Here is a 54416-nt window from a genome sequence, read left to right as displayed (position 1 = left end):
GCCGTCCGAGCACGACCAGCGGGCGGTGGAGCGCATCCAGCGCCTGCACCGTGCCGGCCGCCGCCTCGACCAGCTCGGGCGTCGGCTCGGCCAGTTCGGTCTCGAGCCCGTAGCCCGCGTTCTCCGCCCCGTTGGCGCGCGCGTAGGCCATCCCGCGTACCGCGGCGAGCAACACCTCGAATGCGCCGAACGGCTGGTTGTCGACCAATCGCTGCTGCCAGCCGTCAGCCGCGAGCGCGCCCGCCGCACGGACCGCATCGGCGATCGCCGCGCCGCCCGCCTCGTCGTAGCTCGCCACGTCGGACAGGCGCGCGGCGAGCCCCCGCCGTCGCCCGCGGCTGGCGCCTTCGGGGCCGACGATCCAGCGGCGCAGCTCGATCGCCTCCTGCCCCGTGAGCGCGGTCGAGAACATCATGTCGGCGGCGTCGAACAGGTGATGCCCCTCATCGAAGACGTAGCGGGTCGGGCGCGTCGCGCTCTCACGGCCGCGCGCGGCGTTGACCATCACGAGCGCGTGATTGGCGATCACCAGATCGGCCTGAACCGAGGCGCGCGCGGCACGCTCGATGAAGCACTTCCGATAGTGCGGGCAGCCGGCGTAGACGCACTCGCCACGCCGGTCGGTCAGCGCGGTCGAGCCGTTGCGGCGGAACAAGGTCGGCAACCAGCCGGGCAGGTCGCCGCCGACCATGTCCCCGTCGGCGCTGTACGCCGCCCAGCGTGCGACGAGTTGCGCCAGCACCGCGGCGCGTCCGGCGAACCCGCCCTGCAGCGCGTCCTCAAGGTTCAAGAGGCAGAGATAGTTCTCGCGTCCCTTGCGCGTCACCACGCGCGAGCGCCGCACGCTCTCATCCGGGTAGACGCGGCGCGTCTCGGCACTCAGCTGTCGTTGCAGCGCCTTGGTATAGGTGGAGATCCACACCGCCCCACCCGCGGCGTCCGCCCATAGGCTCGCGGGGGCGAGATAGCCGAGCGTCTTGCCGATGCCGGTCCCCGCCTCCGCCAGCATCAGATTGGGGGCATCACGGATCGAGCGTGGCGCGAAGGCCGCGCCGGCGGCGGCGGCGAAGCGCTGCTGCCCGACGCGCGGCTCGGCCCCCTCGCCGGTCAGCTCCTCCAACCGGTCGAGCACCGCGCCCTCCGGCATCGTCACCGTGCGCGGCGCAGGCCGTGGCGGCTGCTCCTCCCATTCGGGCAGGCGGGTGAACAGCCAGCGCTCCTGAGCGGACGGCCTGGCGATGTGGGGGGCGAGCGGCGGCGCCCAGGCCCAGCGCAACCGGGTAAGCGACTGGAGCGCGGTCCACGCCCCTTCCCGCTCGGGCCAGTCGCCCGCGGGCACGCTCAGCAGGCGCTCGGTCGCCTCGAGCAGAAAGGGCGCGACCTCGGCGTCGTCACCGGGCACGTTCAGCCCGGTCGCGGCGGCGAGCCCCTTAGGCGTCGGCACCATGAAGCGCGCCGGGCGGACAAAGGCGAACAGCTCGAGCAGGTCGAGCCCGGACAGGTCGGCGTAGCCGAGCCGCTGTCCAATCAACGCGGCGTTGAGCAGGATCACCGGCGTGTCGGCGGCGAGCCGAATCGCTTCGCCGCGCGACACCTCGCGCGTGATGCCGTCCTGCGCCACCCAGATACCCGAATGGCTGGCATGCAAAGCGGGATAGTGCAGCGCGCTCACACCCGTTCACGTGCGCATCGGCGAACAGATTGGCAACCCGGATCAGCACGCCTGGACGACGATCTTCGACATGCAAACGGTTCGCAATCGCATCAAGGCGCGAGAACTGCGGGTGCGGGGTGGATTCTGCGCGCCCGCTGTGCTTAGGAGCATCGCAAAGCGTTCCCACCCGCCACCATCCGGAGAGGCGTCCCCATGAACATCCACGAATATCAAGCCAAGGAATTGCTCGCGAAATACGGCGTCGCCGTGCCGCAGGGCTTCGCCGCGATGAGCGTGGAGGAAGCCGTCGAGGCGTCGAAGAAGCTGCCGGGACCACTTTATGTCGTGAAGGCGCAGATCCACGCCGGCGGCCGCGGCAAGGGCAAGTTCAAGGAACTCGGCCCTGACGCAAAGGGCGGCGTCCGCCTCGCCAAGACCGAGGACGAGGTGCGTCACGCCGCGACCGAAATGCTCGGCAACACGCTGGTGACGGTTCAGACCGGGGACGCCGGCAAGCAGGTCAACCGCCTGTACGTGACCGACGGCGTCGACATCGCCAAGGAATTCTACTTGGCACTGGTGGTCGACCGCGCCTCGGGCCGCATCGGCTACGTCGTGTCGACCGAAGGCGGCATGGACATCGAAACGGTCGCGCACAACACGCCGGAGAAGATCCACAGCTTCTCGGTCGATCCGGCCTCTGGGTTCCAGCCTCATCACGGCCGCGCGGTCGCGAACGCGCTCGGCCTGACCGGGGATCTCGCCAAGCAGGCGCAGACCGTCGCCGCGAAGCTGTATGACGCGTTCCTCGGCAGCGATGCCGAGCAGATCGAGATCAACCCGCTCGCGGTCACCGACGACAACAAGCTGATGGTGCTCGACGCCAAGGTCGGTTTTGACGGCAATGCGATGTTCCGCCACAAGGACCTGATGGAGCTGCGCGACGAGACCGAGGAGGATCCCGCCGAGCTGGAAGCGTCGAAGTACGACCTTGCCTATATCAAGCTCGACGGCGACATCGGCTGCATGGTGAACGGCGCCGGTCTGGCGATGGCGACGATGGACATCATCAAGCTGAACGGCATGTTCCCGGCCAACTTCCTCGATGTCGGCGGCGGCGCATCGAAGGAAAAGGTCACCGCGGCGTTCAAGATCATCCTGGCCGATCCGGCGGTGAAGGGCATCCTCGTCAACATCTTCGGCGGCATCATGAAGTGCGACATCATCGCCGAGGGCATCGTCGCGGCCGCAAAGGAAGTGAATTTGTCGGTGCCGCTGGTCGTCCGTCTTGAGGGCACCAACGTCGATAAGGGCAAGGAAATCCTCAGCCAGTCGGGCCTCGCGATCGTGCCCGCCAACGACCTGGGCGACGCGGCGAAAAAGATCGTCGCCGAGGTGCAAAAGGCGGCGTGAGGCGACGCCGGGACCGCACCGCCTGCGATCATGTCAGACGTCCGCCGAGCGGCGGGCAACTGGCGCTGAGCGGGCTCAAGGGCGCCTCGATGGGCGCGCTGCTGGCGATGGTCCTGACCAAGTTCTGATGATTCGTCACGGCGCGGGTGGAAACACCCGCGCCGTTCGTCGTTGGAGCCACAAGCCGCCGTTACGGCAAGGCCGCTTCTCCGCGCGCCGGCCATACCGCACTTGCGAAAACGACCGCAAACCGCCAATTGTCGCGCCGATACAGGTGCGCAAAGGATAGAAAGAGGATCCCTCGATGAAGGTAATCGTCCCGGTCAAGCGCGTGCTTGACTATAACGTGAAGCCCCGCGTGAAGGCGGACGGGTCGGGGGTCGACCTCGCCAACGTGAAGATGAGCATGAACCCCTTCGACGAGATCGCGGTCGAGGAAGCGATTCGCCTGAAGGAGAAGGGCGTCGTGACCGAGATCGTCGCGGTGTCGATCGGCGAGCAGAAGTCGCAGGAAACGCTGCGCACCGCGCTGGCGATGGGTGCCGACCGCGCGGTGCTGGTCGTCACCGAGGGCAAGGTCGAGCCGCTGGGCGTCGCCAAGCTGCTGGCGAAGATCGTTGAGGAAGAGCAGCCGGGTCTGGTGATCCTCGGCAAGCAGGCGATTGACGACGATAACAACCAGACGGGCCAGATGCTCGCCGGGCTGCTCGGCTGGGGTCAGGCGACTGCGGCGTCGAAAGTCGAGCTGTCGGCTGACAGCGCCACTGTCACGCGCGAGGTCGACGGCGGTCTGGAGACCGACACGTACAAGCTGCCCGCGATCGTCACGACCGACCTGCGCCTCAACGAGCCGCGCTACGCGTCGCTGCCCAACATCATGAAGGCCAAGTCGAAGCCGATGGCGCAGAAGACGCCGGCCGACTACGGCGTCGATGTCTCCCCCCGCATCACCACGCTCAAGGTGGTCGAACCCGCCAAGCGTCAGGCCGGGATCAAGGTCGCCGACGTCGACGAACTGGTCGGCAAGCTGAAGTCGATGGGCATCGCCAACTGATTTTTCCGAAAGGACCTGAACATGAAGACTCTGGTGTGGGTCGAACACGATGGTTCGACCGTGAAGGACGCGACGCTGTCGGCCGTGACCGCGGCGGCGAAGCTGGGCGAGGTCCACCTCCTCGTCGCAGGTGAAGGCGTCGACGGTGCAGCGCAGGCGGCGGCGAAGATTGCGGGCGTCGGCAAGGTTCACGTCGCCGATGACACCGCGTACGCGCACGCGCTGGCCGAGAATGTCGCGCCGCTGGTCGTCGAACTGATGGGGCACCATGACGCCTTCGTCGTGCCGGCAACGTCATCGGGCAAGTCGATCGCGCCGCGTGTCGCGGCGCTGCTCGACGTGATGCAGATCAGCGACATTCTGTCGGTCGAGGGGGAGGACACGTTCACGCGCCCGATCTACGCCGGCAACGCGATCGCGACCGTGCAGACCACCGATGCGAAAAAGGTCATCACCGTACGCGGCACCGCGTTCGAGAAGGCCGGGACCGAAGGTGGCTCGGGCACGATCGAGGCGGTCGCATCGACGGGCGACAAGGGTCTTGCGACCTTCGGCAGCCAGGAGCTCGCCAAGTCGGAACGGCCTGAGCTGACCAGCGCGAAGATCATCGTGTCGGGTGGACGCGCGCTCGGCTCGGGCGAGAAGTTCCACGAACTGATCGAGCCGCTCGCCGACAAGCTGCATGCCGGCGTCGGCGCGAGCCGCGCGGCGGTCGACGCTGGCTACGTGCCCAACGACTATCAGGTCGGTCAGACCGGCAAAATCGTCGCACCGGAAGTCTACGTCGCGGTCGGTATCTCGGGTGCGATCCAGCACCTCGCCGGCATGAAGGACAGTAAGACGATCATCGCGATCAACAAGGACGAGGACGCGCCGATCTTCCAGGTGGCAGACATCGGCCTGGTCGGTGACCTGTTCAAGCTGGTGCCGGAACTGACTGAGAAGCTTTAAAGGATGGAAGGCGGGGCAACGTCCCCGCGGGTGCGTGCGAGCAAGCGTCGCGCGCATCCATCCGCTCGGCCGGCGCCGCCACAGCAGCGTCCGACGACGCAGGACTTGCTCCCGCGGCGTACTTGCTCGATCTACTTTGCGCCACTGGCGAGGCCGCTTCGCCGACCCATCTTCGCTTAAGTGGTAGTGATGTATTTAGATGCCGGCGGACCGAGTGGCTGAGACACCTGTCGAACCGGCTTCTCTCCAAAGCTTCTTAGGTCGGCGTTAAGGCGTCTCGTCGGCAGCTACCCGTTCTCCATCGATCTCATCAGGTGGAGGCAATGCTGTGCATCGCGGTGCTTCGCGACAGCGGCCGAGTCACCGTGCTGCTCAATGCCATCATCCACTCCAACACTGGCGATAGACGGTCTAGAGATTCACGCCGGAGCCGCATTGACGCTGCTGTCCCGGTTACATGCACTCGCTGAAAGCTTGCCGCGGCGCCCAGGTGGAACGCGGCTGTTTGGCACCTCGGGCTTGTCGGCGCTCCTTGATACAAGTGCGATGCAGGCAATCGCCGCGCGCCACTTGGGCGATGAGGCACGGCCCGTCCGCGCTATAATGTTCGATAAGAGGCCGAACGATAATTTGGCGCTCGGGTGGCATCAGGATCGTACGATTGCGATACGCGAGCGGCGAGAGACCACAAGCTACGGCCCGTGGACCGTCAAGCAAGGCATCCTTCACGTTGCACCGCCTTTTGCAGTGATCGAAGCGATGGTGACGTTGCGCATCCAGCTGGACGACACGCCCACTGATAATGCACCACTGCTGGTTGCGCCGGGATCGCACCGGCTGGGGCTGGTGGCGGAGGACGATATCGCAGACGCAGTCGCCGCATGTGGGATAATGACGTGCCTGGCCACAGCGGGAGATGTCTGGGCCTATGCCACACCTATTCTGCACGCATCCGCTGCGAGCAGCGGGCACGCGCACCGCCGGGTACTTCAGGTCGACTATACCGCAACCAAGCTGCCGGCGGGTCTCGCTTGGCTAGGCGTCTGACGCCCCCTACCCGTCGGCGTCGAGCGCCTCGCGAAGGTAGTCGCGGATCAGGCGGATGGCGTCGAGTGTCGCGGGCATGGTCGCAGTTGCGGTTGCCGCGCTCGGAGCAGTAGCCGCCGACTTCCCCTCGCCCGACAGCAACTGCTGGACGCCGCGCACTGTATAGCCCTCGCGGTTGAGCAGCCGATCGATCCGCTGCACAAGCGCGACGTCGGCCGGGCGGTAGTAGCGACGGTTGCCCGCGCGGGTAACGGGTTTCAACTGCGGAAATCGGCCCTCCCAATAGCGGAGGATGTGCGGTGCGACGCCGGTCAGCTGCGTCACCTCGCCGATGGTGCGAAAGGCGGTGTCTGACTTGGACGCGGTATCACGCTCGCGGCTGCTGCCCTCGTCCGAGCCGTTCTGGCTCACCGGCGAGTCACGCTCACTCGGCGGCCATGATGCGGTCGCGCATCATCTGGCTGGCGCGGAAGGTGAGCACACGGCGCGGCGCGATCGGCACTTCGACGCCCGTCTTGGGATTGCGGCCGATCCGCTCACCCTTGTCGCGCAGCACGAAGGTGCCGAAACCCGAGATCTTGACGTTCTCGCCGTGCGACAGCGCTTCGCACATCTTGGAGAGAATCTGCTCCACCACGCGGGCAGAATCGGCGCGCGAGAGACCGATCTGCTTGTGCAGCGCCTCGGCCAGGTCGGCCCGCGTCAGCGTGCCCGCGTCCGTCATGCTCATCGGTTCCCCCACATGCCTGTTGTCCGGTGGTATAAAGCCGAAGCGGTTTTGTCGACTCGTCAGCTGCACCCGTAGCGGCACAGCCGGCGCTTCAGACGCGCAGCACCGCCGCGCCCCAGGTGAAGCCGCCGCCCATCGCCTCCAGCACCACGAGGTGACCGGGCCTGATCCGCCCGTCGCGCACCGCGGTGTCGAGCGCGAGCGGGACCGAGGCGGCGGAGGTGTTGGCGTGCTGATCGACCGTCACGATCACGCGCTCGGCCGGCAGGTTGAGCTTGCGCGCGGTCGCGTCGAGGATGCGGGCGTTGGCCTGGTGCGGGACGACCCAGTCGACCTGATCGGGCGTGAGATCGATGCCCTTCAATGCCTCCGCCATCACCGCCGACAGGTTGGTGACGGCATGGCGGAACACCTCGCGCCCCTTCATCCGGAGCTTGCCAACCGTGCCGGTGGTCGAGGGTCCGCCATCGACATAAAGCAGGTCGTTGTGGCGTCCATCGGCGTGGAGCTTCGCTGCGAGAATGCCGCGCGCGTCGGGGCTCGACACGTCGTCGGCACCTTCCTGCGCCTCAAGCACGATCGCGCCCGCGCCGTCGCCGAACAGGACACAGGTGGTGCGATCCTCCCAGTCGAGGATGCGGCTGAACGTTTCCGCGCCGATCACCAGCGCGCGTTGGTGCGCACCGGCGCGCATCATGCTGTCCGCCACCTGCACCGCGTAGAGGAAGCCCGAGCAGACCGCCGCGACGTCGAAGGCGACGCAATCGTTTATGCCGAGCAGCGCCTGAACCTTGGTCGCGGTCGCCGGGAACGTCTGGTCGGGCGTTGCGGTGGCGAGGACGATCAGGTCGATGTCCTGCGCGGCGAGCCCCGATGCGGCGAGCGCAGCCTTTGACGCGTCATAGGCGAGCGTCGCGGTGGTCTCTTCCGGGCCGGCGAGGTGACGGAAGCGGATGCCGGTGCGTTCGACGATCCATTCGTCGCTGGTATCGATCTGCTCGGCCAGCTCGGCGTTGGAAACGCGGCGTGCGGGCAGCGCGGAGCCGGTGCCGAGGAGGACCGAGCGGATCATGCGGCAGCCTTCGCGTCGATGTTGCTCAAATCCTCGGCAATGCGGCGCGCGAGGTCGGACTTCACCATCTTGGCGGCGTTGCCGATCGCGGTGGCAACGCCGATCTCGTTCGCGCTGCCGTGGCTTTTCAGCACGAGGCCGTTCAGCCCCAGGAAGACCGCGCCGTTGTGGTTGTTCGGATCGAGGTGGTTGCGCAGCAGGTCGGTCGCCGGGCGCGAGATCAGGAAGCCGATCTTCGATCGCGCCGAGCTGGAAAAGGCACGGCGCAGCAAGTCGGCGACGAAGCGCGCAGTGCCCTCCGCGGTCTTCAAGGCGATGTTGCCCGAGAAGCCATCGGTGACAATCACGTCGTGGTCGCCGCGCGACAAACGGTCGCCCTCAACGAAGCCGGTGAAATTCATCGGCAGGTGGGTCGCGGCGCGCAGCATCTGCGCGGCGTCCTTGATCTCGCCGGTGCCCTTCTGATCCTCGCTGCCGATATTGAGCAGCGCGACGCGCGGTCGATCGAGTTCGAGCACGATCCGGGCATAGGCAGCACCCATGACGGCGAACTGGGTCAGGTTGCGCGCGTCGCACTCGGTGTTGGCGCCGAGGTCGAGCATGACCACGTCGTTGTCGCCGAGCGTCGGCAAGAGCGCGGCGAGCGCGGGGCGGTCGATGCCGGGCATGGTGCGCAAGCTGAGCTTCGCCATCGCCATCAGCGCGCCGGTATTGCCCGACGACACTGCGGCGCCGGCGCGCCCTTTTTTCACGCAGTCGATCGCCACGCCCATCGACGAAGTCTTGGAGCGGCGCAGCGCCTGGCTCGGCTTTTCCTCGCCCGCGATCACGTCGGCGGCGTGGATGACCTCGGATGCCTGCGACAGGTTCGGGTGGCGCGAGAGACCGGCGCGAATCGCCGCCTCCTCGCCGACCAACAGGAAGCGCAGGCCGTCGTGCAGGCGACGCGCACGCGCAACGCCCGCCAGCATGACCTCCAGCCCCTTGTCACCGCCCATCGCATCGATGGCGATCACGGAACTGTCGGACATGAGACGGGGCACTCCAATCAACCGCAGCAATCAAACGCGAACCCGGACAACAAGGGTCCGCGTTTAGCCCATTCAGGCCTCGACCGAGACGATCTCACGGCCGTTATAGTGACCGCAGGCGGTGCACAGATTATGCGGACGCTTCAGCTCGCCACAGTTCGGGCATTCCTGAAACGCCGAGATCGACAGCGCGTCGTGCGCGCGGCGCATGCCACGGCGTGAGGGAGAGGTCTTTCGCTTAGGGACGGCCATTTCGGCACCTTGATCCAAGTGTTACGTATTGAACGACGCGCGCCGTGCAGGTCACCCGAACAGCCGGCACGAGGGCGGCCGCGGCAGGCAGCCGCACATCGGCACGCATCGCGAAGTGACGCGCCTATAGCCAATTCTGCCGGCGTTGCAACCGGGGGGCGGTAATGTCACGGTCCGCGCCTTAGGGGAAAGGGTCCGCTCATGCTGTTACCGATGACGCTGACGATCGCCGCGGCGTGTGCCGCGATCAACATCTGGCTGGCGCTGCGCGTGTCGCAGCGGCGGATCAAGGGCAAGGTGATGGTCGGCGATGGTGGCGCAGGACCGTTGCAGACAGCGGTGCGTGCGCACGCCAATTTCGTCGAATATGCGCCCTTCGTGCTGATCCTGCTCGCCGGCATCGAGCTGGCAGGCGGATCGCCGACGTGGTTGTGGGCCGCAGGCGCGGTGTTCGTGGCCGGACGCGTGGCGCATGGCCTGGGGATGGACCGCGCAGCGCCCAATCCGTTGCGGGCTGGCGGGATCGTCGCGACCTGGATGGTGCTCGCAGGGCTGGCAGTGTGGGCGCTGGTGCTGGTCTACGGCCGTGACGCGCGCTCGGATCGCGCAATCACGACGGTGCCGATCGACGCTACGCGCGGCTAGACGCGCATCGCCGCGCCCGAGTCGCGATCAGGCGGCGAGCGCCCGATCGCTGACGAACATGTTATGCTGCCGCTCGTGTGCGAACGTGCTGGGCTTGCCATGGCCGGGGATGAAGTGCGTGTCGCCGAGCGGCCACAGCTTGGTGACGATCGATTCGATCAGCTGCTTGTGGTTGCCCTGCGGCAGATCGGTGCGCCCGACCGAGCCCTGGAACAGGACGTCGCCGACCTGCGCGAAACGCGAGGGTGCGTGATGGAAGATGACGTGCCCGGCGGTGTGGCCGGGCGTGTGATAGACGTCGAGGGTCAGCTCGCCGACGCTCACCGTGTCGCCGTCGACCAGCCAGCGATCCGACTCGGTGTTGACGCCGCGGATGCCCCAGTTACGCCCATCATCCTCCAGCCGCGCTAGCCAGAAACGGTCGTCCTCGTGCGGCCCCTCGATCGTGACGCCAAGATCGTCGGCGAGCGGTCTCGCCTCCCCGGCGTGGTCGATGTGGCCGTGCGTCAGCAGCACCTTCTCGACCGTCACGCCTGCCTGCGCGATCGCCGCCCTGATCCGCGGCAGGTCGCCGCCGGGATCGATCACCGCCGCGCGCATCGTCTTCGTGCACCAGATCAGCGTGCAATTCTGCTCGATCGCGGTCACCGGAATGATCGCGGCGCGTAGTGGGGGCATATCGTTGGTCATGCGGGAAGCCTTTCGCTTTGCCGGGCTCTTGCCAGAAGTCGCCGGGCGATGACACGGCGACATTCGCGGTTAACGTAGGCCCACGCGACCTGAAAGCCGCGGTTGCGCGCTTGCCGCCACCCGGCGGCGCGGGCATCACGCGGTGAGATGCGGATCGAGCCCCCTTACGTCCTGCTGGACGACGCACGCGACGGCGGCGCGGCGGCGCGGCTGTATCGCCATCCGCACGCGGTGCTGACAGCGCACGAGGCGGCAGAGATCGCCCCGCTGCTGGCGGCGGTACGTGCGCACGACGGGGATGCCGCCGGGTTCGTGTCGTACGAGGCGGCGGGTGCATTCGAACCCACGATGGGTGCGGCGCGCAAGAGCGATGCCCCGCTTGCCTGGTTCGGGCTGTTCGACGGGTGGGAGCCGGTCGACGTGCCGGCACTATTACCCGATCCCGCCGGCGCGTGGATCGGTGCACTGCGGCCGCGGGTGACGCGCGCCGAGTATGACGCGATGTTCGCGCACGTGCAGGCGCTGATCGCGGCGGGTGACCTGTACCAGGCGAACCTGACCTTCCGCGCCGAGGTGGACGTGATCGGCGATCCGATCGCGCTCTACGCCCGACTTCGCGCGGCGACGTGTGGGGGGTGGAGCGCGATCGTCGCAACCGGCGATGCGACCTTCCTGTCCTTCTCGCCCGAACTGTTCTTCGCGCTGGAGGGCGATCGCCTCACCTGCCGCCCGATGAAGGGCACTGCACCGCGGCTGCCCGATTCGCAGGCGGACGCCGCCGCCGCCGACGCACTGGTGCGCGATCCGAAGCAACGCGCCGAGAATCTGATGATCGTCGACCTGATGCGCAACGACCTGTCGCGCGTCGCGGTGGCGGGCAGTGTCGCGGTGCCGGAGCTGTTCGCGCTGGAACGGTACCCGACGGTGCACCAGATGACCTCTATGGTGACCGCGACGAAAGCGCCGCGCGCCGACGCGGTCGACGTGCTGTCGGCGCTGTTTCCGTGCGGGTCGATCACCGGTGCGCCCAAGGTGCGCGCAGTGCAGGCTCTCGCCGGAATAGAGCAGGACGCGCGTGGGCTTTACACCGGAGCGATCGGGCGGATCGACGCGAATGGCGACGCGATGTTCAACGTTGCGATTCGCACGCTGGCGCTGTCCGCGGACGGCACAAGCGCGACCATTGGGCTGGGCGGCGGGATCGTTGCGGATTCGACCGCCGACGCGGAATGGGACGAGGCACTGGCGAAGGGCGCGTTCCTCGCGCGGACTGAGCGCCACTTCGACCTGATCGAGACGATGGCGTTCGATCCGATGGAGGGGATCGCGCTGATCGAGCGGCATCTGTCGCGGATGAAGGACAGCGCGGTGGCACTCGGCTTCGCGTTCGATCGCCACGATGCGCGCAACGAGCTTCAGGCGGCAACCTTCCGCCTGCGCGGGCCGGCGCGCGTGCGGATGTTGTTGGCGAAGAGTGGCGCGGTGTCGGTCCAGGTGTCGCCGCTGCCGCCGATCCGCGCGACGCCGATCGCGGTCGCGGCCGTGCCGCTGCCGGTCGATCCGGCCGATTGGCGGCTGCGGCACAAGACGAGCGACCGCGCCTTCTACGACGTGGCGCGGCGTACGAGCGGATACGAGGAGGTGGTGTTCGTCGCGCCTGACGGGACGCTAACCGAGGGCAGCTACACCTCGGTGTTCGTGCCGTGCGACGATATGCTGTTGACGCCGGCGGTGGGTGCGCTGTTGCCGGGCGTGTTGCGGGCCGAGTTGATCGAGAGCGGCCGCGCGCGTGAGGCGGTGCTGCGGATCGCGGATTTGCGTGACGGCTTCTTTCTCGGCAACAGCTTGCGCGGATTGATGCCGGCGCGCTTGATCGAAGAGCATCCCGCGGTTGCGAAATAAGCGTGCGCGTTCCATAGGCCCACGCGCATTTTCCGTACACGAAGGGTTTGCCCTGTGAAGACCTCCGCCGCGCTCGATCGCATCTCGCCGTCCCCCACACTCGCGATCACCAGCCGCGTGATGGAGCTGAAGCGCGCGGGCGTCGACGTGATCGGGCTTGGGGCCGGCGAGCCCGATTTCGATACGCCCGAGTTCGTCAAGGAAGCCGCGATCCAGGCGATCCGCGACGGGAAGACGAAGTACACCAACGTCGACGGCACGCCCGAGTTGAAGGACGCGATCGTCGCGAAGTTCGCGCGCGACAACAAGCTGACCTACTCAGCGCCGCAGATCAGTGTGAACGTCGGCGGCAAGCACACTTTGTTCAACGCGCTGGTCGCGACCGTCGAGGCGGGCGACGAGGTCATCATCCCCGCGCCCTATTGGGTCAGCTACCCCGATGTGGTGCAGTTCGCGGGCGGCACCCCGGTGGTCGTACCGGCGGGTGCGGAGTACGGCTACAAGCTGACGCCGGAGATGCTGGAGCGCGCGATCACGCCGCGCACCAAGTGGGTGATCCTGAACTCGCCGTCGAACCCGACCGGCGCCGCCTACACGGTGGAGGAACTGAAGGCGTTGGGCGCGGTGCTCGAACGCCATCCGAATGTCTGGGTGTTCGCCGACGACATGTACGAGCACATCGTCTACGACGACTTCCGCTTCGCGACGATCGCCGAAGTGTGCCCGTCGCTTTACGAGCGGACGCTGACCGTCAACGGCTGTTCCAAGGCGTATGCGATGACCGGATGGCGGATCGGGTTCGCCGCCGGTGCGCCGTGGCTGATCAAGGCGATGGCGAAGCTGCAGTCGCAATCGACCAGCAATCCGTGCTCGATCGCGCAGGCGGCGGCGGTCGCCGCGCTGACGGGCGACCAGTCGTTTCTGGCCGAGCGCGCGCGCGCGTTCCAGGCGCGGCGCGATCTGGTGGTCGGGATGCTCAACGAGGCGGAAGGCATCATCTGCCCGACACCGGAAGGCGCTTTCTACGTCTACCCGAGCGTCGCGGGCGTGATCGGCAAGACGACACCCAAGGGTCAGCGGATCGAGAGCGACAGCGACTTCGTCGGCTATCTGCTCGACGATGCGCGCGTCGCGGCGGTTCAGGGTGTCGCGTTCGGCCTCTCGCCTGCGATGCGGATCAGCTATGCGACGTCAGAGGCGCTGCTGACCGAGGCGTGCACGCGCATCCAGCAAGCGTGCGCGGCGTTGCGCTGATCCGGCGGCGAGTCTAACGGCGCATCTTTGGCCCATCTCCCACCTGTCACAACTCGCTGATCGCCGGATCGTGAAACGATCACTTTCGATCGTTCACATTGCCGCTGGGTAGCGCTCGCGTCTACATCGCTGGCAGATGAACAGGAGAACCAGCGTCGGTTCATCCTCGCCAGCCTATTTCGACCATATGGAAACCGGGTCCGCATTGCGCGTTCGTTATGAGCGGGTGGGCGGATCGCAGCAGGAACACGACCGATGCGCCTCTTCAAGACCAGCTTCTTCTGGCAGTTCGCCGGTGGGTTCGCGATCGGCGCGGCTGGCTTGTTGGCGCTGCAACCCGCCGCATCGGCGAACCCGGTGCACCAGCCTGCCGTTCACGCGGAACGCTGACCTCTGGCAGCACGCAAGTCGCTGACCTATATACGTAAAATGAACTATCGCCCTCTCCTAGCCGCCGCGCTGATGTTGAGCGCCTGTGGAACCGCACAGGCTGAGCGCGCGGTGCCGATCCCCGTCGCGGCCGTGGACGTGCCCGCCGGTACGGGGATGCAGACCGCAGTGCTCGCCGGGGGATGCTTCTGGGGGATGGAAGCGGTGTTCGAGCATGTGCGCGGGGTGAAGTCGGTCACCGCGGGCTACGCCGGCGGCACGCGCGCGACCGCCAATTACACTGCGGTCAGCAGCGAGACGACGCGCCATGCCGAGGCGGTTCGCATCAGCTACGATCCGCGGCAGGTCAGCTATGCAACGCTGCTGCGTGTCTACTTTTCGATCGCGCATGATCCGACGCAGGTAAACCGGCAGGGACCGGACAGCGGCACCAGCTATCGTTCGGCAATCTTCGCGCAATCACCCGATCAAGCACGCGTTGCCGCGGCGTACATCCACCAGTTGAGCAACGCCCACGTGTTTCCGCGCGCGATCGCAACTAAGGTCGAGCGTGGCGCCTTCTTCCCGGCCGAGGCGTACCATCAGAACTTCTTCGACCGGAATCCAACACATCCGTATATCGTGACGTGGGACAGGCCCAAGGTAGCGGCTTTTCGCGCAGGATTTCCGAAGCTGGCGGTCTGAGCCGCTTAGCCTACAACGCGCGTGCTTCCTCGATCAGCATGACCGGGACACCGTCGCGGATCGGGTATGCGACGCCGGCGGCGTCAGAGATCAACTCGCCTGCATGACGATCGTAGCGTAGCGGCGTGCGCGTTACCGGACAGACGAGCTTATCCAGCAACCACGGGTCGAGCTCGCCTGTTATGGCAGCCCCGCTCACTGAAGCGTGACCCGCTCATCGCCATCGTGGCGGCCAAAGAATTGCATCAATTGCACCAGCAACTCGCAGCGCGCCGAGATGCCCTTCGATTCGAGCAGCGCCTGTTTTGCCGCGACATCGAATGGTGCGATCTGCGCGACACCGTTGACCAGCGCGGCATCGTCGAGCCGACCAACCGAGTCCCAGTCAACCGCATAGCCCAGCGCCTCGGCAAATCGCTTCGATTCGAGTTCGAGCGAGGCACGCTCGCCCAGCGCCAGTGTCTGGTCGCCTTCGACCGGCAGCAACTCCGCCTCGACCTGTCGGAACGCGGTCGAGACGTCGAGCTCGTCCACAACGCGGAACAGCGCCACGCCTTCAAGGATCAGATTGTAGCGCCCGTCCTCCATCGCCTCGAACTCGGCGATCCGCCCGACGCAGCCGATGTCGAACAGATCGGGGTCCTGCGGGTCGCTGTCAGGGCGCGGCTGGATCATCCCGATGCGGCGGTCGCGGGCCATCGCGTCCGACATCATCGCGCGGTAGCGCGGCTCGAAGATGTGGAGCGGCAGGTGCATGCCGGGGAACAGCAGCGCGCCGGGTAGCGGAAAGATCGAAAGCCGCGTGCGCGTCATCCGAACAGGATCGCCGACAGCCGGCGGCGCTGCGCCGAGACCCACGGATCCTCGAGCCCGACGACCTCGAACAGCTTGAGCAGCTGCTGACGTGCGGCGCCCTCGTTCCATGCGCGATCGGCGGCGGTGATGTGGAGGAAGCCGTCGGCGGCGGCGTCGCGGTCACCCGCCGCCATCTGCGCGTTGGCGAGGTCGAAGCGCGCCTGGTAATTGTCGGGGTCGGCGGCGACCGCAGCGTGCAGGGGCGCGAGATCGTCGACCGCAGGTGCCGACCGCGCGAGTGCCAGTGCCGCGCGCGCGCGCTCGATGTCGGGCAGCTTGGCCAGATCGTCGGGCATCGCCGCGATCATCGCTTCCGCCTCATCGATCATCCCCAGCGCCACCAGCGCGCGGACGCGGCCCGAGACGACCGCATGATGCTCGGGCGCCATCTCGGCCAATTGATCGAAGATCGACAGCGCACGCTCGGCATCGCCGGAGGCCAGCACGTCCTCGCCCATCTGCACCAAGGGCTCCAGCTCGGCCTCCTGCGACTGCGCCTCGCCTTCGATCGGCAACTGGCGCAGCAGCTGATCGAGCATCGTGCGCAGCTGCGATTCGGTGCGTGCGCTGGTCAGGTCGGCGACCAGTTGTCCCTGGAACATCGCGTAGACGGTCGGGATCGACTTGATTTGGAATTGCGCCGCGATGAACTGGTTCTTGTCGGTATCGACCTTCGCCAGCACGACACCCTTGTCGGCATAGGCCTCGGCGACCTTTTCCAGCACGGGGGTCAGCGCCTTGCACGGCCCGCACCACTCGGCCCAGAAATCGATAATGACCAGCTTGGTCATCGACGGCTCGACGACGTCCGAGCGGAATGATTGAATGGCCTCTTTCTCGGCCGGTGACATGCCTAACGTCGCCAAGGGCTGCTCCTGATTGCGTGCGCCCTTATGTGGGAACGGGGACGGGGATACAAACCCCCCTCCCCGCTCGTTTGCGTCGCCTCAGAATGCCGCGCTGATCGAGAACAATGCGGTCGACCCCGCAATCGTGCTGCCGTTCTTGGTGCTGGCGAAATTGGGCTTGAGGTAGGCTGATTCGCGGTTGCTGATGTCGGTATCGATATAGGCCGCGCTGAGCGTCAGCGGCGTGCCGTGGATGGCGAGATCGGCGCCGAGCATCCAGTCGAGATACTCGCCCGTCGGCGCCGGGCTCGTGCCGTTGGGGCCGAGACCCGAATTGCCCTTCGAATAACCCAGATGCGCCTTCAGCGTCACGGGCGTCGTCGGGATCGCGGCGGCGGCGTCACCCCACAGGTAGAGGTTGTCGTTCTTCTTGTTGGGGCGGTTGGGGATGCCGGTGGCATAGTCGGCAGCGGAATTGTACCATTTGCCGATCGCCTCCTGCTTGGGCGCATAGGCGACGCCGACCAGCAGCGAGGCCGGACCCACCGTGCCCGACAATTTGGCGAAGGGTTCGGCGAAGTCGGTCTTCGATGCGCCGCCCGGATACATATACCACGTCAGTCCGACGTCGAGCGCCGCGCCGCCGCCGATCGGCACCTTGTACCCGCCGATCAGGTCGAGCTCCATGTTCGAGCCGCCGAACGTACCCCAGCCCGCGAGGTTCGACGCCCAGGCGCCGCCGTACAAACCGCTTTCGTGCGTGATGGTGATCCCGCCCTGGATCGCGCCTTCCTTGTCGGTCTGCGACACGCCGCGCAGGCGGTAGTCGGTCAAAAGCGCAACGCTCCCCGTCACGGTGACGGGCTTCGGCGGGGCGGTTTCCTGCGCGACGGCAGGCGTTGCGACACCTAACAGGGCGAGCGCGGATATCAGAACGTACTTCATCGGAACCTCCTTGTTGTAGAGGCTCCTCCTGCTTGCCGGCACGCTTGCTCTCACTCACGGCTCTCACCAGTTGAGCGGGCAGTGCTGCACCTGCGAAGGGAAAGCTATCGGGCGTTTTCCTTCACATCAAGCGGCAACGTGCATCAATGCGCCGCGGCGGCGGTCAGTGTGGCGATCCTGCCACTGGCACCGGTCACGTCGACGCTGCCGCCCGCCTGACGCCGCCGCTGCAGCCAGTCGCGCAGCATCTCCGCGCTGGTATGGTCGGCTGCACGCAGGCCCGAGACATCGAGTGCGACGGGCGTGCCCGCGGGTGCGCGGTCGAGCGTGTCGGACAGTTTCGGCAGCGTCAGGAACGTCGCCGTGCCGTTCAGCGCGATCGCGTGACGCTCGGCATCGCCACCCTCCACCACACGCAGCCGCAGACGGCTGAGATGTGGCACCAGCTCCAGCGTGGTGAGCGCGATGCCGACCAGCACGCCGGTCAACAGATCAGTGGTGACGACGGTGATCAGCGTCGCTGCCCAGATCAGCACCGGCAGTAGCCCGTGGTCGCGCATCAGATGCCGTGCATGGTCGAGGCTGACGAGGCGAAAGCCGGTCACGACCAGGATCGCGCCGAGCGCCGCCATCGGGATCTCGCGCAGCAGCCACGGCAGAAGTGCAACGAAGCCGAGGATCCACGCGCCGTGCAGGATCGCCGACGCGCGCGTCACCGCGCCCGCCTGCACGTTGGCGGACGAGCGCACGATCACGCCCGTCATCGGCAACGATCCGGCGAGTCCGCACAGCATGTTGCCGACACCCTGCGCACGCAGTTCCTTGTTATAGTCGGTGCGCACACCGTCGTGCATCTTGTCGACTGCCGCGGCGGACAAGAGCGTTTCGGCCGAAGCAATGAATGCGATCGCGAGCGCGGCGGTCAGGATCGCGGGATCAAGCCACTGCGCCCAGAAGCCGGCGGCGGGCGGCGCAAGCGCGGCGGTGATCGAGGCGGGCACCTGCACGCGCGCCACATCGAGCCCGAGCGTGACCGCGAGTAGCGTTCCCGTCAGCACGCCGACCAGCGCGCCGGGCAACAGCCGAAGCGAGGCCGGGCGGAACTTCTCCCACGCCAGCATCGCGGCGATGGTGGCAAGGCCGATGCCGAACGCGATCTCGGTCGCCTGAAGGTTGAACGGCGACAGGCCGAACAGCCGCGCAGGCGCCGCCGACAGGTTCTGCAATCCGCTCGGTAACGGTTTGGCATCGAACAGGACGTGAAATTGCCCCGCAACGATCAGCACGCCGATGCCGGCGAGCATGCCGTGCACCACTGCAGGCGAGATGGCGCGAAACCAGCCGCCGAGGCGGAAGATGCCCGCCATCAGCTGGATCGCGCCCGCGAGCAGCAGGATCGGCCCGAGCGCGCTCAGCCCCTGATCGCGCACCAGTTCATAGACGATGACGGCGAGGCCGGCCGCGGGGCCGCTGACCTGCAAGGGCGATCCGGCCAGCATCCCGACGATGAGGCCGCCGATGATACCGGTGATCAGCCCCTTCTCCGGCGACACGCCCGAGGCGACCGCGATTCCCATGCAGAGCGGCATCGCGACCAGAAAGACGACGATCGACGCGGTCAGGTCACGCGCGAAGAACTGTCGGGATGGGACCGATACGCCGGGCCGGGCGGCATCCGCGAGCGCAACAGCTGACACCACGAGCCACTCTCCCCATCCTTGTCGAATGTGACCGAGTATCAACCGGGCGTTGCTGTTGCTCGGCAACGGTGTGTTATTGTGTGTCGCTGTTTCTTTGTGTGTCCGGCAGGCTGATACACGCCTCCAGCCCGCCCGCAGCGCGATTCGACAGCGTCAGCGTGCCGCCTTCGTCCGCCACCGCCTTGGCGACGATCGACAGGCCCAGGCCGAAGCCCACGGTGTCGCGTCCGCGCGCGGGGTCGAGACGCACAAACGGTTCGAGCACCTCGCGCAATTTGTCCTCCGGGATGCCGGGGCCGTCGTCGGCGACACGGATCACCACCCCCGTATCCTCGCGCGCGAGCGTCAGCGTGACACTGCTGCCGTAGTGAAGCGCATTCTCGACCAGGTTGGTCATCGCGCGCTTGATCGACAGCCGCCGGACGCAAAGCTCCAGATGATCGGGACCCTCGTACGCCGCCTGCGCGCCGCGATCGGCGGCGTCGTCGATCACCGTCTCGCACAGCACCGCCAGATCGACCATCGACGGCGCTTCGGGCTCGGCTCCCCCCAAAAACGCGAGCAGCGAGGTGATCATCGCCTCCATCTCGGCGACGTCGTGGAGGATCGCCGTGCGCGTATCGTCACGCGGCAAGCCTTCGGTGCGCAGGTGGAGGCGGGCGAGCGGGGTGCGCAGGTCGTGGCCGACCGCGGCGAGCGCCTGCGTGCGGCCGGCGATCAGCGCTCGGATACGCTCCTGCATGTCGTTGAACGCGCTGATGACGCGGCGCACCTCGCCGGGCCCGTCGACCTCTACCGGCTCGACCACGCCGTGCCCGACGCGGTCAGCGGCGGCGGCGAGCATCCGCAAGGGGCGGAAACTGCGCCTGAGCGCGACGCCTGCCAGCACCATCAGCGCGATCGCAGGGATCAGCGCCAACGCGATCCGTTCTGCGGCGAAGCTGATCCCGCCGATCGGGGCGAGCGTGCGGAAATAGACCCAGCTGCCGTCCGCCAGCTGCATCCCGCCGGTCACTACCGATCGCCGCCCCGGCGACACCAGCCGCAATTGCAGGTGCGCGTCGCGCAACGACGGCTCCCACTCCAATACCTGGCGCTGCATCTCGTCGAGCGCGGGGGCGATCCTGGGTGTGGGATGCGGCGTCGGCGACCAGATCAATGCGTAACGCTCGGTGGTGAGCTCGTCTGCCATCGTCTCGCGCTGCTCGGCCGGACGCTCGGCGAGCAGGCGGCGGCTGATCACCAGATGCTCGGCGAGGCGATTGGCCTCGTCGTCGCGCACCGCGAAGCCGCTCGCGCGCTCGTACAGGATCGTGCTCGCGCCGAACTCGATCAGCAGCGTGATGAGCAGGATCGCGACGACCTGCCCGAGCAGCCCGAAGGCCGGGCGCCGGAGCAGCCGCAAGCGGGGCTACTGGCGCTCGACCGCGACGTTCAGCATGTAGCCGACGCCGCGCACGGTGACGATCGGGGCAGGCGTGCCCGCGCTGCCGAGCTTGCGGCGCAGCCGGCTGACCAGCACGTCGATAGAGCGGTCGGAGCTGTCGCCCAGCCGCGTGCGTGACAATTCGATCAACCGCTCGCGCGCGATCACGCGCTGCGCGTGGTCGGCGAGCACCACCAGCAGGTCGAACTCCGCACCGGTCAGGTCGACGATGGCGCCGGTCGGGCTGGTCAGCTCGCGCCGGGGCAGGTTGATCGTCCAGCCGTCGAACGTCAGCACGCCCTGCTCGGCATTGCCCGCCAGCCGGTCCATCGGCGGGCGGCGCAGCACCGCGCGGACGCGCGCGACGAGCTCGCGCGTGCCGAACGGCTTGGCGATATAATCGTCCGCGCCCAGCTCCAGCCCGACGACACGGTCGGTCTCGCTCGCGCGTGCCGACATGAAGATGATCGGCACGTCGCTTTTCTGGCGCAGCGTGCGACACAGGTCGATGCCGCTGGTGCCCGGCAGCATGATGTCGAGCAGCACGAGGTCGACGGGGCCGTTCTCCAGCGCAAGCCACATCTCGGGCGCGGCGGAGGCGGGACGGACGAGGAAGCCGTTCTCCTGCAACGCACGCGCGGTCAGCATGCGAAGCGACGGATCGTCCTCGACGAGCAGGATGGTCGGGGCGGTCATGGCTACAGGCGGGTATCGGTCAGGTTGATCGCGGTCAATCGAGGTGAGCCGATCATTTGCCCGACGCGGCCCTTTCGCCGCGCAAAAAGCGGCGGCATCGCGAAATTGGCTATTGCCGACCCCCGGGGGCGATGCTAGTGGCGCCGCTCCCCGATCGGAACGGCTTCTCGCCGATCGATCCGAAGACGCCAGAGCGGGCGTAGCTCAGGGGTAGAGCACAACCTTGCCAAGGTTGGGGTCGAGGGTTCGAATCCCTTCGCCCGCTCCAGCGTGTTGCCGCGAAATAGCGGCATGCTATTTCGCGCACCAGCAACACGCCCGGCCAGCGACGCACCGCGTCGACTGACGACGCGGCTTTGCCGCGGCGTTATCTTCCATAGCCATGCCCGATCGGATCACTCATCCTGTTGTGCTCCATCGTGTCCGCAATCTGTAGCGCGTGCAGATGGTTGATGGGACTTGGCTTTAAAGCAGGAAAGTATCCGCAGCAGCGTTCAAGAAAATGACGAAACGTATTAGAGGGTCTGGGAGAAAAATGAGCTTGGCAGTATCTGCGATATTGGTATGCTTATTGAGCACGCGAAGAGTCGTTCCCCCGCATCAGCGGTGGATCACCCTGTATTGGAGGGCTCTAATAAACGTGTGTAAGCGACTCCCCCGCCTCGTGGGGCCGGTCGCCAATATGAGCAGCAATGTTCATGGCGGCGATTGAAAGGGGCCGCCGTCCTACCGACGGCCCCGAACGAGGCAGGCACTGCCCACCTCGCGCTCGTTGCAAGCGCGCGTGATCTAGTGGGCTGTAACTTGATGGTCAACCGAGCCTCGTGGTGCCGGAGGCGAGGTCGGCCTTGAGGAGATATGTACCATGAACATGCGCAAACCGATCGGCACGACGGCCCGGACTGGTGAGAGTTGCCCAGAGTCAGGCGTCTGGCAGGCACAGAGCGTGCCGTCGACTACGGCGCCAATCGCTAAAGGCAACCGCATGCCACCGTACAATGGCACGGCGGTGACCTGGAAGCTGATCCGCTACGCGTGATCGCATACGACAGCGGCCCCGCACTCCGGTGCGGGGCCGCTCGACCTCTCACTCCGCCGGCAGGTACACCTCCCCACCCTTCTCACGGAAGCGCTCGCTCATTTCGGCCATGCCGGCCTCGGCGTCGCCCGCCGCGACGAACGTCTCGACCGGCGCGTTCTGCTTGGCGGCGAAGTCCCTTACTTCTTGGGTAATCTTCATCGAGCAGAACTTCGGGCCGCACATCGAGCAGAAATGCGCGGTCTTGGCGCCTTCGGCCGGAAGCGTCTGGTCGTGGTATTGCTCGGCCGTCTCCGGGTCCAACGACAGGTTGAACTGGTCGCGCCAGCGGAACCCGAAGCGGGCGCGTGACAGCGCGTCGTCGCGCATCCTGGCGGCCGGGTGCCCCTTGGCGAGGTCGGCGGCGTGGGCGGCGAGCTTGTAGGTCACCACGCCGACCTTGACGTCGTCGCGGTCGGGGAGGCCCAGATGCTCCTTGGGCGTGACGTAGCAGAGCATCGCGGTGCCGTACCAACCGATCATCGCCGCGCCGATGCCACTGGTGATGTGGTCGTAACCAGGCGCGATGTCGGTGGTCAGCGGCCCGAGCGTGTAGAAGGGCGCCTCGCCGCACGCCTCGATCTGCTTGTCCATGTTCTGCTTGATCTTGTGCATCGGCACGTGGCCCGGACCTTCAATCATCACCTGCACGTCCTGCTCCCAGGCGCGCTTGGTAAGTTCGCCGAGCGTGTAGAGCTCAGCGAATTGCGCCTCGTCGTTGGCATCGGCGATCGCACCGGGGCGGAGACCGTCGCCGAGCGAATAGGCAATGTCATACGCCTTCATGATCTCGGTGATCTCGTCGAACCGCTCGTAGAGGAAGCTCTCCTTGTGGTGCGCCAGGCACCATTTCGCCATGATGCTGCCGCCGCGGCTGACGATGCCGGTCACGCGCTTGGCGGTCAGCGGCACGTAGGGCAGACGGACGCCGGCGTGGATGGTGAAGTAATCCACGCCCTGCTCGGCCTGCTCGATCAGCGTGTCGCGGAAGATCTCCCACGTCAGCTCCTCGGCGATGCCGCCGACCTTCTCCAGCGCCTGGTAGATGGGGACGGTGCCGATCGGCACGGGTGAGTTGCGGATGATCCATTCGCGCGTGTCGTGGATGTTGCGCCCCGTCGACAGGTCCATCACCGTGTCGGCGCCCCATCGGGTCGCCCAGACGAGCTTGTCCACCTCACTCGCGACATTGCTGGCAACTGCCGAGTTGCCGATGTTGGCGTTGATCTTGACCAGAAAGTTGCGGCCGATCGCCATCGGCTCGGTCTCGGGGTGGTTGATGTTGTTGGGGATGATCGCGCGGCCGCGGGCGACCTCGTCGCGGACGAACTCGGGCGTCACGTAGTCGGGGATGGCGGCGCCGAAGCTTTCGCCGTCGCGGACGTATTCACGCAGCATCTCGCGGCCAAGATTCTCGCGCGTGGCGACATATTCCATCTCGGGCGTGATGATGCCGCGGCGCGCATAGTGCATCTGGCTGACGTTGGCGCCGGCCTTCGCGCGCAACGGACGCTTGTTGACGTTGGGGAACGGCTGCACCCCGCCTGAGCGATCGGGGCCGAGCTGTCCGTTGTCCGCCGGGCGGATCTCGCGCGCCTCATATGCCTCGACATCGCCGCGCGCGGTGATCCAGTCGCGGCGGAGCGGGGGGAGGCCCGCCATGATGTCGATCCGAGCGTCCGGGTCGCTGTACGGGCCCGAGGTGTCATAGACGTTGAGCGGTGGCTCGCCGGATGAGGGATCGAGGTCGATCGCGCGCATCGCGACGCGCACCGCTGGATTACCGGGGACCTCGACGTAGATCTTGCGGGAACCGCGGATCGCGCCGGTGGTGACGCCGATCTCGCTGCGGGCCTGGATGTCTGCCATGCGCTTCACTCTCCTTTGAACGGGAGAGGTTCGGCAAGACGGATGGTCGCCGCTCCACTCCCTACGCCGGTATCAACCGGATCAGGTTCAGCGGGTCGGAGGCTCGGGCGCCTCCCTCTCAACCGCCTCAGCGGTCCCCCGGGGAAGGATTCAGTATAGCGGCAGGGTGTGGGGCAGGCAAAGGATGTTTCGGTGTGGGCGACGCCGGACTGTGCCTGGTACCGCCGGCTGCCGTGACGTCGGACGGTGCCTGGCACCGCCGGCCGCCGCAGCGACTCTTCGCCGATCTGCGATCGACGAAGGCGCTCGCGCCTCAGTTGCTTGCGGCGCTGGTCTTCAGATTGCCGTTGACGCCCGCGGGGAAGAACCCGCCGCTCGTCACGGCGGTGTTGTCGAGGAACACGATGTTGAGCACCTGTCCGACCGTGCGGCTGAACGCGATGCCGTTCGCATCGGCCGGCACGATGTTCGATACGAGCTGCCCCGCCGCGTTGGTCGTCGGCGAGATACCCTGATCGTCGTCGCGATTGTTGACGCCGGTCGGGAAGCCGGTCGGCGTTCCGCTCGGGGTGGGTGTCGGGGTTGGAGTCGGCGTGGGCGTCGCGGTCGACTGCACCCCGTCGAGTGTGTCGCGCGCGTCGGAGATCGCGTCGGCGCTGGTGCGCAGCGTCGGCGTCGCCAGCCCCTTCTGATATAGCGTCGTGCGGATCAGGCCGGCATGATACGCTTCCGCCGCGAGCAGCCCTGCGGTCGCTTCCTGATAGCCCGCGGTATAGATCAGCGTCGCCGACGCGCCCTTGTACGCGGTGACGCCGACATCCTCGAACAGGAATGCGCCGAGCAGGAAGTTCTCGTCGTTCAGATAAGGGTCGAACGAACCGCCCGCCGCGATCAGCTTGGCGGCGACCGCGGCCTTGCTGAACGCGCCCGACGCACTGCCGTCGATGTTGATCGCGGGCATCGCCACCGCCGACGTTCCCAGTATCGAGCGCAGGAAGGTGACGTGCGCGACCTCGTCCGCCGCGATCTCGCGCGCATAGGCGGCGACGATCGGATCGGTGAAGCCGACCCGGCGCCCGCCGATGACCCCGCCGGGCGTACCCGTCCCCGACAGCAGGCTGGCGGGCAGCCCAGCGCCGGTCGCGGCGTAGGAGTAGAATTGCGCCTCGAGGTACTCGAGCTGGAGCGCGAAGTTGAGCACGTCGACCTCGGCCGCGATGCTGCTGGCGGACGGCGTCGGGGTGGGCGACGGCGTCGGCGACGGCGCGGGATTGCTGTCCCCGCCACCGCAGGCGGCGAGCAGCGTCAGCCCGCCCGCGACCGCGACGCCGCCGCTCGCCAGCTTGATGAAGCGGCGGCGCTCGGCCCGGCGCTCGGCCGAGGCGGTCAGGATCGTGTTGGCGACTTCGGGATCGGTCATGGGATCAGGACACTTTATGCGAGAAGGATCGGGCTGGGACGTGGAGCCGCGCGTACGCGGCACGCGCGTCAGGTCGCGGTGGCGCTGGTCTTGATCGCGCCGTTGACGCCGGCGGGGAAGAACCCGCCCGAGGTCACCGCTGCCCGGTTGAGGTACAGGATGTTGAGCACGCGGTCGCCCGTCCGGCTGAAGGCAAGCCCGTTGCTGTTGAGCGGCACGATGTTCGACACCGTCTCGCCCGCCGCGTTGGTCGTCGGCGTGATGCCCTGATCGTCGTCGGGCGCGTAGCCGAGCGTCAGATTCTCGGTCACGCTGCCGTCGTACAGGTCGCGCAGGTCGGAAATGCCCTGCGCCTTCTGGATCAGGTTGAGCGAGGGCGTCTCGATCCCCTTGCGGTACAAGGTGCCGCGGATCATCGCGGCGTGATACGCCTCCGTCGCCAGGATGCCCTGCGCCGCCTCGCGCAGTGTCGAGCTGAGTACCGCCGTGGTCGACTTGTAGGCGGTGACGCCCACGTCCTCGAACAGGAACGAGGCGAGCAGGAAGTTCTCGTCGCTGGCATAAGGGTCGAACGTGTCGCTCGCGCCGACCACTCCGGCGGCGCGCGCCGCGGTGGTGAAGGCACCCGCCGGGCTCAGGTCGATCGCGGGCTGCGCCACCGTCAGCGAGCCGATGCTGGAACGCAGGAAGGTCACGTGGGCGAGCTCGTCCGCCGCGATCTCGCGTGCATATTGCGCCACGATCGGATCGGTGAAGCTGACCGCCCGCCCGCCGGTCGCCGCGCCCTGCACGCCTGCGGTCACGACACCGCCCTGTAGCGTCGATGCGATCGCCGCGCCGGTCGTTGCGAAGGCGTAGAAGTTCGCTTCGAGATATTCGAGGTTGAGCGCGAAGTTCAGGTAATCGGACGTGCCGAAGATCGGCGTCGTCGAGGTCGCGGTCGGCGAGGGCGTGGGGGTCGGCGTCGCGGTCTGCGCGCCCGCGCGGCCGGCCGTCAGCATCGCACCGCCCAATGCCGCGGCACCCAGCGCCTGCCCGAAGAACGCGCGCCGCTCCTCGCGCCGCTTCACCCGTGCGTCGAGCGCCCCGATCAGTTCGCCTTCGCCCATCGCCTGCATCCTTCTACCCACGTCCACACGTCCCTGCCGCAGCGAAGCTTTCGCGCAGATGACTCGGATGCGTCGATAGGCGCAGGCGAACGCCGGTGCAAACGAAGCCTCACGCCTGCCCGGACGGCAATGCGTCCGGGCCGCCGCCTCGCCTAGAACGTATAGCCGATGCCGACCGCGCCAAGCCACTGGTTGCGCGAGCCCGCAATGCTGACGATCGGGGTGTCGCCGAAGTCGTTGAGCATGCGCTTGTAGGTGCCACCGGCGATGATCTTGAACCCGTGCAGCAGGTCGCCAGTGAGCGCGTAGGTGCCCGCGAAGCCGACGACGTAATTCTTCCACCCGCCGCGCGTGCGGAACGCCGGCAGCCCGCTTGCCGCCACGTCCTGCGGACGCACGTCGAAATAGGTGCGGCCATAGGCACGCTCGACCTTCTCCGCCGAGGCGAAGATGCCGACCGCCGACTTGATGCTTAGCGGCGTGTAATAGCTGACTGAAGGCTGGAGGATGCCGCTGTCGTGAATACCGGTCACGTCGTAGCGGTAGCTGACCGCGACCGACAGCTTGTCATAGTCGCTGGTGATCAGCCCGGTCTTGCCGACGCCGAGATAACCGCCGAGTTCGAGCGCGGTCGACGTTGTCGGCAGCGCCTTGACGCGCGGATCGTCGATGCCCTTGCGGCTGGTGCGATTGAAGTTGACGAGCCCGACCGGCCCGGCCTGAAAATCCCAGCGCGAGTTGGGTGCGTCGGCGATGAGGTCGACCGAAGCTCGATTGCCCAGCACCTGGAACGAGATGCCGCCAACCGTGCCGATCGCGGCGGGGCCGGGCGTCAACGAATAATCGTTCGAACCTTCGTAATCGGGCAGCCACGCACCCGCAACCGCGACCGTCACGGTGTCGCCGGTGACCAGCGGAGCGGGCGGGCCGTTTGGGTTGATGTCGTTCGTCTGCGCAACGGCCGGCAGTGCGGCAAGGCCGGCAAGCGCCACACAGGCGGAGCGGATGACCGCGCGGGCGGCAGGACGAACGACGGACACGATCTTTTCCCCTTATAGTTGCCGCGTGAACGAGCATTTACGGGAAAGTGTCCGTGCGCCGCTGTTACAGGATGTAGCGCATCCCGATCTGTTGCCGCTCTGCATCACTTTCGACCGCGAACCGCGCGGCGGCGAAGCGCGGTGCGCCGAAGCGGATCGGCGGATTGCGCGAGAAACCGAAGCCCTCGCGCGGGATGCCCGCGAAGGTGTCGAGCTTCGCGTTGCTGTTCTCGTCGTGGATCACGGCAACGGCGTAGGTGCCATGCGGCAGTCCGGTGAAACGCAGCCCGTGCGTCGCGGCGGGCACGTTGCGCGTCACTGCGTCCTTGTCGTCGACGCACGAGGGGAAGTTCTCCGGATCTGCGGTCAGGCAGACGCGCAGCAGCCCCTTGACCGAGCGGACATGCTCGATGCCGACATCAAGCGACGCGACCGGCGCCGCCCCGATCAGCAGCAGCGTGGCCCCCGTGAGCGCTGCGATGCGCGCGTTCCCGCGCCTTTGCATGCGCGCGCGTGAAGTCGCCGACCCCGTCGTCGGTGCCGCACACCCGGTCCCAGAACCGGAAATAAAGCCCATAATTGCACCCGTACCGCTCATGGTGACGCTGATGATGGCTGGCCGTGATCAGCCAGCGCCCCACTACCCCCCGCCACATGAACCCGGGAAAAACCTCCCATCCCATGTGGTTGGTCACACCCATAACGGTCATGACCGTCAGCACCAAGCTGAGGCCGGCGATATGGATCGGAATCAGCAACACCAGTAGCGGAATTACCACAGCGCCGCTCAGTGCCTCGATCGGATGGAACGCCATCGCCGCCCAGGCGGTCGGCGGACGGCTGGCATGATGCACCGCGTGGGCCAGCTTGAACGGCGCCGGCCGGTGCATCCAGCGGTGCGTCCAATAGAACCAGGTGTCGTGCAGGAACAGATAGGCGAGCACCGACACCGGCAGGTACCATAACGGATAGTCGTGCACGTCGCGGTAGACGCGGGTCCAGCCGTGCCGCTCCCACCCCCACGCGAGCACGCCAGCGGGTATGCCGTAGATCGCGGCGGAGACGAGGCTCCACCAGATCTCGCGCCGGATCTGCGGATCGAGCCCGGTGTAAAGGCCGGGATGCCTGAGCTTCGTCGCCAGCGCGAACCCTGCCGAGGTGACGAGGTAGCGCACCCCGACGATCAGCGTCATCGCAAGCGCGGACAACGTAACGGCGACGATGATCGACAGCGCGGACATGGCGGCCCGTGTAGCCGATTGCGGATCGTCCGCCCATCCCGCTCGTTAAGGCGCGGTAATCAAAGGAGATGGTGATGATCGAGCCCAACGCCGCGCCCGCAAAGATCGGCAACGATGCGCACGACGATGCCAGCGCGGCGCAGGTCCTGCGCGATCAGGACGGTGCGACGCCGGGCGACGATGCCGGCGGCGGCGGCGGGCTTGGCGGACAGGATGCGGCACAGGCCGCCGCCGCCTCTGCCGCGGCGAGCACGGGTGGCGTAAACGCGGCCAATCCGATCGATACGGGGCTGGACACCGGTGCCGCCGACGCGGCGACCGAGGCGCGGGCGCGATCGGTGCGCGACAGCAACGCGCAGGCACACTGAGCAAACCGCGCCGCTTACCCCTGCAATCCTCACCTCACATTCCGCTTATTCGCGAACGGGAAAAGGCAGCGCCATCGCGGGTCGAGCGAGGATGACCGACGCTGGGTTGGCTGTACGCAGTTAGCGTTAAAATACCTGCTTCGCGCCATTTGGCCGGCATGAACGCACAACAAAAAAGCGTCGGTGGATCGCTCCACCGACGCTTTTTTTCACATCAGCCGTGACGCATGATCAGGCGGCCTGCTGCTCCGGCAGCGCAGCCTTCGCCTGCGCGATGATCGCGGAGAAGGCTTCACCCTCGTGCATCGCAATATCGGCCAGGACCTTGCGGTCCAGTTCGATGCCGGCGAGCTTCAGCCCGTGCATGAACTGGCTGTAGCTCAGTCCCTCAGCGCGGACGCCGGCGTTGATGCGCTGGATCCACAGGCCGCGGAAGGTGCGCTTCTTCACCTTGCGGTCGCGGTACGCATACTGGCCGGCCTTCTCGACCGCCTGCCGCGCGACGCGGATCGTGTTCTTGCGACGGCCGCGGTACCCCTTGGCCTGTTCCAGAATGTTCTTGTGCTTGGCGCGAGTGGTTACGCCCCGCTTGACGCGTGCCATATGCTAATACCTTCCCGCTTACTTGAGGCCGTACGGCGCCCAGGCCTTCACCGTGGCGGTGTCGGCCTTCGACAGCACCTTGGTGCCGCGATTCTGGCGGATGTACTTGGCGTTATGGCTGATCAAACGGTGGCGCTTGCCGGCGACGCCGTGCTTCAGCAGTCCACTGGCAGTGAGCTTGAAGCGCTTCTTCACGCCGCTCTTGGTCTTGAGCTTGGGCATTTTGGTCCTTTCGGTTGGAACGTGACCAGACAGCCGCGGCAGCCCCAGTTGGCCGGGCAGTCCATAGCGTCACGCTCTCGTGAAGCCGTGCGCCTTAGCCGTGTTGCCGGCGGAACGCAACGGGGTGACGTTCATGCAACCAAGCCCGCGCCAGGCGGTTGCGCTCCCGTTATGACGACCGCGGCATCCGCAGGTGAAGATAGACTAGCCGACGATAACGTGGACGCGTCGGCGCCGCGGCGCCGTCACCTCGTTCGCCGTATCCTGATCGGTATCGTTGTCGCAATCTTCGCCGTGTGGCTCGTGCTGTTCGTCACCAAGGGCCGCTTCCTCAAGCATCCGTTCGAGCGAATCGTCGGCGGCATGGTGCATCGCCAGGTGAGCGTCGGCGGCGATTTCCAGCTTTATTTCGCCCCGTTCCAGATCAAGTTCTACGCCGAGCGGCTGCGCATCTCGAATCCGGACTGGGCGACCAAGCCCGATCTGTTCGCGGCCGACCGGATCGATACGCGCATTGCCCCGCTGCCGCTGATCTTCGGGCATCGGCGACTGTACTGGCTCGACCTGGCGAACGGCGCGGTGGATCTCGAATGGAATACGGCGCACGATCGCAACACCTGGACGTTCAGCGAAGAAAAGGGCGGCAAGCCGTTCGAGCTGCCGCGGATCGACCGCGCGACGGTCGCAGGCACATTGGTGCGCTACCGCGATCCGCGGATGCGGTTGCTCACCGACCTCGATGTCGACACGATCCGGTCGACCGCGGCTCGGATCGGGCAGGCGGTGGGCGTGCGCGGCGGGGGGACGATCCGATCGACCCCCTTCACCGTGTCCGCGCGACTGCTGTCGCCCGATGCGACGGTCAACCGCGGCAAGAACGAATTGGTCGCGACGATGCGCGCCGCCGGCAACGCTGTGGACGTGTCGGGTACGCTCCCCAGCCTGGCCGATATCGAAGGCGTACCGCTGTCGGTGCGCGCGCGCGGGCGTGACCTGTCGACGCTGCTCGGCATCATCGACGTGGTGCTGCCGCGAACACGTGACTACCGCCTGCACGCGCAGCTGGTGAAGTCGGGCGACGAATATCGCTTCTCCCGCGTCATCGGTGTCGCCGGGGCGACCGATCTCGCAGGGCGGCTGACGATCACCAACGGCGCGCGGCTCCACCTCGATTCGCAGCTGGCGACGCGCAGCCTCGATATCATCGACGCAGCGCCGTTCATCGGCTTCAACCCCGACACGGTGGCGGAAAAGGGCGTCACGGCCGCGGCAGCCGAAACCGGTGCGGCGACCGCCCGGCTGCTGCCCGACGCGGCGTTGCCGGTCGAGACGATGCGACGCTTCGACGCCGACCTGAAATGGACGATACAGGGGGTCAAGTCGCGTCGCATCCCGATCAGCGACGTCGACCTGACGCTCGACCTGACGAACGGCAAGCTGACGCTGTCGCCGCTGACCTTTGCGATGGCGCGCGGCAACGTGTCCGCCGACGCGGTGTTCGATACGCGACCGCGTCCGAGCGACGTGCGCTACGACATCCGCCTCGCCCCAACCCCGCTCGGGCGGCTGCTCGCGGGCTGGGGCGTGGCGGAGGCGGGGACGAGCGGGACGGTGCGCGGTCGCATCCAATTGGCCGGGCGCGGCGACACGATCCACGATTCGCTTTCCACCGCGCGCGGGCGGATCGCGTTCGTGCTGCCGGCAGGAACGCTGTGGACGCGGAATGCGGAGCTGGCCGAGCTCGACGTCGGCACGTTTGTGCAGAAGATGTTTTCGGGGGAATTAAAGGAGCCGGTCAGGATCAACTGCGGGCTGATCGGCTTCACCGTACGCAGCGGCGTCGCGGCGGCGGACCCGGTCCTGATCGACACGAGCAAGAACGTCGTGCTGGGACGCGGCGGGTTCAGTTTCCGTACCGAGGCGATCGACCTCGCCTTTCGCGCCGATTCGAAGCGGTTCAGCCTGTTCTCTGGCCAGTCTCCCGTCGGGATCAAGGGCACGTTCTCAGCGCCCTCACTCCAGGTCGTGACGCCACAGTTGCTGACGCGTGCGGGCGCAGGGCTCGGCCTCGCGGTGCTGGCCACGCCGGTCGCGGGGCTGCTCGCCTTCATCGATCCGGGCGACGCGAAGGCGGCGGCGTGCGGCCCCGTACTCGCAGGTAAGACCGCCGCGGCGCAGCGCACCACCAAGGGGAACCCGCGCACCGACGTCGGCAACGGGCAAGCCGCGCCGACCAAGCGCAAGAAGTTCCTCGGCATCTTCTGACCGGCCTTGCAGTGAAGGAGCGTGTATGAAATGGCGTGTACCAGCGATCGGCTTGCTTGCACTGGCAGCTGCGTGCAACCCTTCCGCGACGAACGCTGACACTCAGCAGGGCACGAGCGTGGTGGCCGCGAACAGCGCCGCTGCGATCGACACTGGTCCTGCAAGTGCTCCAGCCGATGTACATCCGGGTTCCGTGAAGCAGGTTGCAGCAAGCGCGCCCTCCCCCATGCCGAGCGCGTCGCCGACCGACACCGCCACACCACGCTCAACGACGCGGGACTGTTATTTCAAAGTCGATGGCCGCGTGCTCGTATCGGGACGCTGCCGGGTGTTCCCGATGGGGAACGACCAATACACGCTTAACACCTGGGATAGCGGCAAACCTGCGCACTCGCACTTCGCCATGGTGACCAAGGACAGTAATGCCGACGCGACCGCCACCGCGACGTGGAACGCCGATCCGGACGATGATCACGCAATGGACCCGCTCGGCACCGTGCGGCGAGACGGCGATTGCTGGGTGAACGAGCGCACGCGTATCTGCGTGCGTTAGGCGTCAGACACCCAGGTCGTGCTCGATCACGTGATCGGCGATCGCGCCCGCGGTGGTCCACCAGATGCGCTGGTCGTCCGCCTCGCGCAGGCGCTCCAGCACCCGCGCCAGCGGCGGCACGCGGTGCGCCTGCCCCATCAGATACGGGTGGAGCGCGATGCCGAGCACCAGCGGGCGGCGGTCGCATTCCGACAACAGCTGCTCCACCGCATCCTCGATCATCGCCGCGAATTGCGCCGCCTCGCCGTTGCGCGCGACGATCGCGGGAATGTCGTTGATTTCCTGCGAATAAGGCACCGACAGGATGCGGCCGTTGTCGGTCGACAGCCACGTCGGCTGATCGTCATGCGCCCAGTCGAGCAGGTAGCGATAGCCCGAGCGGTGGAGCAGGTCGGGCGTGTCGTGGCTTTCCGAGATCCATGGCCCCAGCCAGCCGGTCGGTCGCATGCCGAGCGCCGCCAGCGCATCGGTGGTGCATGCGATCAGCGCCGCTTCCTCATCACGAGACAATTGGCCTTGCGCCGCCGCGTTGCTCTCGCCGTGCGCCGCGATCTCATACCCGCGCGCGACGCATGCCTCGGCCAGACCTGGGCAGGTTCGAATCACGTCGGCGTTGATCAGCGCGGTCGCGGGTAGCTGAAGCCGGTCGAACAGGTCGAACAACCGCCAGGCACCGACGCGGTTGCCATAGTCGCGCCAGGCGTAGTTCATCACGTCGGGCTGGTTCTTCGCCGGGGCGAGCTCCGCACCCATGCCGCCGCCGAAGTCGAACACCTCGTAATTGATGCCGAACCAGATCGCGAGCCGCTTGCCGCCGGGCCAGTCGTAATCGGGCCGGTCGGTGATCGCGCGATAATTGTAGCGGGGCAGAGTCGAGACGGTCATGCGCGACACAACGCGGCGCGCGCACGATCGGCTCACCGTCCGTCAATGGTCATGCGTATGGTCATGCTCCCCTGCGACGTTGCGCAGCGCTTCCAGCACGTCGTCGGTGCGCGCCGGGTCGCCGATCGCGAGCACGTGGCCGGCGCTACCTGCGGTCAGCGGATCGCCGTTCCAGTCGCACATCCGACCGCCCGCACCCTCCACCACCGGCACCAGCGCGGCGAAATCGTAAAGCTGCAATCCCGATTCGCACACCAGATCAAGGTGGCCGGATGCGAGCAGCCCGTAATTGTAGCAGTCGCCGCCGTAGACCGGGCCCTGCCGGGGCGCATCGCCACTTATCGCCGCGACCAGCGACAGGTAATGCGGCACGTCACCGTCGGCGAACAGATGCGGGCTGGTGGTCGCGAGCGTCGCGCCCGCGAGCGCGGCGCAGGCGCGGGTGCGCGCAGGGTTACCGTTCAGCTCGGTCAGGCGGCCCGCGACGCCGGTCCAGCGTTCGCGCTGCACCGGCTGGTCGATGATGCCCAGCACCGGCCAGCCATCCTCCACCAGCGCGATCAACGTGCCGAAGATCGCACGACCGGCGGTGAAGCTGCGCGTCCCGTCGATCGGGTCGAGCACCCACTGCCGCCCGGTGACGCCGGGTTTCTCGCCATATTCCTCTCCGACGATACCGTCGCCTGATCGTTCGGCGTCGAGGATGCGGCGCATTGTCGCTTCCGCCTCGGTGTCAGCGAGCGTGACGGGGGAGCGGTCGTCCTTCAGCCGGACACCGGCGGCGCTGCGGAAATAGGGGCGGATCACCGCGCTCGCGGCGTCGGCGAGGCGGTGGGCGAGTTCGATGTCGGCGGGGCGTACGGGCATGCGCTGGTGCCTATCGCGCGGCGCAGCGCGGCGCTAGGATGCACGGCAACAGGAGACCCGACCCATGCGCATTCTTGCTTCCGCTCTCGCCATCGCCGCCGCGCTCACCGCGCTTCCCGCCGCCGCCACGCTGGCGGTCGGCGCAAAGGCACCGGCGTTCGCGACGCGCGGCGCGATGGCGGGCAAGGTGATCGCGGTCGATTTGGCGAAGGAGCTGCGGCGCGGACCCGTAGTGCTCTACTTCTTCCCCGCGGCCTTCACCGGCGGCTGCAACGCCGAGGCGCGCGCCTTTGCACAAGCCGTGCCGCAGTTCGAGGCCGCGGGCGCGCACGTCATCGGCATGTCGGCGGACGATGTCGCGACCTTGCAGAAATTCTCCTCGAGCGAGTGCGCGGGCAAGTTCGCGGTGGCGAGCGCGGGTCCGCGCGTGATCGCAGGATATGACGTGGCGCTCGGTCAGGCGGTCAAGGGGCGCAACGTGACCAGCCGGACGAGCTACGTGATCGATCGCACCGGGCGGATCGCCTTCGTTCATTCGGACATGAACCCGGCCGAGCACGTGCAGATGACACTCGCCGCAGTGAAGCGGCTCGGCATCCGATAACCTTGTTGCTCCGCTGCGGAGCAAATCCTAAGAAATAGCACGTCGAGCGACACACACTGTTAGCTCTTCTGTCCTATCCGGGCGCTCAAGGAACAACGCAGCTGGGGGGTGGCGTGGCATCAAGACTAAGGACCGTGCGTACCAGCAGCGAGCCGAAGGGCATATTCGCGGCGGTGGGTGCGTTCCTTGACGAGCACCACCTGAGCCCCGAGCCGGCCAATTACGCGTTCGCCTACGACGTCATTTGCAATCCGCAGGGCCGGCGCGCGCGCGAGGTCGCCGCGCTCGCCAGCGACGGTGTTCGCCTGATGGCGGCCGACGTCGTCCGGCTCGGGGGTGCGGCGAAGGGCGCGCCGCTGGCGCTTGCCCCCATGTCGGCGTCCGACGCGGACTTCGCTTCTCCGATCCCGACGTACCAGCCGCCGGTTGGCTCCCAGAACCTCCAACCCCATCAACCGCACGCGGCCGAGCGTACGCACGGCGACGAACTCGCCACGCGCACGCTGGCACAGATCGAGGAATTCAGCGACACGCTGCGCTCGATCCACCATGAAACCAACCATTTCGGTCGCGACCTCGCCGAGACGGCGGAGGCGATCCGAACATCGGGTGCGGCCGCGGGCGTGGAACGCATTTCGCACCTGACCGCGGCGATGATCGAGCGTGTCCATCAGGCCGAGACGCGGCTCGAACAGGCGAAGAGCGAGACGGCCGAGTTGCGCGCCGCCTTGGAGGAAGCACGCACCAGCGCGCAGACCGATCCGCTGACCGAGCTGCTCAATCGCCGCGCTTTCGACGATCATTTCACCGCGCTGCCCCGCGGCACGGCGGTCGCGGTCGCGATCTGCGACATCGACCATTTCAAACGCGTCAACGACGGCTTCGGCCATGCCGTGGGTGATCGCGTGCTGAAGCTGGTGGCGCAGCAGCTCGAACGCGAGACGGCGTGCACGATCGCGCGCTACGGCGGAGAGGAGTTCGCGCTGCTGTTCGAGCTCGATGACGAAACCGAAGTGCTGGCACGCATCGACGCCGCACGCGACGCGATCGCGACGCGGCATCTGCGGGTGCGCGAAACCGATCGGCCGATCGGCACCATCAATTTCTCCGCCGGCGTCGCGCTGGGGCGCGCGAGCGAGACGCTGACCCCGCTGATGGAGCGTGCCGACCGCGCGCTCTACGCCGCCAAGCAGGCCGGGCGCGGACGGACGATCGTCGCGCCATAATCTGGTGCGTTTTGCGCGTCGCAGCGGCGTGAAGCGCCAACCTTCATGACGCCCTACAGCCAAGTCATTGTTCCAGCGTCAGAACAGCAATTGGCACGCTAGCTGCAATCACTCCTGCATCGATCGGATCGGCCGGTCGACCAGCAGGAGTTACCACCATGATCCGCACCTTCGACGCGTTCGGTCGCCAGGCGTTTGCCCTTGTGGCTGCTTTCTCGGTCGCTGCGCTGATGATCGGCGCTGCCGTTCCCGTCATGCCGATCGCGTGAGCGGGGTGACCGTCTCCGCCCGCCTGTTTGCGCACCCGTTCGCGATCGGCCTCGCCGGCTTCGTCACGACGTCGCTGCTGCTCTGGTGTCACGCGGGCGGCGCGATCGCCTGATCTCGGCACCATGCGGCAGGCCACCGCGTTGATGCCGACATGTCCGACCCCCTCCACCGCTTCGTCGCCGCGCAGGGCGACAGCTACGACCGCGCGCTTGCCGAGCTGATCGCAGGCAGCAAGCGCAGCCACTGGATGTGGTTCATCTTCCCACAGATCGCGGGACTGGGCCGCAGCGCGACCGCGATCCACTATGCCGTCGCCGACCTTGCCGAGGCGCGCGCGTATCTGGCACATCTACTGCTAGGGCCGCGTTATCTCGCCTGCTGCGCCGCGTTGTTGCGCCACGAGGGCAAGGACGCGCGAACGATCATGGGCGAGATCGACGCGGTGAAGCTGCGTTCGTCATTGACGCTGTTCGATGCCGCCGGCGCGACAGCCGTCGTGTCCCAAGCGCTGGCCGCCTTCTTCCCCTCACCCGACCTCGCGACGTTGCGGCTGATCGGACGTTAAGCAGAAGCGCCCCGTGCGGCGCGAACGTCAGTTCTGCGTCGTGACCGGCGTCACCAGCGCGGTGTCGCCGTTGCGTAGCACCACCGTGTAGCGCTGCTGCTTGTCGCAGGTGACGAGCCACGCGGGCTTGTTGTCGAGCGACTGGGTCGCCGTTGCCGCGGTGATCTCCTGACACGCCTCGTCGCCGTCGCGGATCGCGCGGAACAGCACGGCCTTGCGCTGCCCTTCGCTGAGCGAGGCGATCGTGTCGGCGGTGTTGGTCGCGCTCGCATCACTGTTCGAGACGGCCGGATCGGTTGCATTGACCGTGCTGGGCGCAGGCTGGTTGCACGCGGCGAGCAGGACGGCAGCCCCAAAGGCATAACGGCGTATCGTCATGGCAAATCTCCCTTTCGCAACCGCAAACGACCATGGCGAGCGCGCGATCCGGCGCTAACCTGTAACGAAGCGCCCACTTTCGACAATGACGGCGTGTTTTGAACGCGTTACACGTGAGAAATTATCTCGGGCGAGCTGTCTTGAGCAGGTGGAGCGTAACGATGCGGTGTGGGCGTTTTTCCGGTTTGCTGGCGGGCGCGGCGCTGCTCGCCTCGTGTGGTGGCGGCGATGGCGGCGGCTCGGGCGGGACGACCACCGGCGCGAGTCCGCCGCCCACGCCGACGACTGCGGCCGTCGGCTGCTCGCTGCGCGATCGGCAGGACTGGGCGTTCGCGCAGCTGAACGAATGGTATCTGTTCCCCGACACGCTGCCGACCGGGCTGAACCCGGCGAGCTATTCTACCGTCGACGATTACATCGACGCGCTGACCGCGAATGCGCGGGCGCAGCGCAAGGATCGCTATTTCACCTACCTGACCTCGATCGCCGAGGAGAATGCCTATTACAACACCGGCACGACCAGCGGCGGGTTCGGCGTGCGGCTGGGCTATGACACGACCAATCGCCGCGTCGGCATCATCGAGGCGTTCGAGGGCGCGCCGGCGCTTGCCGCCGGGCTCGACCGCGGCACCGAAATCCTGGCGATCGGCACCAGCGCGAACGATCTGCGCGCCACCAGCGACATCATCGCCGCCTCGGGCACGCAGGGCGTGGTCAACGCGCTCGGCCCCGATACCGCAGGCACGACGCGCGTGCTGCGCGTGTCGGATGCGAGTGGCACGCGCAACGTCACGCTGACCAAGGCCGACTACACGCTGACCCCGGTGTCGTCGCGTTATGGTGCCAAGATCATCACCGACAACGGCGTGCGCGTCGGCTACGTCAACCTGCGAACCTTCATCAACACCGCCGATCCCGGCCTGCGCGCTGCGTTCCAGCAGTTCCGCGACGCGGGCGTCAGCAACGTGATTGTCGACCTGCGCTACAATGGCGGCGGACTGATCTCGATCGCGGAATTGTTCACCAACCTGCTTGGCGGCGGGCGGTCCACTAGCGACGTGCAGAGCTACACCACGTTCCGTCCGTCCAAGTCGTCGAACAACGAGACGACCTATTTCGCGCAGCAGCCACAGACGATCACGCCGACCAAGATCGCGTTCATCGGCACCGGCGGCACCGCCTCGGCGAGCGAATATGTCATCAATGCGATGATCCCCTACCTCCACGCCAATGTCGCGCTGGTCGGCAGCAACACTTATGGCAAGCCGGTGGGGCAGATCGCGCTCGACCGCTCCCAGTGTGATGACCGGCTGCGCGTGATTGCCTTTGCGCTGCAGAATGCCGCGAAGCAGGGCGATTATTACGATGGCCTGGCAACCAAGGTGGAGGCATCGTGCCAGGCGGTCGACGATTCGACCTATCCGCTGGGCGATCCGCGCGAGGCATCGACGCGCGCCGCGCTCGATTTCATCGAAGGGCGCGGCTGCACGCGGATCGGTGCGACCGCGTCGATCGAGCGGACCGCGACGCCGTTCGCGCAGAGTCGCGAGTTGCTCAGCCCGGCGCGGCCGACGACGGCCCAGCGCGAAACGCCCGGATTGTTCTGACGCTAGGCTAGCAGAGAAAGCCGGGCGGTAAAGCTGATGCGGCGGTCTGTTCGCAGCGAGCCGCCTGCGCTAGTCGCCGGCGGCGCAATTGGTAAGAAGGAGGCGGGCGATGGCATTCTGTACCCAATGCGGCGCGCGCCTGCCCGACAGCGCACGGTTCTGCCCGCGATGCGGCGCGGCCGTGGCGGCAGTCGAAGCGGCTCCGTCAACGCCTGCCGCGCGTGAACACGTGGAGGAGGTGGTCGAACGAGCGCCCGCGCGCGCGCCGTCACGCGATCTGCCGCCCGAGGGACTGCACTTCGGTCCCGACCGGACGAGCACGACCACACCACGTCGCGACATGCGCGATGTTGATGCAACGCCGGATGAGGACGAGCAACGCGGCGGCACCGGCACACGGCTGCTCGTCATTCTCGCGCTCATCGCGGTCGCGGTACTGGGCGTCGTGTTCTGGCAGCAGCGCGACGGCATCCGCCCGGTCGCCGACACCGCCACCAACGCGAGCGAACCGGCCGACACGCCTAGCACCGAGCCGACCGGAGTCGCCGCGGTTCCGACGCCTGAGCCGACGCCCACCCCCACGCCGTCACCGGACGCAGAGGTCGCACAGACGGGCGACGAGATCGGCTCCCCAGCGTCGCTCGACCCGAACGGAGAGGCCGCGATCCCCGCCGCCGCGATCGATGCCGCGTTCAACGACGATCCCGAGCGTGCCTTTGCCGAGTTTCCCGGCCCCGTGACCGTTCGCGGCACCGTGATCGGGCTGCTGTCCGACCAGCCGCCCGCGATCAGCCTTGAGGGGTATCGTCGCGGCGGGATCGTCGTCGCCGATCTGGCGCGCGGGCAAGATGACGCAGTCGGCCTGCTCAGCCGCGGATCGGTGGTGCGGCTGCGCTGCGCCTCGGTCAGGCGGCAGGCGGCGACGACGGTGCTGCTCGGTTGCCGCATCTGACGCGGTTGAGCGCGCACCCGCGCTCGCCTAGGGCGGCGCGATGACCTCAGCCATTTCTGTCGTTACCCGCTTTGCGCCCTCCCCGACCGGGCGGCTCCACGTCGGCAACGTGCGCGCGGCGCTGCATAACTGGATGTGGGCGAAGAAGCACAATGGGCGCTTCATCCTGCGCATCGACGACACCGATGCGGCGCGCAGCGAGGAGCGTTTCATCGATGCGATCCGCGCCGATCTCGCCTGGCTCGGGCTGCATCCCGACCGCGAGGAACGGCAGTCGGCGCGGTTCGACCGCTACGATGCGGTGTTCGAGGCGTTGCGCGCCGCCGGGCACATCTATCCGGCGTATGAGAGCGCGCAGGAGCTCGACCTCAAGCGCAAGATCGCACGCGGGCGCGGGTTGCCGCCGATCTACGATCGCGCCGCTTTGTCGCTGACCGAGGCCGATCATGCCCGTTTCGCCGCGGAAGGCACGCGGCCGCACTGGCGCTTCCGGCTCGACCATTCGGCTCCGATCCAGTGGGACGACATGATCCGTGGGGCCCAGTCGTTCGATCCGGCGCAGTTGAGCGATCCGGTGATTCGCCGCGCTGACGGCTCATGGCTTTATCTGCTGCCGAGCGCGATCGACGACATGGACATGGGCGTAACCCACGTGGTGCGCGGCGAGGATCACGTGTCGAACACCGCACTGCAATTGCAGATGTTCGATGCGATGGCGGCATCGCGCCCGCGCTTCGCGCACGAAGCGCTGCTGACCGGCGCCGAGGGCAAGCTGTCGAAGCGGCTCGGCGCGCTCGGAGTGGACGAGCTGCGCGACAGCGGGATCGAGCCCGCGGCGCTCGTGTCGCTGCTCGCGCGGCTGGGCACGAGCGATCCGGTCGAGCCGGTGATCGATCCCGCGCCGCTCGTCGCCCACATTGACTTCGCGCATTTCGGTCGCGCGCCGGCGCGCTTTGACGAGGCCGAACTAGCGCAGGTCAATGCGCGCATCGTGCACCAGCTGCCGTTCGCGGACGTCGCCGACCGCCTGCCCGCCGGCATGGATGCGACCGGCTGGGAAGCGGTGCGTCCCAACCTCCACACCGTCGCGGAGGCGGCCGACTGGTGGCATGTCGTCGAGGGGCCGATCGACGCGATGCCCGCGAGCGATGATGCCGACTACCTCACGCAGGCCGCCACCGCCGCGCGCAACATCGACTGGACCGGCGATCCCTGGCACGCGCTGACCGATCGGTTGAAGGCGGAAACCGGGCGCAAGGGCAAGACGCTGTTCCTGCCGCTTCGCCGCGCGCTGACCGGGCGCGATCACGGCCCCGACATGGCGGCGCTGCTGCCGCTGATCGGGCAGGCGCGCAGCGTCGAGCGGTTGCAAGCGGCGGCGAACTCGTAGCGCGCGCGGGCAAGACTCGCGCGCGCCGCACCTGCGTCCTATATCCGACACATGCAATTCTTCAGCCGCATGTCCCCGGTGCGCGCCTACCGCGACCTCCGCTTTTTCCTGAGCGAGCGGCAGCCCTATGAATTGTGGTTCCTCGTCCTCGCGGTGACGATCACCAGCGTGCTGGTTTGGGCGTTCGCGCACGACTCGTATTTCGAGAAGGAATACAAACCGAACATCATCTACGTGCAGCAGTACCGGCTAGACCGCACCGACGCGCAGATCATCGCGCAGCAGAAGATCGATCAGCCGGCCATCGACGCCGCCAGGGCCAAGCAGGCCGCGCGCGAGGAAAAGATGCGGCAATCGTTCAAGAAGGTCGACGACGCACTCAACCGCATCGGCCTCTGACTCGGGCGTGACCCTCCTGTCCGCCGACGACGCGCGCTGGATGGGCGCGGCGCTCACACTCGCCGAGCGCACCCGGGGGATGACCGCGCCCAACCCCAATGTCGGTTGCGTGATCGTGGCTGACGGTGTGGTCGTCGGGCGCGGCTGGACGCAGGCAGGCGGGCGTCCGCACGCCGAGGCGATGGCGCTCGATCAGGCGGGGTTGCGGGCGCGAGGCGCGACTGCCTTCGTCACTCTCGAGCCGTGCGCGCACGTGTCGCCGCGTGGGCCGGCGTGCAGCGACCTGCTCGTCACCGCCGGTGTCGCGCGTGTCGTGGTCGCGCATCGTGACCCCGACGCGCGCACCGATGGGCGAGGGATCGCACGACTGCGCGCCGCCGGGATCATCGTCGACACGGACGTCCGCGAGCGCGACGCGTCGCGCATCATGGCCGGGTTCCTCACCCGTCGTGCCCATGGGCGCCCGTTCGTCACGCTCAAACTCGCGCTGTCGCTCGACGGTGCCGCAGCGATGGCTGATGGGCGTAGCCGGTGGATTACCGGCCCCGAAGCGCGCGCGCATGCGCATCTCGAGCGCGCGCGGCATGAGGCGATCCTGGTCGGGCGCGGCACGTGGGAGGCGGATCGCCCACGGCTCGACGTGCGGCTGCCCGGCCTCGAACAGCGTTCGCCTGAACAGGTCGTGCTGTCGTCGCAGCCGATCGACGGCGTGCGGACGATCGTCACACCGGAAGATATCGCGACGCTGGCGGGCGATCACCTGCTGATCGAGGGCGGTGCGCGCACCGCCGCGGCGTTCCTCGCCGCCGACCTGGTCGACCGCCTGCTCCTCTACCGCGCACCGGTGATCGTCGGCGGCGGACGCACGCTCCCCGATATCGGGCTCACCGACCTCGCGCACGCGCACGGGCGCTGGCGGCTCACCGACGCGCGCGCGCTTGGCAGCGACCGCGTCGAGGTCTACGAGCGCGGTTGATCATGTTTACCGGCATCATCTCCGACATCGGCACGGTCCAGCGCGTGACGCGCAGCGGCGACACGCGCCTTCATATCAGCACCGCTTACGACACCGACACGGTCGACCTGGGCGCGTCGATCGCCTGTTCGGGCGTGTGCCTGACCGTCGTCGACAAGGGCGCGCATGACGGTCAGCACTGGTTCGCGGTCGACGTCTCTGGCGAGACGATCAGCCGTACCGCCGGGGGTCAATGGATCGAGGGCGCGGCGCTCAACCTGGAACGTGCGATGAAGCTGGGCGACGAGCTCGGCGGGCATATCGTCACCGGCCACGTCGACGGCGTGGCTGAGGTGACCGACGTGACCCCCGATGGCGACTCGCGCCGCATCAGCATCCGCGTGGCCTCCGATCTCGCGCCGTTCCTCGCGCCCAAGGGATCGGTGACGGTCGACGGCGTGTCGCTGACGGTCAACACGGTGGAGGATGGTGCCGAGGGCTCTACCTTCACGATCAATCTCATTCCGCATACGCAAGCGGTGACGACGCTGGGCAAGCTCGCGCCTGGGCAGTCGGTCAATATCGAGATCGACGTCCTCGCCCGCTACCTCCAACGGATGGAGCATTACCGTGGCCGCTAACCCCGAACTCGCCCGCCTGCGGCACGGTTACCTTTCATCCCCCGAAGAGATCATCGACGAAGCGCGCAACGGGCGCATGTTCATCCTGGTCGACGACGAGGACCGCGAGAACGAGGGTGACCTCGTCATCCCGGCACAGATGGCGACGCCCGAAAAGATCAACTTTATGGCACGCCACGGCCGCGGGCTGATCTGTCTCGCTTTGACCAAGTCGCGAGTCGAGACGCTCGGGCTCGAACTGATGAGCCGCAACAACGGCACGCGGCACGAGACCGCCTTCACCGTCTCGATCGAGGCGCGCGAGGGCGTGACGACGGGAATCTCGGCCGCCGACCGCGCCTGCACGATCGCGGTCGCGATCGATGCGACCAAGGACAAGACCGACATCGTGACGCCGGGCCACGTCTTCCCGCTGGTCGCGCGCGACGGCGGCGTGCTGGTGCGCGCGGGCCATACCGAGGCCGCGGTCGACGTGTCGCGGCTCGCCGGCCTCAATCCCTCGGGCGTGATCTGCGAGATCATGAACGATGACGGGACGATGGCGCGGATGGACGACCTCGTCTCGTTCGCGCAGCTCCATAATCTCAAGATTGGCACGATCCGCGACCTGATCGCCTATCGCCGCCGCCACGACCATCTGGTCGAACTGGCGAGCGAGGCGCCGTTCAAGAGCCGCTGGGGCGGCGACTGGACCGTGCGCGCGTATCGCAACAAGGCGACGGGCACCGAGCAGATCGCGCTGGTGAAGGGTCGCGTCGACCCGACGAAGCCGACGCTGGTACGGATGCACGCGCTGTCCCCCTTCGCCGACATGTTCGGCGAGGACAGCGACCGATCGCGCCTGCTGTCGCGCTCGATGGAGCTGATCGCCGCGGAAGGTGCAGGCGTCATCATCGTCATCAACCGTCACCGCGCCGATGCCTTCACCACCGCGGTGAAGATGAAGGTCGGCGAGCCGGTCGAGGTCGAGATGGAGGAATTGCGCGATTACGGCGTCGGCGCGATGATCCTCGCCGAACTGGGCGTCCACGACATGGTGCTCCTCACCAACACGCACCACACGCTGGTCGGGCTCGACGGCTACGGCCTGTCAATCGTCGGCGAACGCAAGATCGACTGAGCTGGAGACGGACGGCATGGCGCATTTCCTCATCGTCGAGGCGCGGTTCTACGATCACCTGAACGACATGCTGGTCGCGGGTGCCGAGGCTGCGCTCAGGCAGGCGGGGCATTCATCCGAGGTCGTGACGGTTCCGGGCGCGCTCGAGGTGCCCGGCGCGATCGCGCTGGCGGCGGAAACGGGACGCTACGACGGATTCGTCGCACTCGGCGTCGTGATCCGCGGCGAGACCTACCATTTCGAGATCGTGTCGAATGAGAGCGCGCGCGGGATCATGGCGCTGACGCTGGACGGCTTGCCCGTCGGCAACGGCATCTTGACGACCGAGAACGAGGCGCAGGCGATCATCCGCGCTGACCCGGCACAGCTCGACAAGGGCGGCGGTGCCGCGAAGGCGGCGCTCGCGATGTTCGACCTCAAATCTCGGCTCGGCTGACCCGAGCGATGGACATGCCGCCCACCCGCTTCCGCGTCGTGGAGCGTGGGCGGCGGCTGGAGGTGATCGACACGGCGAGCGGTAAGCCGGTCGCCGGCAGCTCAAGGTTCGCGGGCTCCGCATCCTCCCTCGACGCGGCGCGCGTGGACACGCCGCTGATGCTGGATCAGGTCGTGCGCCCCGCCGTCCCGCGCACGAGCGCTCAGCGAAAGCCCGGTGGATTGCCCCGCGCCACCCGCTTCGATGGTACGGTCAGCTTCACGACGCGTGCCTTCTACGACGATCGCGCGCCGCGCGTGGTGACGCTGGACCCGGCGCGCGCAAAGATCGTCCGCTGGGCCGGTTTTGCCGCTCTCCTGCTGCTCATCGTCACACCTGCATTACTGCTGATGCTAGCCTGGTCGAGCTTTCCGGTGTTGTTCGCGCTCGCCGCCGTCTCGTTCAATCCGACGGTGCGCGAGCGGCTGCGCGCCGGCACGACGTCACTGATCGATCGCTACGCCGCCCCGGCTTGAAGCGCCCCGCCGCGACCACGGCGGGGCAGCTTGGTCACGCGTCCGCACGCTCCAGTGCGGGATAATCGACATAGCCCTTAGGTCCGGGCGTGTAGAACGTCTTCGGATTGGGCTTGTTGAAGCCCGCCCCGGTGCGGAAACGCTCCACCAGATCGGGGTTGGCGATCCACAGCCGGCCCCAGGCGACCGCGTCGGCCACGCCTGAATCGAGATCGGCCTGCCCCGCCTCCTGCGTGTAATCCTGGTTGAGCACCAGCGGGCCGGCGAACACCTCGCGAATCTTCGGGCTTAGCTTCGGCACGTCGGTGGTGCCGAACGTACCCTCGGGCCCGACCTCGCGCAGTTCGAGGAAGCCGATGCCGAGATCGTTCAGCGCGCGTGCCGCGGGCACGAAGACGGCCTCGGGATCGCTGTCGTCGGCGCCCTGCGTCTCGCCGTTGGGCGACAGGCGGATCGAGGTACGGCCCGCCCCCACCACGGCGACGACGCGCTCGGTCACCTCGCGCATCAGGCGGATGCGGTTCTCCGGCGACCCGCCATAGTCATCCTCACGATCGTTGGTGTTGTCGCGCAGGAATTGGTCGATCAGATAGCCGTTGGCGCCGTGGATCTGCACGCCGTCGAACCCGGCGGCGATCGCGTTACGCGATGCGGCAGCGTAATCGTCGAGCGTCGAGCGAATCTCGTCCACGCTCAGCGCGCGCGGCGTGCCGTACGGGTTCTTCGCCGGATCGGGATCGTGGTAGGGCGCACGCTTGGTCGAGGAAGAGACCGGCTCCAGCCCGTTGACGTCGGGACGCGCGAGCCGGCCCATGTGCCACAATTGCGCGACGATGCGCCCACCCGCCTCGTGCACCGCCGCGGTGACCGGCTTCCACGCCTCGACCTGCTCCTCGCTCCACAGCCCTGGCGTGCTCGGCCAGCCGAGCCCCTGCCGGCTGATGCCCGTCGCCTCGGAGATGATCAGCCCGGCGGAGGCGCGCTGGCGATAATAGTCGATCATCAGATCGGTCGGCACGTGATCCTTGGTGGCGCGCGAACGGGTCAGCGGCGCCATGAGAATGCGATTGGGCGCTTCGATCGCGCCAAGGGTAATGGGGTCGAACAGGCTGGGCATTGAAGAGGCCTTTCCGTTTCATTCAGCTACCTGACGCCGCACAGATAGGACGCTAAGGGGCGCCATGCACCAGCCCGCGCGCCCAAGAAATGCTTCGTCGCCGCCAAGCGCGTTCGACCGTGACGAGGTTCCGCACGCCGGCACGAACGTCCGCAACGACGCGGTGCCGATCCCGGGTCCGATGCCGCTCGGTAACGGCAAGAGCGGCCACGCGGGCGAGGGCGCACCGGCGCTGCCGCTGCTCGCGGTCGTCGTCGCCAACGTCGCGCTCGCGTTCGGGCCGTGGTTCGTCCGGCTGGCCGACACCGGACCGGTCGCCGCCGCCTTTTGGCGAATGGCGCTGGCATTGCCGCTGATCGTCGTGCTCGCGCTTCTGAGCGGCACGCGCGCCTCGGCGCTACGCCTGCCGGGCAAGCTGTGGGTGCTGCTGGCGCTCGCAGGCGTCGCCTTCTCGCTCGACCTGGGCAGCTGGCATATCGGCATCCTGCAGACGACGCTCGCCAATGCGACGCTGTTCGGCAATTCGGCGACCTTCATCTTTCCGATTTACGGCTTCATCGTTGCGCGCGCCTGGCCCTCGCGGACGCAAGGGACAGCGCTGCTGCTCGCGGCGCTCGGGGCGGCGTTGCTGATGGGACGGTCGTACCAACTCGATTCGCGGCATTTGGTCGGCGACCTGCTGTGCGTGTTTGCGGGCGTGCTCTACGCAATCTATTTCGTGCTGATGTCGGGGGTGCGTCGGACGATGGCGCCGTGGCCGGCGCTGGCGCTTTCCTCGCTCAGCGCTTTGGTGCCGCTGCTGGTGATTGCGGCTTTGCTCGGCGAGCGGATCGTGCCGACCGGCTGGTGGCCGCTGATCGGCCTGGCGCTCGTTAGCCAGGTGCTCGGACAGGGCTGCATGATCTACGCGCTCGGCAAGTTGAGCCCGCTTGTCGTCGGGCTCGCGCTTCTGATCCAGCCGATGGTGGCGGCAACGATCGGCTGGATCGTCTATGGCGAGGCACTTGCCGCGCCCGACCTGTTCGGGGCGGCGATGGTTGCGGCGGCGCTGGTGCTGGTGCGTCGCAGCCCCCAAGTATAGAAATCGGCGGTGGCGCGCGCGGGACACGAGGAGCGGTGATGACGGATACGATGGCCGATAAAGCAGCAGCGCACGACCCCGCCGACCTGACACTCGACGAGGTGCGGCAGCAGCTCGCGCCCGCAATCGCCAGCAACGCCGCGTTCGATGGCTGGGGCGACGCAGCGCGCGACTATGCCGCGGAAGGCGCTGGGATCGACCGTGACGTGGCGCGTCTCGCATTCGACCGCGGCGCGCTGGCAATGATCGACGCGTGGTTCGACCACGTCGATGCCGAGATGGCGGCGCGCCTGCCCGCCGACGTGCTCGCCGCGATGAAGATCCGCCAGCGCATCACCGCTTTGATTGAAACGCGGCTCGACATACTCGCACCCGATCGCGAATCGCTGCGCCGCGCGATCGCGATCCTCGCGCTGCCGACCAACGTCGCGCGCGCCGCTCGGCTCGGGTGGCGCAGCGCGGACCGGATGTGGCGGCTCGCGGGCGACACCGCGACCGATTACAACCACTACACTAAGCGCGCGATGCTGCTCGCCACTTACGCGTCGACGATCACCGTTTTCCTCGACGACGACAGCGACGGTCATGCGGAGACGCGCGCGTTCCTGTCGCGCCGTATCGACAACATCATGGCGATCGAGAAAGCGAAGGCGAACGCCACGGCGCGCACGCGCTATCGCCCCAGCCTGTCGCGCTTTGTCGGACGGATGCGCTACCCGGTCGCATGATCGCCGATGTGAGTTATTGATAATCAATCGCAGGCGACTTATACAGATCAGGTGACCGCGCCGCTCAACCTCGAAACCCTCCCGCGCCACCAGGCCGCAACCGTCGACTCGATCGAGTGGACGCGACTAGCGATGCCGGAGGCGCGGCGGCTGCGCGAACTGGGGTTCGATGCGGGCGTTGCGATCGAGGTGCTCCACCGCGCGCGCTTTGGTGGCGGGCCGATTGCCTGCCGGATCGGCCGCATGACGGTGGCGCTGCGCCGCGCGGTCGCAGGTGCGGTGCGCGTGTCGGTCGATCCGCTGCCGGCCGAGTGATCGTCGCCGTCATCGCAAACGCCGGCTGATATGTATGCCTCGCCGCTGGTCGCGATGGTCGGCAATCCCAATGCCGGCAAGAGCGCGCTGTTCAACGCGCTGACCGGCGCGCGGCAGAAAGTCGGCAATTATCCCGGCGTCACGGTTGAGCGCCATTCCGGTCGCCTGTCGCTCGACGACGGCCGCCCGATCGAACTGGTCGACCTGCCCGGCACCTACAGCCTCGATCCCGCCTCCGCCGATGAACGCGTGACGGTCGATGTCGTGACCGGGCGCGGCGGGTTCGAGCGGCGACCCGACGCGATGATCGTGGTGGTCGACGCGTCCAACCTCGACAATCACCTGCGCTTCGCCCTCCAGCTGATCGCGTTGAAGCTGCCCGTCGTGGTCGCGCTCAACATGGTCGATCTGGCCGAGCGCGACGGGCTGACGCTCGATCCCGAGGTGCTGGCGCGCGAACTGGGCGTACCGGTCGTGCCGACCGTCGCGGTGCGCCGCCGCGGGATCAACGGGTTGAAGACGCAGCTTGGCGCGCTGCTCGGCCAGCGCACGCCCGCGCCTGCGTCGCTTGATACCACGCCCGAGGAGATCGGCGTGCTGCAACGCCGCGCGCGCCGGATCGCCAATGCGGCGACGGTCAGCGAGTCGCCGGTACGGCGCTGGAACCACGCGCTCGACGCGGTCGCGCTCCACCCGGTCATCGGACCCGTCCTGCTCGTCGCGCTGCTGTTCGTCATGTTCCAGGCGGTGTTCACCTGGTCGGAGGCGCCGATCGCGTGGATCGAGGACGCGTTCGCCGCAATTGAGGGCACCATCCGCGGTGCGATGCCCGACGGCTTCGTCCGCTCGCTGCTGACCGACGGCGTGATCGCAGGGGTAGGCGCGGTCGTCGTCTTCCTGCCGCAGATCCTGATCCTGTTCGCCTTCATCCTGGTGCTGGAGGCATCGGGCTATATGGTGCGCGCGGCGTTCCTGATGGACCGGATGATGAGCCGCGTCGGCCTGTCCGGGCGTGCGTTCATCCCGCTGCTCTCGTCCTTCGCCTGCGCGGTGCCCGGCATCATGGCGACGCGCACGATCGACGACGAGAAAGACCGGCTGACCACGATCCTGATCGCGCCGCTGATGACCTGTTCGGCGCGGCTGCCGGTCTACACGATCATCATCGGTGCCTTCATTCCCAACACGCGGGTAGCGGGCTTTGTCGGATTACAGGGGCTGGTGCTGCTGGTGCTCTACCTGCTCGGCATCGTGGGGGCGTTCATCGCCGCGCTGGTGCTGCGCCGCACGGTCACGCAGGGCGCATCGTCGGGCTTCATGATGGAAATGCCGAAGTATCAGATGCCGCGCCTGCGCGACGTCGCGATCGGGCTGTGGCAGCGCGCCTATATCTTCCTGAAACGCGCAGGGACCACCATTGCGCTCACCACCGTGATCCTGTGGGCGCTGCTGTCGTTCCCCAAGGCTCCGGCGGGGCAAAGCCAAGTCAACTATTCAGTCGCAGGGCGGATCGCCAACGGTATCGAGGTCGCGGTGCGCCCGATCGGGTTCAACCGCGACATCGCGCTGGCGCTGATCCCGGCGATGGCGGCGCGCGAGGTCGCGGTGGCGGCGATCGGCACCGTCTATGCGGTCGACGATCCCGAGGATGCGAAGGGCGAGCGGACGATCGTCGACAATCTGCGCCATCGCTGGACCCTGCCGACCGCGCTTGCGTTCCTGATGTGGTTCGTGTTCGCGCCGCAGTGTATCTCGACGATCGCGGTGACCAGGCGCGAGACGAACGGGTGGAAGTGGCCGCTGTTCATGGTAGGCTATCTGTTCGCCGCCGCGTACGTGATGGCGGGTATCACCTATTGGCTGGCGGTCGCCGTCGGCCTTTGAAGAGGCAGGAATGGCAGGCAGCGTCAACAAGGTCATCATCGTCGGCAATCTCGGGCGCGACCCCGAATCGCGCTCGTTCCAGAACGGCGGCAAGGTGGTCAACCTGCGCATCGCCACGTCGGAATCGTGGAAGGACCGCAGCACCGGCGAGAAGAAGGAGCGTACCGAATGGCATTCGGTCGCGATCTTCGGCGAAGGACTGGCAGGCGTGGCCGAGCGGTATCTGCGCAAGGGCTCGAAGGTATACATCGAAGGTCAGTTGCAGACGCGTAAGTGGCAGGACCAGCAGGGTCAGGATCGTTACTCGACCGAGATCGTGCTGCAGGGTCCGGGTGCGACGCTGACGATGCTCGATGGCCCCGGCGGCAACAGCGGCGGCGGTGGCGGCCGTGACGATTTCGGCGGCGGTGACGACTTCGGCGGCGGTGGCGGCGGTCGTGGCGGCGCGCGCAGCGGCGGCGGCTTCGGCGGCGGTTCGCGCGGCGGCTCGTCGGGTGGCGGCAGCTCGGGCGGGTCCGGCAATTTCGGTGGCGGCTACGCGGACGATCTCGACGACGACGTCCCGTTCTAAGTGAGTACCCACCCGCCTGCTACAGAGCCCGTCTCGCGCGGCTGGCTGATCGACGAGGCGCGTCGCGCTGCGGCGCTCGACGCGTATCAGATCGACGGCCTGCGCAATTCGGCTGCGCTGCGCCAGATCACCGATTTTGCCGCCCGGCTGTGCAACGCGCCGATCGCGCTCGTCAGCCTGGTGCAGGAACATCGCCAGCTGTTCCTGTCGCACACCGGTACCGATGCGGAGGAGACGCCGCGCGAGCAGAGCCTGTGCGCACACGCGATGTGGAACGCGGGCGTGATGGTGGTGCCTGACGCCGCCCTAGACGCACGCTTCGCCGACAATCCGCTCGTCACCGGCGAGATGCAGGTCCGCTTCTACGCCGGCGCGCCGCTTGTCAGCGATGATGGCATACCGCTCGGCTCGCTGTGCATCATCGATCACCAGCCGCGTGCGGGGTTGAGCGAACTTGAACGCGAAGGGCTGACCGTGCTCGCCGCCAACGTGCTGGCGCGGCTGCGCGACTCTCGTGACGGGGCGGCATGGCGCGCGGCGGAGAATGACGCGCGCCGCGCCGCCTTTGACAGCGACACGCGCTTCCGCACGCTGGCCGACACGATGCCGCAGATGGTCTGGTCGACCCTGCCTGATGGTTATCATGATTATTATAATGCACGCTGGTACGAATTCACCGGCATGCCTGAGGGGTCGACTGATGGCGCGGAGTGGAACGGTGTGTTCCATCCCGACGATCAGGAGCGCGCCTGGGCAAGGTGGCAGCATTCGCTCACGACTGGCGATCCGTACCAGATCGAGTATCGCTTGCGGCACCACGATGGCAGCTATCGCTGGGTGCTGGGTCGCGCGCTGCCGATCCGCGACCACGACGGGCGCGTCACGCGCTGGTTCGGCACCTGCACCGACATTCACGAACAGAAGCTCGCGCTCGAGCAGCGGGAGATCATCAGCCAGGAACTGTCGCACCGGATCAAGAACATCTTCTCGGTCATCTCCGGGCTGATCCAGTTCGCCGCGCGCAGCCATCCCGGCTTCGCACCGGTCGCGACCGACCTGCGCCAGCGGATCACCGCGCTGGGTCGCGCGCACGATTTCGTACGCCCGCACAGTCCGCAGTCGCGCCCGCACGGTGCGCAGGACAGCCTGCACGGGCTGCTCGACCAGCTGTTCCTGCCCTATCAGGCGGCCGATCATGCGCGGATCAGCGTCACGGGCAACGACCTGACGGTCGACGATCGTGCCGCCACGCCCCTGGCGCTGCTGTTTCACGAACTCGCCACCAACGCGACGAAGTACGGCGCGCTGTCGGACGGAGACGGGCACGTCGCGCTTGCGATCCACCTTGCTGAAGACAATGTCGTGATGACGTGGCGGGAAACGGGCGGTCCGACGCTCAATGGCGCAAGCGACCATGTCGGGTTTGGAACGCAGTTGATCGAGATGTCGGCGGTGCGTCAGCTGGGCGGCAAGATCGAGCGCGACTGGCTACCCGGTGGTCTGGCAATGACGCTACGTGCGCCGCGGTCGGCGTTCAGCCGTGCTGGTCTAGCCTGACGAACTCGACGTCGGCGGGACAATCGGCGCTGCCGGCAGCCGCGACGGCCGCCGCCGTCAGGATCGCTTGATCGCTGAAGGGCTTGCGTACGTAACCGAGTGCGTCGGGCACATGGCCGATCTGCCCCGGATTGGCGGTCACGAAGACAACCTTTACGCCGTAATCGCGCGCGATGCGTTCGGCGATCGCGGGGCCGGTCGGTCCGTCGCGCAGGTTCACGTCGACAAAGGCGAACGAGCAAGCGGGTGCCGCCGCCAATGCCTGCGCGCTATCGGCGGCGATACCGCCGACCTCATAGCCCGCGTCGACCAGGATACGTTCCAGGTCGAGGGCCACGAAGATCTCGTCTTCGACGATGAGCGCGGTCTTTGACATCGGCCGGAAGCTAGGTCTCTGATTGGTGTCGGAACGTTTCACTTAACCTTGAGCAATCTTCTTGGTTCCGGGCAAGCAGGAACACCGCATGTTCGGCCATAAAGTTCGCCGCCGCGCCGCCGATCTCCTGATCGCCCGACAGGAACCAGGCACGCTCCACCGCGATGCCGCGGTCGCGCAGGAAACCGCGAAAGTCGTCGATCGTCACATGGTGGATATTGGGCGTGTCGTACCACTCCTCGGGCAGCAGCCGCGTCACTGGCATCCGCCCGCCCCACAAGAGCGACAGCCGGACGCGCCAGTGCGCGAAATTGGGGAAGCTGACGAACGCACGCCGTCCGATCCGCAACAGATGGTCGAGCACCAGATGCGGCGCGCGCGCAGTCTGCAAGGTCTGGCTGAGGATCGCATAATCGAAGCTCGCATCGGGGTAGCCCGCCAGATCCACGTCGGCGTCGCCCTGGATCACGCTCAGCCCGCGCGCGACCGCGTCGGCGACCTTGATCGCATCGATCTCCAGCCCGCGCGCATCGACGCCCGACCGGTCGCGCAGCGCGGCCATCAGGTCGCCCGTCCCGCACCCGACATCGAGCACGCGGGCGCCCGCGGCCACATTAGCGGCGATGATCGCCAGATCGGGACGCAGCGTCACCGGGCTAGTCACGAGACCTCCGCCAGCATCGCGGCGAACGCGGGCGCCAGCCGTTCCATGTAGCGCTCAGGCCGCATCAGCGGCGTGAAGCCCAGCGCCGCATAGACGCCGTGCGCGTCGGCGGTGGTCAGGCCGATGCGGCGGATTCCGGCGTAATCGGGATGGTCGAGGAACCAGCGCACCATCGCCCGCCCTATCCCCTGCCCGCGTACCGCCTCGTCGACCCATACGTCGGCCAGCCACGCGAAGGTCGCGCGATCGGTGATCATCCGCGCGAACCCGCACTGCGCGCCGGTCGCATCATAGGCGCCGAGGCAG

At 67.2% G+C, this 54416-nt stretch carries 60 protein-coding genes, 1 tRNA gene and 1 riboswitch (2 of these 62 cut by a window edge); of the genes, 32 read left to right on the top strand and 29 right to left on the bottom strand.

What is annotated here, in order from left to right:
• Positions 1-1672: the 5' portion of an ATP-dependent DNA helicase gene (locus SMN802W_RS16280; RefSeq protein ID WP_019515448.1), read on the bottom strand. It extends 1034 nt beyond the left edge of the window; 1672 of the gene's 2706 nt are visible here — the first part of the coding sequence; it begins with the start codon at positions 1670-1672; the stop codon falls past the left edge of the window.
• A 195-nt stretch (positions 1673-1867) separates the two neighbouring features.
• On the opposite strand from SMN802W_RS16280, the gene sucC reads away from it, so the two are divergent.
• The 5 genes from sucC to SMN802W_RS0103175 all read left to right on the top strand — a co-directional run bounded on the left by sucC (position 1868) and on the right by SMN802W_RS0103175 (position 6119).
• Complete coding sequence (gene sucC / locus SMN802W_RS0103195; RefSeq protein ID WP_019515447.1) at positions 1868-3067, top strand: ADP-forming succinate--CoA ligase subunit beta; 1200 nt, start codon at positions 1868-1870, stop codon at positions 3065-3067.
• The gene (locus tag SMN802W_RS18800; RefSeq protein ID WP_019515446.1) at positions 3064-3195 is read left to right on the top strand and encodes a hypothetical protein; all 132 of its coding nucleotides are present in this window, start codon (positions 3064-3066) and stop codon (positions 3193-3195) included. Before sucC ends, SMN802W_RS18800 begins: the two co-directional genes overlap by 4 nt.
• 176 nt (positions 3196-3371) lie before the next feature.
• Positions 3372-4121 (top strand): electron transfer flavoprotein subunit beta/FixA family protein, encoded by a 750-nt coding sequence (locus tag SMN802W_RS0103185; protein WP_019515445.1) that lies wholly within the window; start codon positions 3372-3374, stop codon positions 4119-4121.
• A gap of 21 nt (positions 4122-4142) precedes the next feature.
• Positions 4143-5072 (top strand): electron transfer flavoprotein subunit alpha/FixB family protein, encoded by a 930-nt coding sequence (locus tag SMN802W_RS0103180; protein WP_019515444.1) that lies wholly within the window; start codon positions 4143-4145, stop codon positions 5070-5072.
• A gap of 375 nt (positions 5073-5447) precedes the next feature.
• On the top strand, positions 5448-6119 hold the full coding sequence (locus SMN802W_RS0103175; RefSeq protein ID WP_037522990.1) for a phytanoyl-CoA dioxygenase family protein: 672 nt from the start codon (positions 5448-5450) through the stop codon (positions 6117-6119).
• A 6-nt stretch (positions 6120-6125) separates the two neighbouring features.
• On the opposite strand, the gene SMN802W_RS0103170 is transcribed toward SMN802W_RS0103175, so the two are convergent.
• The 5 genes from SMN802W_RS0103170 to rpmF form a co-directional block, all read right to left on the bottom strand.
• Positions 6126-6530, bottom strand: coding sequence for a MerR family transcriptional regulator (locus tag SMN802W_RS0103170; RefSeq protein WP_019515442.1), 405 nt, complete (start codon positions 6528-6530; stop codon positions 6126-6128).
• A gap of 13 nt (positions 6531-6543) precedes the next feature.
• The gene (locus SMN802W_RS0103165; protein WP_026325686.1) at positions 6544-6843 is read right to left on the bottom strand and encodes an integration host factor subunit alpha; all 300 of its coding nucleotides are present in this window, start codon (positions 6841-6843) and stop codon (positions 6544-6546) included.
• Positions 6844-6940: 97 nt separating this feature from the next.
• Complete coding sequence (locus tag SMN802W_RS0103160; protein WP_019515440.1) at positions 6941-7921, bottom strand: beta-ketoacyl-ACP synthase III; 981 nt, start codon at positions 7919-7921, stop codon at positions 6941-6943.
• Positions 7918-8952 carry a phosphate acyltransferase PlsX gene (gene plsX, locus SMN802W_RS0103155; RefSeq protein WP_019515439.1) on the bottom strand — a complete coding sequence of 345 codons (1035 nt, stop codon included), beginning with the start codon at positions 8950-8952 and terminating at the stop codon, positions 7918-7920. Before plsX ends, SMN802W_RS0103160 begins: the two co-directional genes overlap by 4 nt.
• A 72-nt stretch (positions 8953-9024) precedes the next feature.
• Complete coding sequence (gene rpmF, locus SMN802W_RS0103150; RefSeq protein WP_026325685.1) at positions 9025-9204, bottom strand: 50S ribosomal protein L32; 180 nt, start codon at positions 9202-9204, stop codon at positions 9025-9027.
• A gap of 201 nt (positions 9205-9405) precedes the next feature.
• On the opposite strand from rpmF, the gene SMN802W_RS0103145 reads away from it, so the two are divergent.
• Positions 9406-9849 (top strand): MAPEG family protein, encoded by a 444-nt coding sequence (locus SMN802W_RS0103145; protein ID WP_019515437.1) that lies wholly within the window; start codon positions 9406-9408, stop codon positions 9847-9849.
• A 27-nt stretch (positions 9850-9876) separates the two neighbouring features.
• Here SMN802W_RS0103145 and SMN802W_RS0103140 read toward each other — a convergent pair whose 3' ends face one another.
• Positions 9877-10539, bottom strand: coding sequence for an MBL fold metallo-hydrolase (locus tag SMN802W_RS0103140; protein ID WP_019515436.1), 663 nt, complete (start codon positions 10537-10539; stop codon positions 9877-9879).
• A gap of 147 nt (positions 10540-10686) precedes the next feature.
• On the opposite strand from SMN802W_RS0103140, the gene pabB reads away from it, so the two are divergent.
• From pabB to msrA, 4 genes are all read left to right on the top strand, one after another.
• Positions 10687-12441 carry an aminodeoxychorismate synthase component I gene (gene pabB, locus SMN802W_RS0103135; protein WP_019515435.1) on the top strand — a complete coding sequence of 585 codons (1755 nt, stop codon included), beginning with the start codon at positions 10687-10689 and terminating at the stop codon, positions 12439-12441.
• Between the two features lie 54 nt (positions 12442-12495).
• Positions 12496-13695: a pyridoxal phosphate-dependent aminotransferase gene (locus SMN802W_RS0103130; RefSeq protein WP_019515434.1), complete on the top strand. Its 1200-nt coding sequence runs from the start codon at positions 12496-12498 to the stop codon at positions 13693-13695.
• A 255-nt stretch (positions 13696-13950) separates the two neighbouring features.
• On the top strand, positions 13951-14085 hold the full coding sequence (locus SMN802W_RS18795; protein ID WP_019515433.1) for a hypothetical protein: 135 nt from the start codon (positions 13951-13953) through the stop codon (positions 14083-14085).
• A gap of 39 nt (positions 14086-14124) precedes the next feature.
• The gene (gene msrA, locus SMN802W_RS0103120) at positions 14125-14769 is read left to right on the top strand and encodes a peptide-methionine (S)-S-oxide reductase MsrA (protein ID WP_026325684.1); all 645 of its coding nucleotides are present in this window, start codon (positions 14125-14127) and stop codon (positions 14767-14769) included.
• Between the two features lie 10 nt (positions 14770-14779).
• On the opposite strand, the gene SMN802W_RS0103115 is transcribed toward msrA, so the two are convergent.
• The 7 genes from SMN802W_RS0103115 to SMN802W_RS0103085 all read right to left on the bottom strand — a co-directional run bounded on the left by SMN802W_RS0103115 (position 14780) and on the right by SMN802W_RS0103085 (position 21239).
• A complete protein-coding gene (locus SMN802W_RS0103115; protein WP_019515431.1) occupies positions 14780-14968 on the bottom strand; it encodes a Trm112 family protein in 189 nt (62 codons plus the stop codon).
• Positions 14965-15582 carry an LON peptidase substrate-binding domain-containing protein gene (locus tag SMN802W_RS0103110; protein WP_019515430.1) on the bottom strand — a complete coding sequence of 206 codons (618 nt, stop codon included), beginning with the start codon at positions 15580-15582 and terminating at the stop codon, positions 14965-14967. Before SMN802W_RS0103110 ends, SMN802W_RS0103115 begins: the two co-directional genes overlap by 4 nt.
• Positions 15579-16475 carry a tetratricopeptide repeat protein gene (locus SMN802W_RS0103105; RefSeq protein WP_019515429.1) on the bottom strand — a complete coding sequence of 299 codons (897 nt, stop codon included), beginning with the start codon at positions 16473-16475 and terminating at the stop codon, positions 15579-15581. The genes SMN802W_RS0103110 and SMN802W_RS0103105 overlap by 4 nt, the downstream gene beginning before the upstream one ends.
• A gap of 96 nt (positions 16476-16571) precedes the next feature.
• A complete protein-coding gene (locus SMN802W_RS0103100) occupies positions 16572-17417 on the bottom strand; it encodes a TorF family putative porin (protein WP_019515428.1) in 846 nt (281 codons plus the stop codon).
• A 143-nt stretch (positions 17418-17560) separates the two neighbouring features.
• Positions 17561-19039, bottom strand: a complete 1479-nt coding sequence (locus SMN802W_RS0103095; protein WP_051083462.1) for a SulP family inorganic anion transporter — start codon at positions 19037-19039, stop codon at positions 17561-17563.
• A 151-nt stretch (positions 19040-19190) separates the two neighbouring features.
• The gene (locus SMN802W_RS0103090) at positions 19191-20522 is read right to left on the bottom strand and encodes an ATP-binding protein (RefSeq protein WP_019515426.1); all 1332 of its coding nucleotides are present in this window, start codon (positions 20520-20522) and stop codon (positions 19191-19193) included.
• Between the two features lie 6 nt (positions 20523-20528).
• On the bottom strand, positions 20529-21239 hold the full coding sequence (locus SMN802W_RS0103085) for a response regulator (RefSeq protein ID WP_019515425.1): 711 nt from the start codon (positions 21237-21239) through the stop codon (positions 20529-20531).
• Between the two features lie 193 nt (positions 21240-21432).
• Here SMN802W_RS0103085 and SMN802W_RS0103075 point away from each other — a divergent pair.
• Positions 21433-21507: transfer RNA gene (locus SMN802W_RS0103075), tRNA-Gly, on the top strand.
• A gap of 819 nt (positions 21508-22326) precedes the next feature.
• On the opposite strand, the gene thiC is transcribed toward SMN802W_RS0103075, so the two are convergent.
• The 6 genes from thiC to SMN802W_RS0103045 all read right to left on the bottom strand — a co-directional run bounded on the left by thiC (position 22327) and on the right by SMN802W_RS0103045 (position 28996).
• Positions 22327-24186, bottom strand: coding sequence for a phosphomethylpyrimidine synthase ThiC (gene thiC / locus SMN802W_RS0103070; protein WP_019515423.1), 1860 nt, complete (start codon positions 24184-24186; stop codon positions 22327-22329).
• Between the two features lie 40 nt (positions 24187-24226).
• Positions 24227-24337: riboswitch (TPP riboswitch) on the bottom strand.
• Positions 24338-24499: 162 nt separating this feature from the next.
• Positions 24500-25606, bottom strand: coding sequence for a ferritin-like domain-containing protein (locus tag SMN802W_RS0103065; RefSeq protein WP_019515422.1), 1107 nt, complete (start codon positions 25604-25606; stop codon positions 24500-24502).
• 68 nt (positions 25607-25674) lie between these two features.
• Entirely contained in the window at positions 25675-26724 is a 1050-nt protein-coding gene (locus SMN802W_RS0103060) for a ferritin-like domain-containing protein (protein WP_019515421.1), read from the bottom strand.
• A gap of 143 nt (positions 26725-26867) precedes the next feature.
• Positions 26868-27755, bottom strand: a complete 888-nt coding sequence (locus SMN802W_RS0103055) for a MipA/OmpV family protein (protein ID WP_193378567.1) — start codon at positions 27753-27755, stop codon at positions 26868-26870.
• Positions 27756-27819: 64 nt separating this feature from the next.
• Positions 27820-28260 (bottom strand): DUF2141 domain-containing protein, encoded by a 441-nt coding sequence (locus SMN802W_RS0103050; RefSeq protein ID WP_051083460.1) that lies wholly within the window; start codon positions 28258-28260, stop codon positions 27820-27822.
• On the bottom strand, positions 28175-28996 hold the full coding sequence (locus tag SMN802W_RS0103045; RefSeq protein WP_019515418.1) for a sterol desaturase family protein: 822 nt from the start codon (positions 28994-28996) through the stop codon (positions 28175-28177). Before SMN802W_RS0103045 ends, SMN802W_RS0103050 begins: the two co-directional genes overlap by 86 nt.
• A 74-nt stretch (positions 28997-29070) precedes the next feature.
• On the opposite strand from SMN802W_RS0103045, the gene SMN802W_RS0103040 reads away from it, so the two are divergent.
• Entirely contained in the window at positions 29071-29364 is a 294-nt protein-coding gene (locus SMN802W_RS0103040; protein WP_156818696.1) for a hypothetical protein, read from the top strand.
• 231 nt (positions 29365-29595) lie between these two features.
• Here the strand turns inward: SMN802W_RS0103040 and rplT are convergent, their stop codons facing one another.
• Positions 29596-29967, bottom strand: coding sequence for a 50S ribosomal protein L20 (gene rplT / locus SMN802W_RS0103035; protein ID WP_019515416.1), 372 nt, complete (start codon positions 29965-29967; stop codon positions 29596-29598).
• An 18-nt stretch (positions 29968-29985) separates the two neighbouring features.
• Positions 29986-30189, bottom strand: coding sequence for a 50S ribosomal protein L35 (gene rpmI, locus SMN802W_RS0103030; RefSeq protein WP_019515415.1), 204 nt, complete (start codon positions 30187-30189; stop codon positions 29986-29988).
• 171 nt (positions 30190-30360) lie between these two features.
• Between rpmI and SMN802W_RS0103025 the strand changes: the two genes are divergently transcribed.
• Together SMN802W_RS0103025 and SMN802W_RS18095 are read left to right on the top strand one after the other, a co-directional pair.
• Positions 30361-32454 carry an AsmA family protein gene (locus SMN802W_RS0103025; protein ID WP_026325680.1) on the top strand — a complete coding sequence of 698 codons (2094 nt, stop codon included), beginning with the start codon at positions 30361-30363 and terminating at the stop codon, positions 32452-32454.
• Between the two features lie 25 nt (positions 32455-32479).
• Positions 32480-33007: a hypothetical protein gene (locus SMN802W_RS18095; protein WP_156818695.1), complete on the top strand. Its 528-nt coding sequence runs from the start codon at positions 32480-32482 to the stop codon at positions 33005-33007.
• A 3-nt stretch (positions 33008-33010) separates the two neighbouring features.
• On the opposite strand, the gene SMN802W_RS0103015 is transcribed toward SMN802W_RS18095, so the two are convergent.
• Together SMN802W_RS0103015 and SMN802W_RS0103010 are read right to left on the bottom strand one after the other, a co-directional pair.
• Complete coding sequence (locus SMN802W_RS0103015) at positions 33011-33892, bottom strand: polysaccharide deacetylase family protein (RefSeq protein WP_019515412.1); 882 nt, start codon at positions 33890-33892, stop codon at positions 33011-33013.
• A 42-nt stretch (positions 33893-33934) separates the two neighbouring features.
• Entirely contained in the window at positions 33935-34759 is an 825-nt protein-coding gene (locus SMN802W_RS0103010; RefSeq protein ID WP_019515411.1) for an inositol monophosphatase family protein, read from the bottom strand.
• A 64-nt stretch (positions 34760-34823) separates the two neighbouring features.
• Here SMN802W_RS0103010 and SMN802W_RS0103005 point away from each other — a divergent pair, with 64 nt between their 5' ends.
• From SMN802W_RS0103005 to SMN802W_RS0102985, 3 genes are all read left to right on the top strand, one after another.
• Entirely contained in the window at positions 34824-35363 is a 540-nt protein-coding gene (locus SMN802W_RS0103005) for a peroxiredoxin (RefSeq protein WP_019515410.1), read from the top strand.
• A 134-nt stretch (positions 35364-35497) separates the two neighbouring features.
• Positions 35498-36589 (top strand): GGDEF domain-containing protein, encoded by a 1092-nt coding sequence (locus SMN802W_RS16270; RefSeq protein WP_019515409.1) that lies wholly within the window; start codon positions 35498-35500, stop codon positions 36587-36589.
• 421 nt (positions 36590-37010) lie between these two features.
• Positions 37011-37424, top strand: a complete 414-nt coding sequence (locus tag SMN802W_RS0102985; RefSeq protein ID WP_019515406.1) for a DUF1810 domain-containing protein — start codon at positions 37011-37013, stop codon at positions 37422-37424.
• 27 nt (positions 37425-37451) lie between these two features.
• Here the strand turns inward: SMN802W_RS0102985 and SMN802W_RS0102980 are convergent, their stop codons facing one another.
• Positions 37452-37802, bottom strand: a complete 351-nt coding sequence (locus SMN802W_RS0102980) for a hypothetical protein (RefSeq protein ID WP_019515405.1) — start codon at positions 37800-37802, stop codon at positions 37452-37454.
• Positions 37803-37963: 161 nt separating this feature from the next.
• Between SMN802W_RS0102980 and SMN802W_RS0102975 the strand changes: the two genes are divergently transcribed.
• The 9 genes from SMN802W_RS0102975 (at position 37964) to SMN802W_RS0102935 (ending at position 45817) form a co-directional block, all read left to right on the top strand.
• On the top strand, positions 37964-39409 hold the full coding sequence (locus SMN802W_RS0102975; RefSeq protein ID WP_083925559.1) for a S41 family peptidase: 1446 nt from the start codon (positions 37964-37966) through the stop codon (positions 39407-39409).
• 109 nt (positions 39410-39518) lie between these two features.
• Positions 39519-40361 (top strand): zinc ribbon domain-containing protein, encoded by an 843-nt coding sequence (locus tag SMN802W_RS0102970; RefSeq protein ID WP_083925557.1) that lies wholly within the window; start codon positions 39519-39521, stop codon positions 40359-40361.
• Positions 40362-40413: 52 nt separating this feature from the next.
• Positions 40414-41751, top strand: a complete 1338-nt coding sequence (locus SMN802W_RS0102965) for a glutamate--tRNA ligase (protein ID WP_026325679.1) — start codon at positions 40414-40416, stop codon at positions 41749-41751.
• A 51-nt stretch (positions 41752-41802) separates the two neighbouring features.
• The gene (locus SMN802W_RS0102960) at positions 41803-42150 is read left to right on the top strand and encodes a hypothetical protein (protein WP_019515401.1); all 348 of its coding nucleotides are present in this window, start codon (positions 41803-41805) and stop codon (positions 42148-42150) included.
• A gap of 40 nt (positions 42151-42190) precedes the next feature.
• Positions 42191-43126 (top strand): bifunctional diaminohydroxyphosphoribosylaminopyrimidine deaminase/5-amino-6-(5-phosphoribosylamino)uracil reductase RibD, encoded by a 936-nt coding sequence (gene ribD / locus SMN802W_RS0102955; RefSeq protein ID WP_026325678.1) that lies wholly within the window; start codon positions 42191-42193, stop codon positions 43124-43126.
• A 2-nt stretch (positions 43127-43128) separates the two neighbouring features.
• The gene (locus tag SMN802W_RS0102950) at positions 43129-43746 is read left to right on the top strand and encodes a riboflavin synthase (RefSeq protein WP_026325677.1); all 618 of its coding nucleotides are present in this window, start codon (positions 43129-43131) and stop codon (positions 43744-43746) included.
• The gene (ribB, locus tag SMN802W_RS0102945) at positions 43736-44866 is read left to right on the top strand and encodes a 3,4-dihydroxy-2-butanone-4-phosphate synthase (RefSeq protein WP_019515398.1); all 1131 of its coding nucleotides are present in this window, start codon (positions 43736-43738) and stop codon (positions 44864-44866) included. The genes SMN802W_RS0102950 and ribB overlap by 11 nt, the downstream gene beginning before the upstream one ends.
• A 16-nt stretch (positions 44867-44882) precedes the next feature.
• Complete coding sequence (ribH, locus tag SMN802W_RS0102940) at positions 44883-45302, top strand: 6,7-dimethyl-8-ribityllumazine synthase (protein ID WP_019515397.1); 420 nt, start codon at positions 44883-44885, stop codon at positions 45300-45302.
• A gap of 14 nt (positions 45303-45316) precedes the next feature.
• Entirely contained in the window at positions 45317-45817 is a 501-nt protein-coding gene (locus SMN802W_RS0102935) for a hypothetical protein (protein ID WP_156818694.1), read from the top strand.
• A 34-nt stretch (positions 45818-45851) separates the two neighbouring features.
• Here the strand turns inward: SMN802W_RS0102935 and SMN802W_RS0102930 are convergent, their stop codons facing one another.
• Complete coding sequence (locus tag SMN802W_RS0102930; protein ID WP_019515395.1) at positions 45852-46934, bottom strand: alkene reductase; 1083 nt, start codon at positions 46932-46934, stop codon at positions 45852-45854.
• Between the two features lie 64 nt (positions 46935-46998).
• Here SMN802W_RS0102930 and SMN802W_RS0102925 point away from each other — a divergent pair, with 64 nt between their 5' ends.
• From SMN802W_RS0102925 to SMN802W_RS0102900, 6 genes are read left to right on the top strand one after another with little or no spacing between them, the layout of a single operon-like run.
• On the top strand, positions 46999-48015 hold the full coding sequence (locus tag SMN802W_RS0102925) for a DMT family transporter (protein WP_019515394.1): 1017 nt from the start codon (positions 46999-47001) through the stop codon (positions 48013-48015).
• 38 nt (positions 48016-48053) lie between these two features.
• Positions 48054-48743 carry a COQ9 family protein gene (locus SMN802W_RS0102920; protein ID WP_156818693.1) on the top strand — a complete coding sequence of 230 codons (690 nt, stop codon included), beginning with the start codon at positions 48054-48056 and terminating at the stop codon, positions 48741-48743.
• Positions 48744-48794: 51 nt separating this feature from the next.
• Entirely contained in the window at positions 48795-49058 is a 264-nt protein-coding gene (locus SMN802W_RS0102915; RefSeq protein WP_019515392.1) for a FeoA family protein, read from the top strand.
• Positions 49059-49088: 30 nt separating this feature from the next.
• On the top strand, positions 49089-50942 hold the full coding sequence (gene feoB, locus SMN802W_RS0102910) for a ferrous iron transporter B (protein WP_019515391.1): 1854 nt from the start codon (positions 49089-49091) through the stop codon (positions 50940-50942).
• 10 nt (positions 50943-50952) lie between these two features.
• Positions 50953-51513, top strand: coding sequence for a single-stranded DNA-binding protein (ssb, locus tag SMN802W_RS0102905; protein ID WP_019515390.1), 561 nt, complete (start codon positions 50953-50955; stop codon positions 51511-51513).
• On the top strand, positions 51514-53070 hold the full coding sequence (locus SMN802W_RS0102900) for a sensor histidine kinase (RefSeq protein ID WP_019515389.1): 1557 nt from the start codon (positions 51514-51516) through the stop codon (positions 53068-53070). It abuts the gene before it with no gap.
• On the opposite strand, the gene SMN802W_RS0102895 is transcribed toward SMN802W_RS0102900, so the two are convergent.
• The 3 genes in view from SMN802W_RS0102895 to SMN802W_RS0102885 are tightly spaced (at most 10 nt apart) and all read right to left on the bottom strand, a layout consistent with a single transcriptional unit that may run on beyond the window.
• Entirely contained in the window at positions 53048-53446 is a 399-nt protein-coding gene (locus tag SMN802W_RS0102895; protein ID WP_019515388.1) for a response regulator, read from the bottom strand. The two genes, SMN802W_RS0102900 and SMN802W_RS0102895, sit on opposite strands and share 23 nt — an antisense overlap.
• Positions 53447-53456: 10 nt before the next feature.
• Positions 53457-54098, bottom strand: coding sequence for a methionine biosynthesis protein MetW (gene metW / locus SMN802W_RS0102890; RefSeq protein ID WP_019515387.1), 642 nt, complete (start codon positions 54096-54098; stop codon positions 53457-53459).
• An 8-nt stretch (positions 54099-54106) separates the two neighbouring features.
• A protein-coding gene (locus SMN802W_RS0102885; protein WP_026325676.1) for a GNAT family N-acetyltransferase crosses the window boundary here: on the bottom strand, positions 54107-54416 show its 3' portion. The gene runs 125 nt beyond the window's last position; the window shows 310 of its 435 coding nt (coding positions 126-435); its start codon lies beyond the right edge, outside the window; its stop codon occupies positions 54107-54109.

It is taken from the genome of Sphingomonas sp. Mn802worker, assembly GCF_000382485.1.
Classification (GTDB): domain Bacteria; phylum Pseudomonadota; class Alphaproteobacteria; order Sphingomonadales; family Sphingomonadaceae; genus Sphingomonas.
The sequence above is the reverse complement of the archived record's forward strand: the minus strand, read 5'-3'. Positions and strand labels throughout refer to the sequence as shown.

Coding starts and splice junctions, on each gene's coding strand:
- sucC (WP_019515447.1), top strand. CDS start 1,868: ATGAACATCCACGAATATCAAGCCAAGGAATTGCTCGCGAAATACGGC.
- SMN802W_RS0103185 (WP_019515445.1), top strand. CDS start 3,372: ATGAAGGTAATCGTCCCGGTCAAGCGCGTGCTTGACTATAACGTGAAG.
- SMN802W_RS0103180 (WP_019515444.1), top strand. CDS start 4,143: ATGAAGACTCTGGTGTGGGTCGAACACGATGGTTCGACCGTGAAGGAC.
- SMN802W_RS0103175 (WP_037522990.1), top strand. CDS start 5,448: ATGCCATCATCCACTCCAACACTGGCGATAGACGGTCTAGAGATTCAC.
- SMN802W_RS0103165 (WP_026325686.1), bottom strand. CDS start 6,843: ATGACGGACGCGGGCACGCTGACGCGGGCCGACCTGGCCGAGGCGCTG.
- SMN802W_RS0103160 (WP_019515440.1), bottom strand. CDS start 7,921: ATGATCCGCTCGGTCCTCCTCGGCACCGGCTCCGCGCTGCCCGCACGC.
- plsX (WP_019515439.1), bottom strand. CDS start 8,952: ATGTCCGACAGTTCCGTGATCGCCATCGATGCGATGGGCGGTGACAAG.
- rpmF (WP_026325685.1), bottom strand. CDS start 9,204: ATGGCCGTCCCTAAGCGAAAGACCTCTCCCTCACGCCGTGGCATGCGC.
- SMN802W_RS0103145 (WP_019515437.1), top strand. CDS start 9,406: ATGCTGTTACCGATGACGCTGACGATCGCCGCGGCGTGTGCCGCGATC.
- SMN802W_RS0103140 (WP_019515436.1), bottom strand. CDS start 10,539: ATGACCAACGATATGCCCCCACTACGCGCCGCGATCATTCCGGTGACC.
- pabB (WP_019515435.1), top strand. CDS start 10,687: ATGCGGATCGAGCCCCCTTACGTCCTGCTGGACGACGCACGCGACGGC.
- SMN802W_RS18795 (WP_019515433.1), top strand. CDS start 13,951: ATGCGCCTCTTCAAGACCAGCTTCTTCTGGCAGTTCGCCGGTGGGTTC.
- msrA (WP_026325684.1), top strand. CDS start 14,125: ATGAACTATCGCCCTCTCCTAGCCGCCGCGCTGATGTTGAGCGCCTGT.
- SMN802W_RS0103110 (WP_019515430.1), bottom strand. CDS start 15,582: ATGACGCGCACGCGGCTTTCGATCTTTCCGCTACCCGGCGCGCTGCTG.
- SMN802W_RS0103105 (WP_019515429.1), bottom strand. CDS start 16,475: ATGTCACCGGCCGAGAAAGAGGCCATTCAATCATTCCGCTCGGACGTC.
- SMN802W_RS0103100 (WP_019515428.1), bottom strand. CDS start 17,417: ATGAAGTACGTTCTGATATCCGCGCTCGCCCTGTTAGGTGTCGCAACG.
- SMN802W_RS0103085 (WP_019515425.1), bottom strand. CDS start 21,239: ATGACCGCCCCGACCATCCTGCTCGTCGAGGACGATCCGTCGCTTCGC.
- thiC (WP_019515423.1), bottom strand. CDS start 24,186: ATGGCAGACATCCAGGCCCGCAGCGAGATCGGCGTCACCACCGGCGCG.
- SMN802W_RS0103065 (WP_019515422.1), bottom strand. CDS start 25,606: ATGACCGATCCCGAAGTCGCCAACACGATCCTGACCGCCTCGGCCGAG.
- SMN802W_RS0103060 (WP_019515421.1), bottom strand. CDS start 26,724: ATGCAGGCGATGGGCGAAGGCGAACTGATCGGGGCGCTCGACGCACGG.
- SMN802W_RS0103050 (WP_051083460.1), bottom strand. CDS start 28,260: ATGCAAAGGCGCGGGAACGCGCGCATCGCAGCGCTCACGGGGGCCACG.
- SMN802W_RS0103045 (WP_019515418.1), bottom strand. CDS start 28,996: ATGTCCGCGCTGTCGATCATCGTCGCCGTTACGTTGTCCGCGCTTGCG.
- SMN802W_RS0103040 (WP_156818696.1), top strand. CDS start 29,071: ATGATCGAGCCCAACGCCGCGCCCGCAAAGATCGGCAACGATGCGCAC.
- rplT (WP_019515416.1), bottom strand. CDS start 29,967: ATGGCACGCGTCAAGCGGGGCGTAACCACTCGCGCCAAGCACAAGAAC.
- rpmI (WP_019515415.1), bottom strand. CDS start 30,189: ATGCCCAAGCTCAAGACCAAGAGCGGCGTGAAGAAGCGCTTCAAGCTC.
- SMN802W_RS0103025 (WP_026325680.1), top strand. CDS start 30,361: ATGACGACCGCGGCATCCGCAGGTGAAGATAGACTAGCCGACGATAAC.
- SMN802W_RS18095 (WP_156818695.1), top strand. CDS start 32,480: ATGAAATGGCGTGTACCAGCGATCGGCTTGCTTGCACTGGCAGCTGCG.
- SMN802W_RS0103015 (WP_019515412.1), bottom strand. CDS start 33,892: ATGACCGTCTCGACTCTGCCCCGCTACAATTATCGCGCGATCACCGAC.
- SMN802W_RS0103010 (WP_019515411.1), bottom strand. CDS start 34,759: ATGCCCGTACGCCCCGCCGACATCGAACTCGCCCACCGCCTCGCCGAC.
- SMN802W_RS0103005 (WP_019515410.1), top strand. CDS start 34,824: ATGCGCATTCTTGCTTCCGCTCTCGCCATCGCCGCCGCGCTCACCGCG.
- SMN802W_RS0102985 (WP_019515406.1), top strand. CDS start 37,011: ATGTCCGACCCCCTCCACCGCTTCGTCGCCGCGCAGGGCGACAGCTAC.
- SMN802W_RS0102980 (WP_019515405.1), bottom strand. CDS start 37,802: ATGACGATACGCCGTTATGCCTTTGGGGCTGCCGTCCTGCTCGCCGCG.
- SMN802W_RS0102975 (WP_083925559.1), top strand. CDS start 37,964: ATGCGGTGTGGGCGTTTTTCCGGTTTGCTGGCGGGCGCGGCGCTGCTC.
- SMN802W_RS0102970 (WP_083925557.1), top strand. CDS start 39,519: ATGGCATTCTGTACCCAATGCGGCGCGCGCCTGCCCGACAGCGCACGG.
- SMN802W_RS0102960 (WP_019515401.1), top strand. CDS start 41,803: ATGCAATTCTTCAGCCGCATGTCCCCGGTGCGCGCCTACCGCGACCTC.
- ribD (WP_026325678.1), top strand. CDS start 42,191: ATGGGCGCGGCGCTCACACTCGCCGAGCGCACCCGGGGGATGACCGCG.
- SMN802W_RS0102950 (WP_026325677.1), top strand. CDS start 43,129: ATGTTTACCGGCATCATCTCCGACATCGGCACGGTCCAGCGCGTGACG.
- ribH (WP_019515397.1), top strand. CDS start 44,883: ATGGCGCATTTCCTCATCGTCGAGGCGCGGTTCTACGATCACCTGAAC.
- SMN802W_RS0102935 (WP_156818694.1), top strand. CDS start 45,317: ATGCCGCCCACCCGCTTCCGCGTCGTGGAGCGTGGGCGGCGGCTGGAG.
- SMN802W_RS0102930 (WP_019515395.1), bottom strand. CDS start 46,934: ATGCCCAGCCTGTTCGACCCCATTACCCTTGGCGCGATCGAAGCGCCC.
- SMN802W_RS0102925 (WP_019515394.1), top strand. CDS start 46,999: ATGCACCAGCCCGCGCGCCCAAGAAATGCTTCGTCGCCGCCAAGCGCG.
- SMN802W_RS0102920 (WP_156818693.1), top strand. CDS start 48,054: ATGACGGATACGATGGCCGATAAAGCAGCAGCGCACGACCCCGCCGAC.
- feoB (WP_019515391.1), top strand. CDS start 49,089: ATGTATGCCTCGCCGCTGGTCGCGATGGTCGGCAATCCCAATGCCGGC.
- ssb (WP_019515390.1), top strand. CDS start 50,953: ATGGCAGGCAGCGTCAACAAGGTCATCATCGTCGGCAATCTCGGGCGC.
- SMN802W_RS0102895 (WP_019515388.1), bottom strand. CDS start 53,446: ATGTCAAAGACCGCGCTCATCGTCGAAGACGAGATCTTCGTGGCCCTC.